The sequence below is a fragment of the Shinella sp. AETb1-6 genome (assembly GCF_009826875.1).
GTDB classification, from domain to species: domain Bacteria; phylum Pseudomonadota; class Alphaproteobacteria; order Rhizobiales; family Rhizobiaceae; genus Shinella; species Shinella sumterensis.
This window is the reverse complement of the sequence record NZ_WUMM01000001.1, coordinates 559,948-615,962: the sequence shown is the minus strand read 5'-3', so window position 1 is coordinate 615,962 and position 56,015 is coordinate 559,948. Positions and strand designations below refer to the sequence as shown.

Here is a 56,015-nt window from a genome sequence, read left to right as displayed (position 1 = left end):
TGGTCGACCGGCTGGGTGGTCGCGAAATATGCGACCATCGTCTCCGAGCCGTTGACCTTCCTCGGCGTCCGCTATCTCGTCGCTGCCGTGCTGTTTGCCGGCCTGTGCCTGGCATCGGGCGTATCCTGGCCGCGCGACGGGCGCACCATTGCCCACGCCGTCATCTCCGGCGCGTTCCTGCACGGTTTCTATCTCGGTGCACTGTGGTGGGCGATCGGGCAGGGGGTTCCGGCGGCACTTTCCTCCATCATCGCCGCGCTCCAGCCGCTGATGACGGCGCTCGCCGCACCGTTCTTCATCGGCGAGCGGCTGAGTAGGGCGCAGAAGGCGGGCCTCGGTCTCGGCTTTTCCGGCGTGCTGCTTGCCGTCGTACCGAAGTTCTTCGGCCATGGCGCGTCCGAGATCCCGGCCTTCGCCATCGTCATCAACATGCTCGGCATGGCGGCCGTGACCTATGGAACGATCTACCAGAAGCAATATCTGCGCACGGGCGACATCAGGGCGATCGCCACGCTGCAATATATCGGCGCGCTGATCGTGACCGTGCCCTTCGCGTTGGCGCTCGAGACGCAGCATATCGATTTCGGCTTTGCCTTCGTCGCGCTGGTCGCCTGGTCCGTCCTGGGCATTTCGATGGGCGCGATCCTGCTGCTGCTCTATCTCCTGCGCCGCGGCCAGGTCTCGCGCGCCGCGTCGCTGATCTATCTGGTGCCGCCGCTCGCAGCCCTTCAGGCGGCCGCGGTCTTCGGGGAGGAGCTGACCGTCCCGATGATCCTCGGCACGGCCATCGTGGTCGTCGGCGTCTATCTTACCAACCGCAAGGACGTCGCCCAGGCTGCGTGACGCGACGCCGGCTGCACGGCCCTCAGTAGTCGACGAGCTCCAGTGGATTGTCCGTCGTTCCGAACGTGGGGTGTACGCCGAGCAGGGCGGCCGAGCGCGCGATGATGTCCTTGGTGATGGGTGCGGCGGTCGAGGCCGCGGTGCGCCCTCCGTTCTCGCCGGTCTTCGGCGCGTCGACGAAGGTCAGTACGACGTAGCGCGGCTTCGCCATCGGGAAACCTGCAATGAAGGCATTGAAGTTGATATCCTTGGCATATCGCCCGTTGATCACCTTGTCGGCCGTGCCGGTCTTGCCGCCCACGTCGAAGCCCTCGACCTGTGCGGAGCGGCCGGAGCCGTTCATGCCGTTCCAGCGGTAGAGGAAGCGCATGTCGTCGCTGGTCTTGTCCTTCACCACCGCGCGGGCGATCTCGGCGGCCGCGTCTTTCGACCGGGGAAGGAAGGTCGGGTTGATGAGGTTTCCGCCATTGATGAGCGCCGCCGCCGCGACGGCCGTCTGGAGCGGCGTCGTGGCGACGCCGTGGCCGAAGGAGATGGTGACCGAGTTGATCTTCTTCCATGTCCGCGGCTGGGTGGGTGTCGCGACGCCCGGCATCTCGGTCTCCATCTTCGACAGCAGGCCAAGCCGGGTCAGGAATTCGCGATGCCCGTCGATGCCGACCCGGTCGGCGACGGCGGCCGTGCCGATATTGGAGGAATACTGGAACACCTCCGGGATGGTGAGAGGCCGGTTCTTGCCCCTGAAATCGCGGATGGTGAAGCCGCCCATGCGGATCGGGCGGGAGGCATCGACCACCGAGGACAGCGTGATATGTCCCGCATCGAGCCCCATGGCGAGCGTGAAGCCCTTGAAGGTCGAACCCATTTCGAAGGTGGCGTTGCTGACCCGGTTGAACCAGCCCTTTTCGTAGTCCCGGTCGATGCTGCCGTCGGCCAGCGTGCGCGACGGCTGGTTGGGATCGTAATCGGGCACGGAGGCCATGGCGAGCACCTCGCCGGTCTCGGCATCGACGATGACGGCGCCGGCGGCTTCCGCCTCGTACTTGGTCATCGCATTCTGGACGACATCGCGGACGATATGCTGGACGCGCAGGTCGATGGATAGCCGCACGGGCTCCATGCGCGTGTCGTTGGTCAGGCCGGCGGCCCTGAGATCGGCATAGCCCTGCTGGTCGATATAGCGCTCCATGCCGGCCAGGCCGAGATTGTCGATGTTGACGTGGCCCACGACATGGGCAGCGGTTGGCCCCCCGGGGTAAAAGCGCCGTTTTTCCGGGCGAAAGCCGATGCCGGGGATACCGAGTGCGAGAATGTCGGCCTGCTGCCGCGGCGTCAGCTGGCGGCGCAGCCATTGGAAGGCCGACTTCGATTTGAGCCTGCGGTGCGTTTCGCTCCAGTCGAGGTCGGGCATGACGGTGGCAAGCTTCTCGACGACCTCGTCGGCATCGATGACCTTGCGCGGCTCGGCATAGAGCGAGACCGTGTTGATATCCGTCGCCAGAAGCTGCCCGTGGCGATCGAGGATATCGGGACGGGACGCGACGGTGTGCTGGTTGACGTTGATCGCGCCCGCCGTGAGCGTGTCCGTCAGGCCGTACTGCACGAGGCGCGCGCCGACGCCGGCATAAAGCATGACGAAGCCGGCGATGAGCAAGGCGATGCGCCGGCGCGGATCAGGCCGCGAAAGCAGCACGCCGCGGTTCGCCTTGGCCCGGATGGTGAAATGGGCGCGGCTCCTCAGCCTGACGATGAAGGATATCATTCGGGCAAAACTCGCGCATGAAACGAAGCGCAAGCCTGCCTGCCGCCGGCCCGAAAGCCAACCGACGGCCGGGCAAATGGCCGTATGTCGTTAAAACTGCATTAATATACATTTAAAATTGGCAAAGACGGCTTAACGCTTTCGCAGCGGTGAAGAGCCGCCTTGCACATACGAAAACGGCGGGCCGAGGCCCGCCGTCTGCATTGATCTGTCGTGGGTTCAGGCCTGTTCGCGGCGCTGGCCTTCCGGCCGGCGCGGCTTGCCCTGACGCTGCGGACGGCCCTGGCCGTTGCCGCCGCCATGGTTGCGGTTCTGGCGTTCGCCCTGCTTCTGGGCGGGGCGGCCGTGCTGCGGACGCTTTGCGCCCGAAGGGGCCGCACCTTCCGCCGCCTGCGCGCCATCGCTGAAGGGCTTGCGGGCCGGGCGCTGGCCGGCGCGGCCGCTGCCGTTGCCGCGACCCTTGCGCGACTTGCCGCCGGGGCCGGCGGTGATGACGGCAGGTGCTTCGCCGCTGGCGACGGTGATCTGGATGCCCATCAGCTTCTCGATATCGCGCAGCAGGTGCGCTTCGTCGGGCGTGCAGAAGGCGATCGCGATGCCGTCGCGGCCGTTGCGGGCCGTGCGGCCGATACGGTGGACATAGGCGTCCGGCACTTCCGGCAGGTCATAGTTGTAGACATGCGTGACGCCGGGAATGTCGATGCCGCGGGCGGCGACGTCGGTCGCCACGAGGACGCGGATCTCGCCGTCACGGAAGGCCTTGAGCGCGCGCTCGCGCTGGCCCTGGCTCTTGTTGCCGTGGATGGACGCGGCCTTGAAGCCGATATGGTCGAGATGCTTCATCAGCTTCTCGGCGCCATGCTTGGTGCGCGAGAAGACGAGCGACAGGCCATCCGGATTGTCGGTGAGCGTCTTGCGCAGGATCTGCGCCTTCTGGTCCTTGCCCGGAACGTGGTGGACATACTGCTCCACCTTGTCGGCCGCCTTGCCCGGAGGGGTCACTTCGACCTTCTTCGGGTTGACGAGATATTCGCCGGCCAGTTCGCCGATCAGCTTCGGCATGGTGGCCGAGAAGAGCAGCGTCTGGCGGTTCTTCGGCACCATCTTGGAAATCTTGCGCAGGTCATGGATGAAGCCGAGGTCCAGCATCTGGTCGGCTTCGTCGAGCACGAGATAGCGGGCCTGCGTCAGCGTCACCGACTTGCGCGCGACGAGATCGAGCAGGCGGCCGGGCGTGGCAACGAGGATGTCGGTGCCGCGGGACAGCATTTCCGACTGCTTGTTGATGGAGGCGCCGCCGACGACGGTGACGACACGCAGCGGCGTCTTCTTCACGAAGTCGCGCAGGTTGTCGGCGATCTGGTTCACCAGTTCGCGGGTCGGGGCGAGAATGAGGGCGCGGATGTTGCGCGGGTCGGGACGGCGGGCGTCGGCCAGCAGCTTCTCGATCATCGGCAGGCCGAAGGCGGCCGTCTTGCCGGTGCCGGTCTGGGCGAGACCGATCAGATCGGAGCCTTCGAGGACGAGCGGAATGGCCTTTTCCTGGATCGGCGTCGCTTTTTCGAAGCCGAGGGCGGAGAGGGTAGCGACGATGGTCTTCGAGAGGCCGAGGTCGTGAAAAGTGGTCAAGTCAAATACCTTTCGGGGCGCCAAACGACTTCCTAAGCAGTTCCGGACGCAAAACCGCGTCACACTTTTGCTGGAACTGCTTCAGGCCGGAACGCACCATGCGTTTCCGGTTTCGTTCGGCGTCAAGAACCCCGCGTGAATTGGGAACTTGTGGGTTGGTTGGCAGTCGTCTGCGCAGTCATCCGAAAAATGGGAGTCGGATCGTTCTCTTGCGCTTGTCCTTCTTAGCATCCCTCAAGCGGGAAATCGCAGGCTCGCTCACGCGGCGGCCGAAGGGCGACGCTGGGCCTCATGTCGTTGTTTTACGGCAAAAAGTCAAGTCCTGATTTCGCAGCTGCGAAAGCAGAGCGGTCATTCCATGCGCAGATCAAAGTCGGCCGACGCGGATATGGCGCCATTGATCAGCACCTCGATGCGGTGCGTTCCGGGATAGTAGACGCGCGTGGTGATCGCCCGGATGGCGTGGTCCCTGATGATCGTCTGGCGCGCGCCGGCGGGCAGGTCGAGCTGCTTCCACTTGAAAACCTTCGGCGCCAGCGTTCCGTTCGCCTTCACATGATGGATAGCATAGTCGATCATCAGCCGCTGCGGGGCCGTGTCGCCATTGGTGACGTCGATCGAGAAGCCCAGCTTGTCGCCGAAGACGACAACGGGCGTCGAGACCGCCAGCGTTGCCTCTATGCCCCTGGCGGCGGCGAAGCCGAAATTGGCGAGCGCCTTGGCATTCCCCTTCTTGAGAAGGGTGCGCGAGGCGTGGCGCAGCAGTTGCCGCCGCGCGGGCGACGCGCCCTCGATATGGCGCTCCACGAAATCGGCGACGAGGGCAGGATGGTCCTTCGCGATGTCGTTCAGGCTGTTGGCGACGGAGCGGCGCACATAGTCCTCGGGGTCGTCGAGAAGGGCAACCAGGATCGGCAGGATCGGATGAGGGTTCCTGACGAGACCGGGCAGGCGCATGGCCCAGGGCAGGCGGGGCCGGGTGCCCTCGCTGGCGAGCCGGCGGACATGGTGATTGGGGTCCGTCACCCAGCCGGAGATTTCGGCAAGCGCCCGGTCCTCATCGGCATGGATGAAGCGGCGGATGCCGAACTCGGCGGTGAAATGGGGCGTCAGCGCTTTCAGGAGCGCGAGCGACAGATCGAAATGCGCCAGGCCGTATTCGGACACGAACTGGTTGACCGGCAACAGCGCCCAGCCGGAGAGACCGGGCCTGCCTTCCGCCGGCAAGGCGCGGCGCAGGATGTCGGCGGCAGCGGGATAGTCGGCGGGAAGGGTTTGCGCCAGCGCCTGACGGATCCGGTCGGCCCGCTGCATCAGCTCGAGCGCATCCATGCCGGCGGTTGCCAGCCCGGTGAACCGGCCGCCATCGAAATCGGGCGCCGCGCGGGAGATATGCGTGGCCATCTCCTTCACGAGCCCGGGATGCAGCAGGTTCTTCAGCGGTTCGGCCATCGGTCTTCTCCTGTCGGTGGGCGAGTTTACCGGGCGTCTGCGCCACGGTGATAGGGGGCGGCACGGCTTTCCAACAGCTTCGTGCCTACCGCCACCCGGAACCGGAAAGGGCGCCTTGCGTTGGATGATACGTATCTGGCCACAATCATGTGGGATGCTTCTCGGTGCAGACGATCTGCACCGATGAACCTTGCTACGGGAGTGAAATATGACCGCTACGACTTGGATTCTCGCCGCCGACGGCAATCAGGCCCGCCTTCTCAAGGGCGTGAACCTGCTGAAGGACGAACAGCAGAGCCCTGAGCAGGAAGTCTTCCGCTGGGAGCCGAAGCGGGTGCAGGACATCATGGCCGACAAGCCCGGCCGCAGCCATTCTTCGGTCGGCCCCGGCCGCTCCGCCATGGAATATTCCAGTGATCCGGTGCGTGACGAACAGCAGAAATTTACCGCCGAGGTGGCCGGCCGTATCGATGATTACGCCGCCGAAGGCGCCTTCGACCGTCTGGTCGTCTGCGCCGCCCCGCAGACGCTCGGCGACCTGCGCAGCAAGCTTTCCGACAAGGCCCGTACGCTGACCATGGCCGAGATCGACAAGAACTTCTCGAACCTTCCGACGGAGAAGCTGATCTCCTCCGTCCGCTCGATCATGTTCAACGCCTAAGAAGCGGTCAGAGGCAGATTGAACGTGTGCCTCTTTCCCCTTCTCCCCGGTGGGGAGAAGGGCAGGCAACGGTATCCGACAAATCTAGAAATCCGTGGGAACGCCGCCCTCTTCCTTGCGCCTGGCGACGAACGCATCCAGTTCGTCCTCGATCGCCGGGTCGAGCGGCGGCCGCTCATACGCGTTGAGCTTTTCCTTGAAGACCCGGTTGGCGTGATCGTAGGTGGTCGGCCGGCCGGCTTCCGTCCATGTCTCGAAATTACGCCAGTCCGACAGGATCGGCGAATAGAACGCGGTTTCGTAGCGCGCCAATGTATGCGGCGTGCCGAAGAAATGCCCGCCCGGGCCGACATCGCGCACCGCGTCCACACCCAGCGCATCCGCGCTCACATCGAGCGGTGTCAGGTACTCGGCCACCATCTGCAGCATGTCCACGTCGAGGATGAACTTCTCGAAGGACGCCGTCAGGCCGCCCTCGGTCCAGCCGGCCGCATGCATGATGAAATTGCCGCCGCCCTGGGTCAGTGCCCACAGCGAGAAGGCGGATTCATAGGCCGATTGCGCATCGAGCGTGTTGGACGCGTTGGTGTTGGAGGTGCGGTAGGGGATGTTGTACTTGCGGGCGAGCTGGCCGCCGGCAATGACCGCCTTCATGTATTCCGGCGTGCCGAAGGCCGGTGCGCCCGTCTTCATGTCGACATTCGAGGTGAAGCCGCCATACATGACCGGCGCGCCGCGCCGCACCATCTGCGTGAAGGCGATGCCGGCGAGCGCTTCGGCATTCTGCTGCACCACCGCGCCGGCGACAGTGACCGGCGCCATGGCGCCCGCAAGCGTGAAGGGCGTGACCACCACGACCTGATTGCGCGACGACATCTCGATGATGCCCTGCAACATCGGCCCGTCGAGACGCAGCGGCGAAGAGGTGTTGATGATGGTGAAGAGCGAAGGCTCGCGTTCCATCTGCTCCATCGAGATACCGCGGCCTATGCGGGCGATCTCGATGCCGTCGAGATTGCGCTGCCTGCCGAGCGAATAGACGTGGAACACCTTGTCGGTGAGTTTCACGAGGTCGGACAGGCAATCGAGGTGGCGCACCGAAGCGTGGATGTCGACCGGCTCGACGGGGTAACCGCCCGTCGTGTGGATGATGTCGTACGACTGGGCGAGCTTCACCAGCTTGCGGAAGTCCTCCTGGTTGCCGGCGCGGCGGCCACCCTCGCGATCCGCCACGAAGGGTGCGGACGCGACCTGCGCGAAGACGAGATTGTTCCCGCCGATCTCGACATTGCGCTCGGGATTTCGTGCATGCATCGTGAAGCCCGACGGCACGGAGGCGATCATGTCCATGATGAGGCCGCGGTCGAAGCGCACCCGGTCTGTGCCGGGCGTGACGTCGGCGCCGGCCGCCTTCATGCGCTCGCGTGCTTCCGGCAGAATGATATCCATGCCGATCTCTTCTAGGATGGTGAGCGAGGCCTGGTGCACGGCCTCGAGCGCGTCCGCCGAAAGCACGGCCGACGGGGCCGTCGTGTTGACGAGGTTGAGATATTTCGCGGTGGCCGGCGGTCGTCGCACCCGTTCGGCGCCGCGTCCGCCGGTGCGGCGTCGGCGCTCCTGCGGCGCGTCGGACGCTTGATGGTCGAGATGGTTTTCGAGCTTGATGACGTCACCCATGCGGCACGACCCCGGTCTGTTCTGCCATTCACGCCTTTTCTCATATCTGCCGGCGACATGCGCAGCCATTTGCGACAGGCAAGTGCCCTGATGGAGAAGAGCCCCTCAAGTCATGGCAACGAAGTATTAACCATCCGTTCAAGGATTGGTGATACTCCCCGAGCTGTGTGAAACCTTCCTTCCGTGCCGCTTCGGGGAGTACTGGCATGGCCGAAACGCAAGACGAGTTGCTGGAAGCGGCCTGCGCGCGGGTCCGCGCCCATCCGCATCCGGCCTATGTCAAGAGCAGCGAACTGCGCTATCTCGCTGTCAACGCGGCCTATGCGGAGCTCATCGGCCTGGACGCTGCGGCGATGATCGGCCAGCGCAGCGACGAGATCGGCGAGGCTCCAGGCCTCGGCGATCGGGACGACCCGGAACGTCGTTGTCTCGTCTTCGGCAATCCCGAACAGGCCCGTTTCATCCATCCCTTCGGCAGCGGCAGTTTCGACATCGCGCTTCGGCGTGAGCGCCTTTCGCCGGCGCTCTCCATCCTCGTCGGCCTGTTCACGCCGTCGACCGCGGCCGCCGCGCCTCCTGCGGCAAACGGCAACGGAACGCTTCCTGCAAGCCCCGACAGCCGGGACGGGATCGTGGATGCGCTCGAAACGCTGGGCGCGGGCGTCGCCGTCTTCGGGGCGGATAATCGTCTGGCCTATGCAAACCGCGTGATGCGGGAATTCTACATGGGGCTTCTCGGCGACGCGGCGGATGGATCGGTCGATCTTGCCGCTGTTGCCGCCGCCCTTCACGACCTTGAGGTCGGAGAAAGGCCGCAGGCCGAGCGCGCGGCCTGGATCGCAGCGCGCCTTGCCAGTTACGACCTGCCGCTCTTCGAGACCACCGTTCGGGTCGGGGAGGAGTGGGTGCGCATCCTCACACAGCGCCGTCCGGATGGCGCGCTTGTGGTCCTGCGGATAGATGCGACCGCCGTGCGCGACAGCGAACATCGCCTGACGCAGCAATTGCAGGAGATCAGCCTCTACCGCGCATTGCTCGACGAGCTTCCCGTCGCCAGCTTCATGCGCGACGAAGAGCAGCGCATGATCTTCGCCAACCGCGCCTTCATCGAGCTGACCGGCCGGCATCCGGAGGAACTGCTCGGGCGAACCACGCGCGAGATGTATCCCGAACAGGGCGAGGCGTTTCACGAGCAGAACCAGTTCGTGCTCGACACCGGCGAACTCGTCGAAAGCGAGATCGAGTATCTGCGTGCGGACGGCTCCGCTTTGCCGACGATTTCGCGGCTCTACCGCGTCACGACGCTGGACGAAAAGCGCTACCTGATCGGTTCGATCACCGACACGACCGTGTTGATGAAGCGCGAGGCGCAGCTGATCGAGGCGCAGCGGCAGGCCGAAGCCGCCCGCGCGGATCTCGAAAGCGTGGTGGAATCGCTGCCCGTCGGCATCGTTGTGGTGGATGGCATCGGCGTCATCGAGCTCGTCAATGGCGCCTTCCAGTCCTTGTGGGATGGCGCCTTGCCGCCCATGAAGGGGCGCCCGCTCGGCCAGCTGATGCGGTTCCTGCGCGAGCAGGGCGGGGAAAGCGAAGGCGGCTGTGGCTCGAGCCCCGAAAGTCACGAGCAGGCGCTGTGTTCCATTCGGTCCGGCACCCGATCGGCACGCGAGGTCGCCTATGCGAACGGTCGTACGCTGATCGAAGCCGGCTGCACGATTTCGGGCGACCGCTGCCTTTTGACCTTTATCGACATCACGGACCGGCGTGAACGCGAGCGCGAGGTTCTTCAGACCCGCAGCGCCCTGGAAGAGGTCGGCAGCCTCATGAAGGACGCGGTTTCCTCGATGAGCCAGGGCCTGCTCATCGTCGAGGACGGGGCGGTCGTCCTGTCCAACGAGGCGCTGGCATCGATGATCGCGATGCCGCCGCACCTGCTGCAGTCCGGCGCGCGGCTTGAGGATCTGGTGCAAAGCTGCGTCGACCGCGAGATCGCCGGTTTCGTGGGAGACGAGCCGGTGGAGACCAGCGCGTTCGGGCGCATCCTCTTCACCGGCAAGCCGGCCACGCTCACCGTCTTCAGCGGGCACAAGCGCTGGCTGCGCCTGGATGTGACGCCGACAGGACGCGGCCGCTCGGTCATCGTCTTCTCCGACATCACGGACATCAAGAGCCGCGAGGACGAGTTGCGTCGGCTCGTCGCGCACGCCGAGATGGCCGACCGGGCAAAATCCGAGTTCCTGGCCAATATGAGCCACGAAATCCGCACGCCCATGAACGGCGTGCTCGGCATGGCCGAACTGCTCGCCAAATCGCAACTCGATACGCGCCAGAAGACCTTCATCGACATCATGGTCAAGTCGGGCAATGCGCTCCTGACGATCATCAACGATATCCTCGATTTCTCGAAGATCGATGCCGGTCAGATGACACTGCGCGACGTGGTGTTCAACCCGGTCGAGGCCGTGGAGGACGTTGCGACGCTGCTGTCGGCGCGCGCGGCGGAAAAGGATATCGAGCTCGTCGTGCGTGGCGCGGCCAACATGCCCGCCGCCGTGAGCGGCGACGCCGGGCGCTTTCGCCAGATCATCACGAACCTCGTCGGCAATGCGGTGAAGTTCACCGAGCGGGGCCACGTCCTCATCGACCTTGCCTCTCGCCCGACGGAAACGGGCGTGGAGATCGTCATCCGCGTCGAGGATACCGGCGCCGGCATTCCCACCGAGAAGATGGAATCGATCTTCGAGAAGTTCTCGCAGGTCGACAGTTCCTCGACCCGGCGCCACGAGGGAACGGGTCTCGGCCTCGCCATTACGGACGGGCTGACGCGCCTTTTCGGGGGCACGCTGGAGGCAAAGAGCGAGATCGGCACGGGCTCGGTCTTCACGGTGCGCCTGCCGATGGCGCTTGCCGCCGCACCGGTGCCAGACCGCATCGTGCCGGCCCGGGTGAAAACCGCGCGGATCGTCGTGGTCGATGCGCATGCGCTGTCACGCAAGGCGTCTCACGACATGCTGCTCGACTGGGGGTTCGACGCCACGGCGGTGGCCTCGGAAGACGAGGCGCTTGCGGTGCTCGCGGCGGCCGAGGATGCCGGTGTGCGGGTCGATGCCGTCATTCTGGATTACAGGCCCGATCATTCCCCTGCCTTCGTTGCGGCCCTTCGCAACCATCCCGGCACGGCGGCCATTTCGCTGATCGTGCTGACCTCGATGAACCTGTCGTCCGAAGACGACATGCTCGCCGGGCAGCATGTGCAGGCGCATCTCATGAAGCCGGTGCGCGCGGACCAGCTCCACGAGACCGTTTCGGAGGTGCTGCGTGCGGCACGCGGCGCCAGAAACCGGGGCGGCGCCGCACCGGCGGTGGAAAACAATATCCTGCCCCTGCGCCCCGTATCTTCACCCGCGACACCGGCAACGCAGGCCGAGGGCGAAACGCTCGATGTTCTTGTGGCCGAAGACAACGAGGTCAACCAGATTCTCTTCACGCAGATGCTCACCGCCGCGGGGCTGCGTTTCCGCATCGTGGGCAATGGCGAGGAGGCGGTCGCGATCTTCCGGGAAAGCCGGCCCGGCGTCATCCTGATGGACATTTCCATGCCGTTGATGAACGGGCTGGAGGCGAGCCGCGCGATCCGCGCGCTGGAGCGGGGCACCGGCAACCGCGTTCCCATCATCGCTGTCACGGCGCATGTGCTGCACGGCGACCGCGAGGAATGCCTTGCCGCCGGCATGGACGACTATCTCGCCAAGCCGATCAGCACCGAGAAACTGGAAGAACAGCTCGACCGCTGGCTGAAGCGCAGCAAGGCCGCCGCCGCAAACGGCAGGCAGCACTGAGCGTCAGGAAACGGGTTTTTCGCCGCACAGCATCTCGCGCTTGCCGGCAAAGCCGGGCCGCCGCTCGACGGTGAAGCCGGCCGCGGCGAGATTGCGCCGCACGAAGCCGGCTGCGGCATAGGTCGCAAAACGCCCGCCCGCTGCGGTGAGCCGGAAAACCGCCTGCATCAGCTCCGGCGACCACATGTCCGGGTTGCGGGACGGCGCGAAGCCGTCGAGATACCACGCGTCGAAGGGGTCTTTCTCGCCGTTCAGGCTGTCGAGTGCCGCGCCGCAGACGACGGTGAGGCGGACGCGGGGTTCAAGCGCGATCTCCACGCGTCCTGTCGGCGCATCAGGCCATTTTTCGGTGAGCAGGCCGCGTTCGCGGTCGATCTCCGGCCAATGCGCGAGCGCGCGGTCGATGTCGGCGCGGGCCATCGGGAAGAGCTCGAAGGAGGTGAAGTGAAGGCTTGCGCCCTCAGGCGCGCTTTCGCGCCATTGCCGCCAGGTTTCGCACAGGTTGAGGCCGGTGCCGAAGCCGAGTTCGCCGATGCGGAAGGTCCCGTCGCGCTGCCAGCGGCGCGGCAGGTCGTTGCCATCAAGGAAGACGTGGCCGCATTCCAGCCGACCGTCGCTGCGGCAATAAAAGTGATCGTCAAAGGCACGGGAATAGGGCATATCGCCCTCGTGCCAATCGAGGGCCGTTTCAACAGTCGTATTTTCAGGATCGTGATCAGCCATGGCGCATGCCGATAATCGCGGGAAGGCCGCCGGTCAACCGGGCGTGGACCTGCTTGTCGTCGGCGGCGGTGTCATGGGCCTGTGGACGGCGCTCCATGCCGCGCGCAGCGGCCGCTCGGTCACGCTCGTGGAGAAGCGCCGGATCGGCGCCGGTGCCAGCGGCGGCGTGCTCGGCGCGCTGATGGCGCATCTGCCGGATCGCTGGAACGCCAAGAAGGCTTTTCAGTTCGAGGCGCTCGTTTCGCTGGAGGCCGAGGTCGCCGCGCTGGAGGCTGAAACGGGCCTCTCGGCCGGCTACCGCCGCTCCGGCCGCCTCATCCCGCTGCCCAAACCGCACAACCGCGATCTCGCTGTGCGCACGGCCGGTGAGGCGCTGTCCCATTGGCGGACGCCGGATCGCGCCTTCGCCTTCGAGGTTCTGGATCGCGCGCCCGCGGCCGGCTGGCCGGCCTCTGCGGCCATGGCGCATGGCGTCGTACACGACCAGCTTGCAGCCCGTCTCTCGCCCCGCGCGCTTCTTGCCGCCCTGAGGGCTGCGCTTGGGCAACTGGCGAATGTCACGATCCGCGAAGGTGTCGGGGTCTCCGGTCTCGATCCTCATGCCGGAGCGGCGCGGTTCGACGATGGTACGGATCTCTCCTTCGGTCATTGTGTGCTGGCGGCCGGTGTCGAGGCGTTCGACCTGCTCGAATCCTTTTCTCCACCGGTCGCGCGTCCCCTCGGCAGTGCGGTCAAGGGACAGGCGGCGCTGCTCAAGGCATCGGTCGATCCGGCATGGCCGGTGATATTCGCCGATGGTCTCTATATCGTGCCGCATGACGATGGCCTCGTTGCCGTGGGCAGCACCAGCGAGAACGACTTTACCGATCCGCACGGAACCGATGGCCTGCTCGACGCACTGATCGAGAGGGCGCGCGTGACGGCGCCGGTCCTTGCCGACGCGCCCGTCGTGGAGCGCTGGGCGGGGCTGCGGCCCAGGGCGATCGGCCGCGAACCGATGGTCGGCCGCCATCCCGATCACGGCCGCATCAGCCTCATGGCGGGCGGCTTCAAGGTCAGTTTCGGCATCGCCCACCGCCTCGCCTGCCAGGTACTGAACGAGATCGAGGGCGGCACGCTCGACGTACCGCCCTCTTTCGCCGTCGCAGCCCACTTCGAGGAAGCCCGACGTCTCTAGTGTTCCTTACATCCAGTAGGGCGGCACGCCGTAGTAGTCGTGGATAACCTTGCCATTCTGGCGGTTCCACTCGTATTCCGCATCGCTTTCGTAGTGCGGCGCCTTCTCGACCTGGTCCTTGGTGACGTCGACGCGGTAGCCGCCGAGGCCTTCGTCATAGTTCAGCTTGCTCCAGGGCAGCGGATAGTGATCGCTGCCGATACCGAGGAATCCGCCGAAGCTGAGCACCGCGTAGGAAACATGGCCGCTTCTCTTGTCGAGGATCAGGCGCTCGACCGAGCCGATATGCTTGCCATCGGCACCGTAGACGCTCGTGCCTTCGACCTTGTCACTGGCAATGAGATCCTGGGTTTCGCGAATGTTTGCATCCTGCATGGCCATAGTGTTTCTCCTTGGTTGACATGGACAGAAAACGGTTCCCGACGCTAATGGTTCCTCTCAAGTGCCAGATTTCGTTCGACTTCGGGCAGTCCGGTGCTAGGGTGAGGCTCTCCGCGACGGAGGGCGCGAGGCGATGGCCAAGGAGGTGGAATGACGGACAAGACTTATGCACGCGACCTTGTCGGCTACGGCCGTAATGCCCCGCAAGTGCGCTGGCCGGGCGATGCAAACATCGCCGTGCAGTTCGTGATCAACTACGAGGAGGGCGGCGAAAGCTGCATTCTGGACGGCGACCCGGCCTCCGAATGCCTGCTGTCGGAAATCGTCGGCGCAGCGGCCTGGCCCGGCCAGCGCAACCTCAACATGGAATCGATCTACGAATATGGATCGCGCGCCGGCTTCTGGCGGCTGCACCGTCTCTTCACCAGCCGCAATGTCACGACCACCGTCTACGGCGTGACGCTCGCCATGGCGCGCAATCCCGAAGCGGTCGCGGCTATGAAGGAAGCCGGCTGGGAGATTGCCAGCCACGGCTATCGCTGGCTGGAATACAAGGATTTTTCCGAGGAGACGGAACGCCAGCATATCCGCGAGGCCGTGCGCCTGCACAAGGAACTGACCGGCTCGCATCCGCTCGGCATGTACCAGGGCAAGCCCTCGGCCAACACGCTGCGGCTTGTCATGGAGGAGGGCGGCTTCGTCTATTCTTCCGATTCCTACGCCGACGATCTGCCCTACTGGGTGCCGGGGCTCGACGGCGAGCCCTTCCTGATCATCCCGTACACGCTCGAAACCAACGACATGCGTTTCGCCACGCCGCAGGGGTTCAATACCGGCGACCAGTTCTTCACCTACCTGAAGGACGCCTTCGACGTTCTGTATCAGGAAGGTGCGGAAGGCAGCCCGAAGATGCTGAATATCGGCCTGCACTGCCGCCTCGTCGGGCGTCCGGGCCGTGTCGCAGCACTTGCCCGGTTCGTCGATTACGTGCTTGGCCACGAGAAGGTGTGGATCCCGCGCCGTATCGACATCGCCCGCCACTGGATCGAGAACCATCATCCGTCGAAGGGCCGGGGCGCATGATCGAGCGCGCGGATTTCCTTGCCCGTTTCGGCGGCGTCTTCGAGCATTCGCCCTTCATTGCCGAGCGGGCGCTTGAGGCCGGCACCGTGGCGGAGCCGATGACGGCGGCCGGCGTGCATGCGGCGCTGACCGAAGTTTTCCGCAAGGCGAGCGCGGATGAGCAGTTGGGCGTGCTGCGGGCACATCCCGACCTCGCCGGCAAGCTGGCGATTGCCGGCGGGCTGACGGAGGACAGCCGCAAGGAACAGGCCGGCGCCGGGCTCGACCGGCTGAGCGCCGAAGAACATGCCCGCTTCACCGCGCTCAACTCGGCCTATACCCAAAAATTCGGCTTCCCCTTCATCATCGCCGTGAAAGGGCTGACGAAGGACGATATTCTCGCTGCCTTCGAGACGCGGATCGACAACTCCGCGCAGGAGGAATTCGAGACCGCGAAAACCCAGGTGGAGCGCATCGCGCTCCTGAGATTGACTGCTCTGCTCCCCGGAGACTGACGATGCCCGATGACCCACGACCGCCCTTCCTCTCCCCGGGAGGGCTGTCCGATGGCTGAGACACTGACGATCCGGCCCCTGAGCCCAGACGCCTTCGCGCCGTTCGGTACGGTGATCGAAGCGGACCCCGCCACCATGCGCCACATCAACGGCGGTACGACCGAGCGCTATCACGCGCTCGCGGAGGCCGAAGCGACGGGCGAGGATGCGAAGGTCATCATCAACCTCTTTCGCGGCAGTCCGCGCACCTTCCCCTATGCGATCGACATGATGGAGCGCCACCCGTTCGGCAGCCAGAGCTTCTCGCCGCTGGACGACAGGCCCTGGCTGGTCGTGGTGGCCGAGGATGAGGGCGGCCGGCCCGGCCGGCCGCAGGTGTTTCGCGCGGGCGGGCGCCAAGGCGTCAATTACCGGCGCAATGTGTGGCACCACCCGCTGATCGCGGTGGGTGCCGTCAGCGATTTTCTCGTCGTCGACCGTCTCGGCGGAGGCGTCAATCTGGAAGAGCATTTCTTCGACACGCCTTACATCATCGAGAAACCCTGAGAGGACGCCATGAGCAAGCCCGGACGCCTCACCACCCATGTGCTCGATACCGCGCTCGGCAAACCCGCCGTCGGTTTGCGCATCGATCTCTACTGGATCGAAAACGAGGAGCGCCAGCATATTACCACCGTCACGACCAACGGGGACGGACGCGTGGATGGCGCACTTGTCGAGGGCGTCGGTTTCATGGCGGGTGTCTATGAGCTGGTGTTCCACGCCGGCGATTATCTGCAGGGCACCGGCGCCGATCTGCCGGATCCGGCCTTCCTCGACCGCATCCCGTTGCGCTTCGGCGTGGCGGATCCGTCAAGCCACTATCACGTGCCCCTGCTGCTTTCGCCCTACGGCTACTCGACCTATCGCGGGAGCTAGAGCACGGCTTTCATCGCCTTGCCCGCCACATAGGTCTCGCGCACCGCGCGGTCGTCGCCCATGGTCTGGAGCAGGAAAAGCTCGTCGGTGAGGGAGCGTGTGACTTCCATCTTCAGCGCCATGGCCGGGGTGGCGGCGGCGTCCAGCACGACGAAATCGGCATCCGTGCCGGCCTCCAGCGTGCCGATATGGTCGGATAGCGAAAGCGCTTCCGCATTGCCGAGCGTCATGTGATAGAAGCTCTCGAACGGGTTCAGCCGCTCGCCGAGCAACTGCTGGATCTTGTAGGCCTCGTCCATCGTCTTCAGCATGGAATAGCTCGTGCCGCCGCCGATATCGGTGGCGACGCCGATCCGCACGGGTTTTTCGCGCCGCGACAGCGCCTTCAAGGGGAAGAGGCCGGAGCCGAGGAACAGGTTCGAGGTGGGGCAATGCACCGCGACCGCGCCCGCCTCGCTCATGGCATCCGCCTCGCGCTCGGAGAGATGGATGCAGTGGCCGAACAGGCTTTTGGGGCCGAGCAGGCCATACTTCGCGTAGATATCGGTGTAGTCGATGGCGTCGGGGTAGAGTTCGCCGGTAAAGCGGATTTCCTCGTGGTTCTCCGACAGGTGCGTCTGGATGTGCAGGTCGGGGAATTCCCGGGCGAGGGCGGCCGTCATTTCCATCTGCGCCGGCGTCGAGGTGATGGCGAAGCGCGGCGTGATGGCCACATGGTTGCGGCCCTTGCCGTGCCATTCGGCAATGACGGCGCGTGTCTCGTCATAACCCATCTGCGGCGTGTCGAGCAGGCCTTGCGGGGCGTTGCGGTCCATCATGACCTTGCCGCCGATCATGCGCATGCCGCGCTTCAGGGCCTCGGCGAAATAGGCGTCGGCCGAGGCCTTGTGCACGGAGCAGTAGGCGACGGCCGTCGTCGTGCCATGGCGGATCATCTCGTCGTAGAAGTGCCTTGCGATACGGGCGGCGTGCTCGCTTTCGACGAAACGGCATTCCTCGGGAAAGGTGTAGGTGTTCAGCCATTCGAGCAGGTTTGCGGCATAGGAGCCGATCACCTGCATCTGCGGGAAATGCAGATGCGTGTCGATGAGGCCGGGCAGGATGAGATGCGGGCGGTGATCGATCTCGTCGGCATCCGCGGCGGCCTCGGCGCGCACGGCGCCGTAGGGGCCGGCCGCGACGATCGTGCCGTTCTCGACCAGCAGGCCGCCGTCTTCCTCGTAGCGATAGCTTTCCGTGTCGTCGATGGCCTGCGGGCGGCGCAGGAAGGAGAGCAGGCGTCCGCGAACGAGGGTTTGTGTCATGGCGGTCAGCTTCCTTCCGTTGATGTTTCGAACCACGCGGTGATGAGGGCGCGTTCCTGGGGCGTCATGCCGGTGAGGTTGCCCGGCGGCATGGCGTGGCTGCGCCCTGCCTGCAGATAGATCTCGCGGGCATGAAGGGCAATCTGCTTGTCGTTTTCGAACACAACGTCTTTCGGTGCAGCCCGAAGCCCCTCCCAGGCGGGTTCGACCGCATGGCACATGGAACAGCGCGTCGAGACGAGATCGCGCACCGCGGGGAAGTGGCCGTTGGCGGCGAAGCGCTGGGCGGTCGGGGGCAGGGCGGCATCGGCACTCTCGCCGGTCAGCACCTTCGGCACGGTGGAGAGCCACATGATGACGAGGAAGATGAGCGCCGTGACGAGCCAGGTCCAGGTCGGCCTGCCCTTGCGGGCGTGGGTGGTGTTGAACCAGTGGCGGATGGTGACGCCCATCAGGAAGACGAGGGCGGCGATGATCCAGTTGAAGGCTGTCGCGAAGGCGAGCGGGTAGTGGTTCGACAGCATGAAGAAGATGACGGGCAACGTCAGGTAGTTGTTGTGGGTCGAGCGCTGCTTGGCGATGACGCCGTATTTAGGATCGGGCGTGCGGCCGGCGATGAGATCGGCCACCACGACGCGCTGGTTCGGCATGATGATGAAGAAGACGTTCGCCGACATGATCGTGGCGGTGAAGGCGCCGAGATGCAGGAAGGCGGCGCGGCCGGTGAAGACCTGCGTGTAACCCCAGGCCATGGCGACGAGGATGAAATAGAGGACGATCATCAGTCCCCAGGTGTTTTTGCCGAGCGGCGACTTGCAAAGCAGGTCGTAGAGGATCCAGCCGAGCGCCAGGGAGGCGAGCGAGATGAGGATCGCCACCGGCGTTGAGACATCCAGCACGTTGCGATCGACAAGGAAGAGATCGGCGCCGCCGTAATAGACGAGACAGAGCAGCGCAAAGCCGGAAAGCCAGGTCATGTAGCTTTCCCATTTGAACCACGTCAGATGCTCGGGCATCGAGGCCGGGGCCACGAGATATTTCTGGATGTGGTAGAAGCCGCCGCCATGCACTTGCCATTCCTCGCCATAGGCGCCGGCGGGAAGATGCGGCCGTTTCACCAGGCCGAGATCGAGCGCGATGAAGTAGAAGGACGAGCCGATCCAGGCGATGGCGGTGATGACATGCAGCCAGCGGACGGCGAAGGTCATCCATTCCCAGGCAATGGCATATTCGTACATGCGACGCGTCCCCTTCTCGATTTGTCCCGCAGTGCACATTGCGCAAGAATCGACGGGGAGGGAAGGGCCGCATTGGCGAGACTGCCTCTGCCTGCGGATGCGGCACGCAAAACGTCGCCCTGAACGGAACCGGCGCGGGGCGCAGGGTATTTCCGTATCATGACCTATGAACTCTATTACTGGACCGGCCTTCAGGGGCGCGGCGAATATGTCCGCCTTGCGCTTGAGGCCGCCGGAGCACCCTATCGCGACGTCGCGCGCGAGAAGGGTGACGATGTCATCGGCAAAGTGACCGAGGAAATGGCCACTCCTTCCTTCGCTCCGCCTTTCCTGAGGGATGGTGAGGTGGTCGTCGGGCAGGTGGCCGCGATACTGCTCTATCTGGGAGACAAGCTGGACCTTGCGCCGAGGGACCCGAAGCTGAGGCTCTGGACGCATCAAATACAGCTTACCATCGCCGATTTCGTCCTCGAGGGCCACGACGTGCACCATCCGATCGGTGCGGGGGAATATTATGAGAACCAGAAGCCGGAAGCGCTGCGCAGGGCGCGGGAATTCCGCAGCGCGCGCGTTCCCAAATTCCTCGACTGGTTCGAGCGGATCCTGGAGCGAAACGAGCAAAGCTCCGAACATCTCGTCGGGAAAGATCTGAGCTATGCGGACCTGTCGCTCTTCCAGGTCATGGACGGCCTTACCTATGCCTTTCCGAACCTGATGGGTGACCTTTACGGAGACTATCCGAAGATCAAAGCGGTTTGCGCCGTTGTTGCCGGGCACCCGCGGATCCGGGCGTATCTGGAGAGCGAGCGCCGCCTTGCGAGCAATGAGAGCGACCTTTTCCGGCATTACCCCGAGCTGGACGCCGAGGCTTGAGCCCTACGCCTCCGCTGGCATCGTCGCGAGGATCCAGTCGCGAAAAGCACGTATTTTCGCGACGTTACGGCGGTTCAACGGATAGGCCAGCCAGTAATCCCGACCATCGTTGCAGGTAAGCTCGAATGGCTGGAAGAGCTGTCCGGCGGCGATCTCGGAGCGGAAATGGCCGGGATTGAGGATGGCGACGCCCTGGCCGGCGATCGCCACCTGCGCATCGATGGTCTGCGTGCCAAGTTCGTTTGGCGGGAAGCGTTCGAGGCCGGGATCGTCGATGCCAGCGGCGGAAAACCAGCTGCGCCACCAGTCGTCTCGCGCGCTGACGATCGGCAGTTTCAGCAGGTCCGAGGGCGTTTTCACGCCGCCGATCGTCTCGGCCAACGCCGGGCTGAGCATGGGCGTGAAGTTCATGCGCATCACGCGGTGGCAGTCGAGGCCGGGCCAGTCGCCTTTCCCCCAGCGGATCGCCACATCCGCCTCTTCCTTGGCGAAGTCGATCACGTCCTGCGAGGTGGAGAGGCGCACGGCGATGCTCGGGTGCTTCAGTTGGAAATCGCCGATGGAACGGCTTAGCCATTGCAGCGCAAAAGTGGGCGTCGAGTGTATGTGCAGTTTTTGCTCGCTCGCGCCGCGCAGGTCCCCGACCGCCTCGGCGAGCTTGGCGAGACCTTCCTCCACCTTGGGCCGCAGACGCTCGCCCGCTTCGCTCAGCACGACCTGGCGGGGCTGGCGCAGGAAAAGCGTCACGCCAAGCATCTCCTCCAGAAGCTTGATCTGGTAGCTGACCGCCGTCTGGGTCATGCCGAGCTCGTCGCCGGCGCGGGTGAAGCTGCCGTGGCGCGCGGCGGCTTCGAAGACGCGCAGCGCGTTGAGCGGGAGCGACCGGGACATCTTCAAGGCCAAGTTCTCTTTATGGATACAGATGAACGTTCGATTGGAATTCCAACATTTTCCGGCGCATCGTGCAATCCATCATTGGAATTTTCGAGGCTTAACCATGTCCTACACTGTTCAACGGGAGCCCGCCGGTACCCTGCCGTTTCGTGAACTCACCGTCTGGCAAAGGCTGTCCCATGGCATTTTCCGCCGGCGGCTGGCGGCCGTTGCGCGGCTCGACATAGCTGCGCTGTCGGACCACCTGAAGCGGGATCTCGGATTTCTTGACGGGCGCTGCTAGAGCCACCGTCTGGTGCCGCAGTTGATCCCGCTTCGGCTGCTTCAGGTCTTCGCGGCGAAGGCGACGAGCAGTTCGGCGGCGGTCATGGCGGCGATGACCTCCGGGCGCTTGTCGTTCACAACCGTTCCGCCGATCGGCAGCACGAGCCTGTCGGCCACGCTGCGGTCGATGCTGTCCTCATCCAGCGTGTGCAGGAAGCTGGCGCGCTTCGACTTCGAGCCGACCATGCCGATATAGGCGAGGTCGGTGCGGGCGAGCGCCTCGCGTGCGATCAGGAAGTCGAGCGCGTGATCATGCGTGACGATGACGACGGCCGAGCCCGGCGGAATATCGGCGATCAGCGATTCCGGCATGGCGCTCAGCCTGTGATGCACCTCCGAGGTCATCTGGTCGAGTTCGGTCTCGCGGGCTTCCACGACGAAGACCTTGAACGGCAGGGGCGTGAGCGCATCGGCCAGAGCGCGCCCGACATGGCCGGCGCCGAAGATCCAGACCTGCGGCTTGCGCCGCTCGTCCTCGGCCAGCCGCGCATCCAATGCGGCGCGGGCGGGCTCGTCCGCAAAGGTGAAGGACAGCGTGACGCGCCCGCCGCAGCACTGGCCGATTTCGGGGCCGAGCGGGATATCCAGTACCGCCTCGCCGCCGGCTCCTGCCAGCAGCTTGCGCGCGTTCTCGATGGCTTCATATTCCAGTTGCCCGCCGCCGATGGTGCCGTGGATATCGGCCGGCGCCACCACCATGAAGGCGCCCGCGTCGCGCGGGGCCGAGCCCTTGACCTCGGTGATGTCGACGATGATGACGCGGTGTTCCCGGGCGAGAAAACCCTCCAGGCTGTCCTGCAGAAAATTCATTGCTGTCTTCTTGTTCGCTTCTTATTGGTTGTTCTTCTTACTGGGCGGTCCAGCCGCCATCGACGGAGATATGGGTACCGTTGATCGATTTCGCCGCATCGGAGGCGAGGAAAAGCGCGATGGCCGCGACCTCGTCCGTACCGACGAATTCCTTGGTCGGCTGGAATTTCAGCATGACATCCGATTTGACCTCGGCCTCGCTGATGCCGCGGGCCTTGGCCGTGTCGGGGATCTGCTTTTCGACGAGGGGTGTCAGCACATAGCCGGGGCAGATGGTGTTGGCGGTGATGTGGTTTTCGGCGACTTCGAGCGCCACCGTCTTCGTGAGACCCATGACGCCATGCTTGGCGGCGACATAGGCGGCCTTGAAGGGGGAGGCGACCAGGCCGTGCGCGGAGGCGATGTTGATGATGCGGCCCCAGCCCTTGCGCTTCATGTGCGGCACGGCGTTGCGGATGGTGTGGAAGGAGCTGGAGAGGTTGATCGCGATGATCTGGTCCCACTTCTCGACGGGGAAGTCCTCGATCTTCTCGACGTGCTGGATGCCGGCATTGTTGACGAGGATATCGACGCCGTCGAACTGTTCCACCGCCGTCTGGATGAGGTCGGAAATCTCGTGCGGTTTGGTCATGTCGGCGGGATGGTAGAGCACCTTGCCCGTGCCGAGCCCGTCGAGCTTGGCGCGGATCGCCTCGATCTCATCGGCCGCGCCGAAGCCGTTGATGACGACATTGGCGTTGTTTTCGGCAAAGGCGGTGGCGATGGCGAGACCGATGCCGCTGGTCGAGCCGGTGACGACGACGCTTTTCATGTGGGCAATCTCCAGTTCATGCTCTGATGTGGCAGCCTACGCCCAAAATTCAAGCAATGACAATTGCGTTTTGCGCGCGGTACAGTCCCGCTGGAAGCGGAGCGGAAAGTGCGTTTTATTTTCCTTTGACATTCGTTTTTGTATCGTATTGAAGATTTCGAAGGGTCCTGGAGAGACCCGCAACGGGAGGGCGGAATGAGCGGATATGTTCTCGCGATCGATCAGGGCACGACATCGAGCCGGGCGATCGTCTTCGACGGCAAGCAGAAGGTCGTCGGTTCGGGACAGAAGGAATTCACGCAGATCTTTCCGCAGTCCGGCTGGGTGGAGCACGATCCCGAGGAGATCTGGGAGAGCGTCGTCTGGTCGGTGAAGGCCGCGTTGAAAAAGGCCGACGTCAAGGCTTCGGACATTTCCGCCATCGGCATCACCAACCAGCGCGAGACGGTCGTGGTGTGGGAGCGCGCGAGCGGCAAGGCGATCCACAACGCCATCGTCTGGCAGGACCGCCGCACGGCCTCCTATTGCGAAAAGCTGAAGCGGCAGGACCTGGAAAAGACCTTCACGAAGAAGACCGGCCTGCTGCTCGATCCCTATTTCTCCGGCACCAAGCTGTCGTGGCTGCTGTCCAATGTGAAGGGTGCGCGGGCGCGTGCGGCCAAGGGCGACCTGTGCTTCGGCACCATCGATTCGTTCCTGATCTGGCGGCTGACGGGCGGCAAGGCCCATGTCACCGACGCCACCAATGCCAGCCGCACGCTGATGTACAACATCGCCGACAACAGCTGGGACGACGACCTCCTCGACATCCTGCGCGTGCCCGAGGCCATGCTGCCCGAGGTGCTGGACTGCGCGGCGGATTTCGGCGTGACGGAGAAAAGCCTGTTCGATGCGGAAATCCCGATCCTCGGCGTGGCCGGCGACCAGCAGGCGGCGACCATCGGTCAGGCCTGTTTCGAGCCGGGCATGATGAAATCCACCTACGGCACCGGCTGCTTTGCGCTGCTAAACACCGGCACCGACATGGTGCGCTCCAAGAACCGCCTGCTCACCACCATCGCCTACCGGCTCGATGGCGAGACGACCTATGCGCTGGAAGGATCGATCTTCATTGCGGGTGCGGCCGTGCAATGGCTGCGCGACGGGCTGAAGGTCATCAAGTCGGCCGCCGATACCGGCGATCTCGCGGCCAAGGCCGATCCGACGCAGAATGTCTATCTGGTGCCGGCCTTCACAGGGCTCGGTGCGCCGCATTGGGACCCGGATGCGCGCGCGGCGATCTATGGCATGACGCGCAATACGGGGCCGGCGGAATTCGCCCGCGCCGCGCTTGAAGCCGTGTGCTACCAGACGCGCGACCTGCTCGACGCCATGCACAAGGACTGGAAGGCGAACGGCAAGGAAACGGTGCTGCGCGTCGATGGCGGCATGGTCGCCTCCGACTGGACGATGCAGCGCCTTGCCGACATCCTCGACGCGCCCGTCGACCGTCCGACGATTCTGGAGACGACGGCGCTGGGGGCCGCCTGGCTCGCCGGCCAGCGCGCCGGCGTGTGGCCGGACCGCAAGGGCTTCGCCAAGTCCTGGGCGCGCGATACGTGCTTCGAGCCCAAGATGGACGAAAAGACCCGTGCCACGAAGATCAAGGGCTGGAAGGATGCGGTGCGCCGCACGCTGAGCGCCGGCTGATATTCGTTTTCGAAGGGAGGGCGGTCAGCCGCCCTTCCAGTCCGCGCGGTTCAATTCGTACCACACCTCGCCCTGTTCGCAGCCCGGGAAGATGTCCGGGCCGGAGACGGCGACGGTGCGTGTGTGGCGCATGCCGAGCTTTTCCATGACGCGGCGCGAGGGATGGTTCACCGCCATGGTGCAGGCGGTGATGGTGTCGTAGCCGGCGCGTTCGAACCCCAGTTCACCAGCGCGGCAGCACTTTCCGATGCAAAACCGTGGCCCCATTCGGCCTGTCGCAGGCGGTAGCCGAGTTCGGCCTGCGTTGCCGTTTCCGGCCACAGGCAGATCCAGCCGACGAAGGTGCCGGTGGCCGTGCGGCGCACCGTCCAGACGTAGGGCTCGGTTCCGCGCGGCATGAGGAAGGTCGCATCCGGGTCGCTCTCCTCTTTTCCGACCGCGTGGCCGCCATTGAGAAAACGCATGACTGCGGGATCGCTTTCGAGCGCGATGAAATCGGCGCGGTCGTCGGGTGTGCACGGGGTGAGTGTCAGCTGCTTCGTCTGCAACACGGTCATCGGTGCGGTCCTCTTTCTGGCTGCGACTATGCCCCGGTTTTTCCGCTTGGCCAGTCCGTTCCGGCAGATCCATGCAGAAAAACGGTGCATGGCGGCGGGCGGGGCTGTATGGATCGGCCGTTTCGTCAAGGGAGATCGCCATGCCGCAGGCCGAAGACCGGTGCGCGCCGCCGATGCCCGCCACCGTGCCGGGCCGGGCTTGCGACAGTTGCACGCTCTGTTGCCGGTTGCCGGATATCGACCTGTTCGACAAGCCGGCCAATGCCTGGTGCACGCATTGCATCGAGCACAAGGGCTGTTCGATCTACGCGGCGCGGCCGTCCGTCTGCCGGGATTTCCTCTGCCTGTGGATGACGGACGCGACACTCGGCGCCGACTGGGATCCATCACGTTCGCACATGATGATCTACCGGCAGGGACCGCAGGTGACCGTCCTGGTCGATCCTGACCACGCGGATATCTGGCGGCGGGATCCGTATCACGCGCAGTTGCAGGCCTGGGCCGCCGAAGGGGCGCCTGTGGGCGGCTATGTCATCGTGTTCCAGCAGGACGACGTCTTCAAGATCTGACCCGGTGAAAATAATCCGGTGCGGCCTGTCGGCAGACGCGCTACCTCTACGTCTTCCAGCCAACGGGAGGTTTCCATGCTGTACGCTGTTCTCTGCTACGATTCCGAAAGCGAAGTCTGTGCCTGGTCGAAGGAGCAGGACGACAAGGTCATGGCCGATCTTGGCGCCGTCAACCAGCGTTATGCCGAGGCCGGCAAGCTGGGGCCCGTCGCCCGCCTGATGCCGACGACCGCGGCCGTGACGGTGCGCAAGGGCGCGACCGACGCCATCGTGATGGACGGGCCGTTTGCCGAGACCAAGGAACAGTTCCTCGGCTTCTTCGTGGTGCAGGCCGAGACGCTTGAAGAGGCGATCACCTTCGCGCGCGAGCTGTCCGCTGCCAATCCGGCCCACGGCACCTATGAAATCCGTCCGCTGCAATATTTCATGCCGGGAGTGCCCATCGCATGACGGACCCCGGCTGGATCGATCTTGCGCTCACATCGGCGCGGCCGCAGGCCATGGGCGCGCTTCTGCGCTATTTCCGTGACCTCGACCTCGCGCAGGAGGCCTTTCAGGAGGCCTGCCTTCGGGCGCTGAAGACCTGGCCGGAAAAGGGACCGCCGCGCGACCCGGCGGCCTGGCTGATCTTCGTCGGCCGCAACAGCGGCATCGACCAGGTGCGCAAGCGGGCGAAAACCCAGCCGCTGCCACCCGAAGAAGTGCTGTCCGACCTCGAGGACAGGGAGGCTGACATGGCCGACCGGCTGGACGGCGCGCATTACCGCGACGATATCCTGCGGCTGCTCTTCGTGTGCTGCCATCCCGAATTGCCGGCCACGCAGCAGATCGCGCTGGCGCTGCGCATTGTGTCCGGGCTTTCCGTGCGGCAGATCGCGCGCGCCTTCCTCGTCTCCGAAGCGGCGATGGAACAGCGCATCACGCGCGCCAAGGCGCGGATCGGCGCGGCGGGCGTTGCCTTCGAGACGCCGGACGCGGTGGCGCGGGCCGAACGGCTCGGCCGCGTCGCCGCGATGATCTATCTTGTCTTCAACGAGGGCTATTCGGCCGGCGCGCCGGAGAAGCTCGACACGCCGTTCTGCGCCGAAGCGATCCGGCTGGCGCGGCTTCTGCTCATGCTGTTTCCGGCCGAGCCGGAGATCATGGGCCTGACGGCGCTGCTGCTGCTCCAGCACGCGCGGCGCAAGGCGCGTTTCGACGGCGACGGGCAGATCGTGCTTCTGGAAGACCAGGACCGGTCGCTCTGGGACCGCGGCATGATCGACGAGGCGCTGGTGCTGATCGACAAGGCGCTGCGCCACCGCGCCCCCGGGCCATTCCAGATCCAGGCGGCGATCGCCGCGCTGCATGCCCGCGCGCCGACGGCGGCGCAAACCGACTGGCTGGAGATCGACCTTCTCTACCAGACGCTGGAACGGCTTCAGCCGTCTCCCGTCGTCACGCTCAACCGGGCGGTGGCGGTGTCTAAGCGGGAAGGGCCGGAAGCCGCACTGGCGCTCGTGGAGCCGCTTGCCGATGTGCTTTCGGGCTATTTCTATTTCCACGGTCTGCGCGGCGGGCTGTTGAAGCAGCTCGGCCGCTATGCCGAGGCCCGCGACGCCTTCGGCAAGGCGATCGCGCTGGCCACGAGCACGGCGGAAGCGGCCCATATCCGCCAGCATCTCGACAGCCTGCAACGCGAGATGGCGGCGGGTACGGCGCCTTCGGCCGCTCCGTAAACACACTGTTTCCCGCGCGGGGGTTTCAACTGCGTCGTCGACGCCATATTTCAGGGGAAATCCTCTCATCTGGAACATCCCATGGAACTTGGTCTCTATACCTTCGCCGATGTCGATCCCAATGCCGCCGACAAGGGACAGGAAGGAGAGCGGCGGCTGAAAGAGCTGTTGGAAGAGATCGAGCTTGCCGATCAGGTCGGGCTCGACGTGTTCGGGCTCGGCGAGCATCATCGTCCGGATTATGCGGCGTCGGCGCCTGCCGTCGTGCTGGCGGCGGCTGCGGCGCGCACGAGGACCATCCGGCTTTCCAGCGCGGTGACGGTTCTGTCGTCGGACGATCCGGTGCGTGTGTTCCAGCAGTTTTCGACCGTCGATCTCATTTCCGGCGGGCGGGCCGAGATCATGGCGGGGCGCGGTTCCTTCATCGAATCCTTCCCGCTGTTCGGCTATGCGCTCGACGATTACGACAAGCTCTTCGAGGAGAAGCTGGATTTGCTCGTGGCGCTCAACGAGAGCGAGACGGTCTCGTGGAACGGCACCACACGCGCGCCGCTGCCGGGGCTCGGCGTTTATCCGCGGCCGGTCCATGGCCGGCTGCCGATCTGGATCGCCGTCGGCGGCACGCCGCAATCGGTGGCGCGGGCAGGCGCCTATGGCCTGCCGCTGGCGCTTGCCATCATCGGCGGCACACCGGCGCGCTATGCGCCGCTCTTCGACCTCTACCGCGAGGCCGCGCGCCGCGCGGGCCAGGATGCGGCGGGGCTGAAGACGAGCATCAACGTTCACGGCTTCATCGCCGACACGACGCAGGAGGCGGCCGACACGTTCTACGGCCCGCAGGCCGCGGTGATGAACCGCATCGGCGGCGAGCGCGGCTGGGGACCGACCAGCCGGGCGCAGTTCGACCAGTCCATCGGGCCGGACGGCCATCTGTTCCTGGGCGACCCGGAGACGGTGGCGCGCAAGATCGTGGCGCATCAGCGGATCTTCCGCAACGACCGCTTCCTGTTGCAGATGGCGATCGGGCTAATGCCGCATGACCGGCTTCTGCGCGGGATCGAGCTTTACGGCACGAAGGTCGCGCCGCTGGTTCGCGAGATGCTGGCCGAGGAGAAGACGGTGGATGTGCCCGCTTCCGCCTGACAGCGGCGCGCGGTTGTGCTAGGACGCCCCGCGAAAGAGAGATGCGATGACCCTGGAGAATGACGAAGACCTGGAGGGCCTGAAAGCCATCGGGCGGATCTGCGCCAATGTGCTGCAGCATATGTCGACGGCCGCGCGGCCGGGCATGACCACCGGTGAACTCGACCTGATCGGCCGGCGCATGCTGGAGGAGGCGGGCGCCACCTCCGCGCCGGAGAGCTGCTACAAGTTTCCGGGCGCGACCTGCATCAGCATCAACGAGGAAGTGGCGCACGGCATCCCCGGCGACCGCGTGATCCGGAACGGCGATCTCATCAATATCGACGTTTCGGCGGTGCGGGACGGCTATTTCGCCGATACGGGCGCATCCTTCACCATGGGCCGGTCGTCGCCGGCGGTGGAGCGCCTTTGCCGTGACGGCAAGCGGGCGCTCTGGGTGGGGCTGAAGGAGGTCAAGACCGGAAAGCCGTTCGCACAGGTGGGCAACGCCATCGGTGAATTCGCCCGCAAGAACCGCTATACGCTGATCGCCAATCTTGCGAGCCACGGCGTCGGCCGGTCGCTGCACGAGGAGCCGGCGGAAATCGCGACCTGGCCCGACCCGCAGGAAAAGCGCCGCATGACGGAAGGGCTGGTCTTCACCGTGGAGCCGTTCCTGTCGCTCGGCGCCAACTGGGCGGGCAGCGGCGAGAAGGACGAGTGGACGCTCTACAGCGAGCCGAGCGCGCCGACCGTGCAGTTCGAGCACACGGTGGTGGCCACCCGCAACGGGCCGCTCGTCGTCACGCTGCCGGGCTGAGCCTTCAACGGCGCTGATCGACGGATCAATTTATCTCGTTTGTTCGCCTGCTGCCGCGGTGCCATGGTCGCATCATGATGCAGTGCACAAAATTCCTGTCCCGCGAGCCGGTCCGCGCCGCGCTATCCGGCGCGGTGGCGATGGCCGTTGCGATGGGCATCGGCCGGTTCTTCTATACACCCGTGCTGCCGGGCATGATGGCGGGGCTCGGTCTCGACGCGGCCCAAGCGGGCGTGATCGCCGCGGCGAATTTCGCGGGCTACCTGCTGGGGGCGCTGCTCGCCGCGCAAGGCTGGGCCGCGGGGCGCGAGAGGTATCTGGCGATCGGCGCGCTCGCCGCCACCGTTCTCTTGCTCTTTGCCATGGCGCTGGCGTCCGATGTCATCGTGCTCTCCGTCATTCGATTTCTGGCGGGGCTCGCCAGCGCCTTCGCCATGATCTTCACCTCCGGCATCGTGCTCTCCATCGGCCTCAGCCACGGCGATCCGCGTGTGCAGCGGGCGCATTTTTCCGGCGTCGGCTTTGGTATCGCGGTTTCGGCGGTGCTCGTCTATGTTCTTTCACTGGTTCCGCCGACGGCGATTTCGCCATGGCGCATCGACTGGCTGGCCGGCGGGCTTCTGGGCGCTGCCGGCCTTGCTTTGGTCGTGCTGCTTCTGCCCCGTCCGGCCGCGCAGAGCGGTATCGGGCGCGAGCCGCCTATCCGATGGACGCGGCCGCTCGTCGCGTTGACGGCGAGCTATGGGTTGTTCGGCATCGGCTATGTCGTCACCGCCACCTTCATCGTGGCCATTGCGCGCGAGGGCGCGCATGATCCGCTGCTGGAATGCCTCACCTGGCTGGTGACCGGGGCGACGGCGGCGATCTCCCTCTTTGCCTGGCGCCCTGCCGAGCGCCGTCTCGGTATCGCGGCGACCTATGTGGCGGCACTTCTGCTGGAGGTCGTCGGTGTCGCTGCGACCGTCGTGCTGCCGTTTCCGGCATCGGCCCTCATCGGCGGCGCGCTGCTCGGCTTCACCTTCATGATCGTGACGGCTTACGGGTTGCAGCTCGGCCGCAGGCTGGCGAGCGAAAGCCCGCGCCAGGCGCTGGCGCTGATGACGGCCGCCTTCGGCGTCGGCCAGATCGTCGGTCCGCTCGGCGCCGGCGTGCTGGCCGCGCACACGGGCAGCTACGTGTTGCCCAGCCTCGTTGCAGCCGGCATCCTGCTGATCGCCGCGGTGACGGCCGCCGCCGGCGGAACGCTTTCCATTAAATCTCCGTAATGCCGGCGCACGGGAATTGTTGCGGCGCGCAAACTCCTCTAGATTCAGGGTGAATTGGCGGTGCCGCTGCCGCTGAACGATCGAGAGTCTCGCCCTTGTTCCATTCCTTTTTCCCGCAGCCCAAGCTGTTCTTCTCGTCCTTCGTCGTCTGGTCGATCATCTGCATGGTGGTCTGGTATACGGTGGGGCCGCAAATGGGGGCGGCGATCGGCTTGCCGCCGCTGGCGCCCGGTGAGGCCGCGCCGCTCGGCTTCGCCTATTTCATATCGCCCGACAATCTCTGGTTCTACCTGTATTTCGCGATCTTCGTCGCGATCTTCGGCGGGGCCTGGAAGCTGATCGCGCGTGACCATCCCTGGACGAACTGGTCGATCTGGGGCACCGCGTTCCTCATCTTCATCGCCTATTTCACCGTGCAGGCCTATGTCGCCATCAACAACTGGCGCGGCCCGTTCTTCGACCTCTTCCAGAAAGGCCTGACCGGGCCCGGAAACGTCACCGCGACCGAATTGTGGGACATGCAGATCTACTTCCTGCAGATCGGTGCCGTCGCCGTCGTCATCAATGTCGTCACGGCCTTCTTCACCAACCACTACGTCTTCCGCTGGCGTACCGCGATGAACGACTACTACATGTCGCTCTGGCCGAAGCTGCGTCACATCGAAGGCGCCTCGCAGCGTGTGCAGGAAGACACGATGCGCTTCGCCAATATCGTCGAAGGCCTCGGCGTCGTCTTCATCAACTCCATCATGACGCTCGTCGTGTTCCTGCCGCTGCTCTTCAAGCTGTCGGAGCATATGGCGGATGTGCCTATTCTCGGCGCCATTCCGCATTCGCTGTTCTGGCTCGCCATCGGCTGGTCGATCTTCGGTACCGCGCTGCTGGCGCTCGCCGGCATCAAGCTGCCCGGCCTGCAATTCCGCAACCAGCGCGTCGAGGCGGCCTACCGTAAGGAACTCGTCTATGGCGAGGACGATGCGGACCGCGCACAGCCGGTCACGGTGCGGGAGCTGTTCAACAATGTGCGCAAGAACTACTTCCGCATGTACTGGCACTATTGCTACTTCAACATTGCGCGCTTCGGCTACAACCAGCTCGACGGCAGCTTCCTCACCTTCATCCTGATCCCCACCGTCGCGGCGGGCAAGATCACGATGGGCCTGTGGCAGCAGATCAGCACGGCCTTCGGGCAGGTGACGGATTCCTTCCAGTATCTCGTCAGCTACTGGTCGACGATCATCGAACTGCTGTCCATCTACAAGCGTCTGAAAGCCTTCGAGGCGGCCATCGACGACAAGCCGCTGCCGGAAATCGACCAGCGTTACCTGGAGCGGGAAGCCGCCGAAGGCGAGCTTGCGGCCAACCGGCCGTAAGGTCTCGGCTTTAACCCATCAGAAAAACGATCAGAGGGTGGCTCCGGCCGCCCTCTTTTCCGTCGCAAGAATGTCCAGCGCCTGCGCATAGCTGACGCAGGCGACATCCTCCTTGCCGCAGGTCTCGGTGAGGAAACGATCGAGCGCCCGCCAATAGGCGCCGGCATTCATCTCGACGAAGTGGAAGCCGAGCTGGAGGGGGATGCGCGCGCCGTCATATTGTCGATTGAAGGCGTCGCGGTAGGCCTTCAGCGTGCTGTCCTCGAAGGCCGCACTCTTATCCGGGTTCTCCTTGCCCTTGGAGTGGCGGACATAGAGATTGTAATCCATCGCGATGACGGGGCGCTGCGAGGCGCCTTCGGGAATGAGCGGCAGGCCGAAGCGGGCGATATCGCCGCTTGTGACCGGCATGGCCGGTCCCTTGGTCACGAGGCTTGCATCATAGGTGAAGCCCTTCGCCTCCAGCGCCTTGACGAGGCCGGGGCCGGCCGAGAGGTAGGGCGCGCGAAAACCCTTGATGTCCTCCGTCACGAAGCGCTGCCAGTCGGCGGGCTCACGCTCGGGCGCGCCGGCATTGCGCCAGCCGTTCTTCAGCGCATCGGCGAAGAAGGTGAATTCGGCCGTCCAGTCCTTCTCGCTCCATTTGCCGCCATCGAAATGGCCGCAGGCATGGCTGCCGATATCGTGGCCTTCCTCCTTCGCCATCCAGATTTCGCTCAGCCTGAGCAGCGTATCCTGCCTGTCGGGCGAGAAGCCCACATTCGAGCGGCCGCGCTTTTCATGCGGCGCCTGGTAGGTCGCGCGGTCCTCGCGCGGAAAGAGGAAGGTGCAGGAGAGGAAATAGGTGAAATGTGCGCCGGTGCGCTTGGCCATGGCGCGGCTCTTCTCCCAGAGCGCATTGTCATGCGCGCCGTCGAAGGAGACGATGACGAGCTGCTTGCGCTTGACCGTTTCGCCGGCCTTGTCCTCGGCGAGCGCCGGCGCGGCCGCCATGGCTGCTGAAAGGCAAAGAAGGACGAAACGAGACGAAAACAACGACAAGAGGACCACCCGCGACAATTTGCAAAGGGTTCGTCTTCGATTGTGAATGCGGCAATCCTTTGATCGGGCTGGCATTATCGCTCCGCGACGGATATTCCTGCGCAAACGGCCCTGCGCCGAACATTCTTCAAGGGGCATTATCATGACGCTGCTCGTCGCCGGTCTCGTTCTCTTCATCGCCACGCATCTGCTGCGGCCCATCGCGCCGGGGCTGCGCAATGCCGCCATCGCCGCGCTTGGCAAGCCGGGCTGGATGGCGCTGCACGGCATCGCCTCGCTCGTAAGCCTTGCGCTCATCGCCTACGGCTTCGTCGTGGCGCGCGAGAATGGCGGCGAGATGCTCTATTACCCGCCGACATTCCTGTCGCATATCGCGCTGACACTGATGCTGATCGCCTCGATCTGTCTCGTCGCCGGGTTCCTCCCGGCCGGCCATATCCGCACGAAGCTGAAGTTCCCCATCCTCGTGGCCATCAAGATCTGGGCGCTGGCGCATCTCCTCGCCAACGGCGAGAGCTATTCCGTGCTGCTCTTCGTGACCGTCCTCGCCTGGGCGGTGATCCTGCGCATCACGTTGAAGAAGCGCATCGCCACCGGCGAGACGAAACTGCCGGTCTTCGTGTCGGCGAAATACGATGCGATTTCCGTCGTCATCGGCCTCGTGCTTTACCTCGCGATCGTTTTCAAGCTTCACGAGTGGGTGATCGGCGTCTCTCCGCTGCCGTGATTGCGGGCTGAACCGGCGCTTTTCGCGCCTGCCCCCTTACAACGCGGCCAAAATGGAGTAGAAGGCGCGAACTCCAATCGTCAGCAAGAGCCGGGCAGGGAATGGTAAATCAGGACGACAGCTTTATCCGCGAGGTGAATGAGGAACTGCGCTCGGATCAGATGCGACTGGTCTGGAAGCGTTTCGGACGCATCCTCATCGGCATTGCCGTGCTCGTCGTTCTCGGCACGATCGGCAAGGTGAGCTACGAATACTGGCGGGATTCGCAAGCATCCGCCGCCGGCGACGAGTTCCTGGCCGCGCTGACACTGGCCCGCGACGGCAAGAAGGACGAGGCGCTCGCAGCGCTCGGCAAGCTCGAGCAGGAAGGCTTCGGCTCTTATCCCGTGCTCGCCCGCATGCGCTCGGCCTCGCTGCTCGCCGAGACGGATACGCAAGGCGCCGTCAACGCCTTCACCGCCATCGCCAAGGATACGTCCGTGCCGCAGCCGGTGCGCGACGCCGCCCGCCTGCGTGCCGCCTATCTGCTGGTCGATACCGGAACCTACGAGCAGGTTTCCGCCGAAGTCGAGCAGCTGACGACGCCGCAGAGCGCCACGCGCCATTCCGCGCGCGAGGTTCTCGGCCTCTCCGCCTACAAGCACGGGGATTATGCGCGCGCCAAGGAATGGTTCGACGCGATCCTCAACGACAACGAGACGCCGCGCAACGTCGCCAACCGCGCGCAGATGCTGCTTGACCTGATTGCGGCAAGCGGCAAGCTGTCCTCCTGATCCGGCGTTTGCCGGACACCGAAACGGAACTGATCCATGAGCTTCACCGTCGCCATTGTCGGACGCCCGAATGTCGGCAAGTCCACCCTGTTCAACAGGCTCGTGGGCAAGAAGCTTGCGCTGGTCGATGACACGCCCGGCGTGACGCGTGACCGCCGCCCGGGGGATGCGCGCCTCATCGACCTGAAATTCCGCATCGTCGACACGGCGGGCCTTGAAGAGGCCGCGCCGGACACCTTGCAGGGCCGCATGCGCGCCCAGACGGAAGCCGCCATCGACGAGGCCGACCTGTCGCTCTTCGTGGTGGATGCCAAGATGGGTCTGACACCCGTCGACCAGGCGCTTGCCGAAATGCTGCGCAAGAAGGGCAAGCCCGTCGTTCTCGTCGCCAACAAGTCGGAAGCCCGCGGTTCCGACGGCGGTTTCTATGACGCCTTCACGCTGGGGCTTGGCGAGCCGACGCCGATTTCGGCCGAACATGGCCAGGGCATGCTCGACCTGCGCGACGCCATCGTCGCCGCCATCGGCGAGGAGCGCGCCTATCCGGAAGACGACGAGGCCGTCACCAATATCGACCTGCGCGCGGAAGCCGCCGAGCAGGGCATCGAGCGCGATGACGATTACGAGCCGGAATATGACGAGACGAAGCCGTTGCGCGTGGCCATCGTCGGCCGGCCGAATGCCGGCAAGTCGACACTGATCAATCGTTTCCTCGGCGAGGACCGGCTGCTCACCGGCCCGGAGGCGGGCATCACGCGCGATTCCATCTCCGTCGACTGGAGCTGGAACGACCGCACGATCAAGATGTTCGACACGGCCGGCATGCGGCGCAAGGCGCGTGTGCAGGAGAAGCTGGAAAAGCTTTCCGTCGCCGATGGCCTGCGCGCCATCCGCTTCGCCGAGACCGTCGTCATCGTGTTCGATTCAACCATTCCCTTCGAAAAGCAGGATCTGCAGATCGTCGACCTCGTATTGCGCGAGGGCCGGGCTGCCGTGCTCGCCTTCAACAAGTGGGACCTGATCGACGATCCGCAGGCGGTGCTGGCGGATCTGCGCGAGAAGACGGACCGGCTGTTGCCGCAGGCGCGCGGTATCCGCGCCGTTCCCGTTTCCGGCCAGACCGGCCGCGGCCTCGACAAGCTGATGCAGGCCGTGATCGACACGGACCGCACCTGGAACCGCCGCATCTCCACCGCCAAGCTCAACCGCTGGCTCGATGCGCAGCAGACCCAGCATCCGCCGCCGGCCGTTTCCGGCCGCCGCCTGAAGCTGAAATACATGACGCAGGTGAAGGCCCGCCCGCCGGGTTTCATGATCTCCTGCACGCGTCCCGATGCCGTGCCGGAATCCTATATCCGCTACCTCACCAACGGCCTGCGCAACGACTTCAACATGCCGGGCGTGCCGATCCGCATCCATTTCAGGGCAACGGACAATCCGTATGCCTCGAAGGCGAAGAAGAAGCGCTGATTTTCGGATCGGGCCTGACGTGTCCGCGGATCGCGCTTGGCGCAAAGCCGAAGCGCGCGCGAAACCGCGCGGCAAAACGGGATTGCGATTCGTAGCCGACCGCCTCCGCGATGCGCAGGATGGAAAGATCCGTCGATTGCAGGAGCTGCATGGCGATGGACATGCGCACATCGATCAGCAGCGACTGGAGCGACCATTTTTCCGCCGCGAGCTTGCGCCGCAAGGTCGCCTCGCTGGCGCCGATGAGGCGGCAGAGCCGCGCGCTCGTCCAGTCCCCGTCCGGTTCATTCGAGATGAGGTCGCGGACGCGGTCGCTGAAGCCGGGCGGTCTCGGCGGGGCGAAGCGCCCACCGGCCAGATCGAGCCAGAGCAGCAGTTCGCCGAGGCGGTGGCGGGCAATCTCGACCGGGATGCTGCCCGGCTCGGTGATTGCCTGCGCGCAATCGGCGAAGGTATCATGGAACCGCTTGTGGGGGCTGTGGATCGGGAAAGCGCGGGGGAAGGGCCGGCCTTGTCCAGCCTTGGCGGCGAAGGCGATCACGGTATCCGGCTCGAAGGCGATCCAGCGCGCTTCATAGGCGTGCCCGCCCTCGGCCGCGTTCACCACATCGAAGGTCTCGCCCTGGGCGAGCGCGATGCACCCGCCGGCGGGCACCACCCATTCCTCCTCGCCGCTGCGCAGTATCTTCGTGCCGCGCTCGACCAGGATAAGGATCGGGCGATTGATCAGGATATTGGCATAGCGCAGACGGTTATACTGCACGATGCGCGCGGAAGCGCCGACATCAGGGCGTATGGCGATGCTCATCCGGTCCATCCTTGTTCCTGCCCGAGCCTAGAGCATTTCCGGTGAACTCCGGTTCACTGGAAATGCTCTAGATTCCTGTTTTTACCGCATTATCCGACGCCGAAGCGACTTCGCTTCGGCTGGAAATGCTCTAGCCTTTCGCGGCCGGGCCGGGCAAGACGCCGGCCGTCACCGCTTGCCCTTGGCGGAGATGGTCGCGGTGGCAAGCGCATTCATGTTGCTCACGAAGCCGACCATGGCGGGCGTCGCGTTGTCGGGCACCGGCAGCGTGTCGATGCCGAGCGCTTTCACGGTGATGGTGTAATCGTGCTCCGGTCCTTCCGGCGGGCAGGCGCCGAGGAAGCCGGGTGCCCCCATATCCGTCGGCGTCATGCGTGCGCCATCCGGTATCCTGGCTTTGCCGCTGCCCGCGCCGGCAGGGAGCGAGGTTGCGTCCGCCGGCAGGTCCACCACGACCCAGTGCCACCAGCCGGAGCCTGTCGAGGCATCCTTGTCATAGATCGTCACCACGAAACTCTTCGTGCCCTCGGGCGCGTTGGACCAGTGGATGTCGGGTGAGAGATTTTGCCCTGTGCACCCCATGATGTCGGAGAACTGTGCCGGCTGGACCCGGCCGGAGGCGAACGCCTCGCTGGCAACGGTGAAATCGGCCGCATGGACGGCGAGGGGGCAAAAGGCGAGGGCAGCGGCGAGGGTCGCCATGCAGCGGTATATGGTCATGGTCTTTCCTGTGTACCGTGGAGACAGGAAAAGTGTAGGCGCAGGCTGCACCCGCATCGGTGCGCGGCCGATCGATTTTGGCGCCGATCCGATCAATCGGCTGCCGGCAGCTTGTCCCTGGCCACCAATGCGCCATGGTGCTGGATGACGGCGGCGGCGACGTCTGCGGCGAAACGCGCGGCGTCCTCAGGGCTTGCGCCCGTGGCGAGGCGGGCGAGGAAGGCGCCGTTGAAACTGTCGCCGGCGCTGGTGGTGTCGACGATCGTCTCGACCTTGGCCGATGGGGCATGGCTGCGCTCCTCGCCGAAGACCAGCGTCGCGCCCTCGGCGCCGTCCTTCACCACCAGATCGGCCACGCCGAGCGCGCGGTAGCGGACGATGGTCTCTTCCAGCCCGGCATCGCCGAAATGGGTCGTTTCGTCGTCGAGGCTCGGCATGACAAGGGTGGCGGCGCGTGCGCCTTCGGTGATCGTGGCGCGCATGCGTCCGGCATCGTCCCACAGGCGCGGGCGGATATTGGGATCGAAGGCGATGCGCTTGCCGGCGGCGCGCGCCCGGCGCAGTTCGGCCAGCAGCGTTTCGACATCTTCCGGCGGCAGGATCGCCAGCGTGATGCCGGAGAAGACGATGAGATCGGAGGCCTCCATCGCCGCGCGCAGACGGTCGCCGTCATGCGCCAGCAGCCGGGCGGCGGAGGCGGAGCGCCAGTAGGAGAAGCTGCGCTCGCCATCCTTCAGATGGATCATGTAGAGGCCGGGCGAACGGCCCTCGATGCGGGCGACATGCGCCGTGCCGATGCCATGGCCCTGCATGAAATTGAGCATTTCGTCTGAAATCGCGTCCGTCCCGACGGCGGAGAGATAGTCGACGCTCCAGTCGGATGGCAGGTACTGGCGGGCATAATAGGCGGTGTTGAAGGTATCGCCGGCATAGCCCTTGCGCAGGAGCCCGCCGTCGGCCTGCATCAGCTCCACCATGCATTCGCCGATTGCAAGCAAACGCCCTGCCATGCCCTGTCCCTCCCGCCTAATTGCGTCGGAAAGAGGAAATACTGTCAAAGAGTTGGCGCGGCAAGACGATGCCCGCGCTTTCGGCGGCCTGTTGCCGCGAAAGGCGACCCAGGCCCGGCACATGGACACCGTAATCGCGGGAAAGCCGTTCCACCTGTGCTTCGAGACGGGCGGTGAAATCGTCGGCGAGAAGCTGCGGCGACAGGGCCAGCACGAAGAGGCCGGCGCCGGGCGACGCGTCTCCCGCCTGGAAATCCGGTGCGTCGAGCGACCAGTTCGCGCCGGTCAGGCCTGCCGCGAGGATTTCGACCATCAAGGCGATGTTGGCGCCGCGCGCGCCGCCGAAGGCGAGAAGCGCGCCCTGCATGGCGGCGAAGGGATCGGTGGTCGGCCGGCCGTCCTGGTCGAGCGCCCAGTCGCCCGGGATCGGCTCACCGCGCGCTGCGGCCTCGCGCACCTTCACGAAGGCGGTGGCGCTGGAGGACTGGTCCATCAATACGAAGCGGCCGTCAGCGAGCGGAGCGGCGAAGGCGAGCGGATTGGTGGAATAGACCGGCTGGGTGGCGCCGGCGCCGGCAAGCAGAGCCGGCCCGTTCGTCGCGGCGATGGCGACGAGGCCTTCCGCCGCGAGGCGTGCGGCATACCAGCCGAGTTCGCCCGTCGTGTAGCTGTTGTGCGCGGTGAAGATGGAAACGCCGAGCGCTCTGGCCTTCGTGACGAGCTCCTCCGACGCGATGTCGAAGCCATATTGCGCCACGCCGCCCATGACGTCGCATTTCAGGATGGCCGGCACGGGGGACGTGATGAGGGGCTCGGCGCGCCCGTCGATGCGGCCATCGACGAGGGCGTGGAGATAATCGGTGAGGTGCGCGAAGCCGACCGCGCCCTTGCCGGCGGCTTCGGCGTCCATCGTCGCGCGGGCTAGCGCAGTCGCCGCCGCCTCGACCATGCCGACGCGCATCAGCGCGGTTTTTGCAAGTGCGAGGGCTTCATCTGGCAAAAGGGTGACGTCAGCTGTCATGCGGTCAACCTGTCTTGGAAAATCGGGGCATCATCCAGACCCGCCGCTGCTTCGTCAACCTGCGAAAAATCCCGCCGCGCGCCGTTTACCCTCCACCGGGCGCGCGCTACATCTTGGCCGAAAGCAAACCAAGCCGGAGCGAGAACGAATGACCAAGCCCCCTGGGAAGGCCGACGACTGGTGGCGCGGCGCGGTGATCTATCAGGTCTATCCCCGCTCGTTCCAGGACACGACCGGGGATGGCATGGGAGACCTGCGCGGCATCACCCGGCGCCTTGGGCACATCGCCTCGCTCGGTGTCGATGCCATTTGGCTGTCGCCGTTCTTCAAGTCGCCGATGGCGGATATGGGCTATGACGTCTCGGATTACTGCGATGTCGATCCGATGTTCGGCACGCTCGCCGATTTCGACGCCATGCTGGCGGAGGCGCACCGCCTCGGCATGAAGGTCGTCATCGACCAGGTGATCTCGCACACGTCGGACCAGCATCCGTGGTTCATCGAGAGCCGTGCGAGCCGGGATAATCCAAAGGCGGACTGGTATGTCTGGGCCGACCCCAAGCGCGACGGCACGGCGCCCAATAACTGGCTGTCGATCTTCGGCGGCCCGGGCTGGGAATGGGACGGCGTGCGCAAGCAATACTACATGCATAACTTCCTGACCTCGCAGCCGGACCTCAACTTCCACAATCCGGATGTGCAGGACGCGCTCTTGAAGACCGTGCGCTTCTGGCTCGACCGCGGCGTGGACGGTTTCCGGCTCGACACCGTGAACTTCTATTTCCACGACAGGAAGCTGCGCGACAACCCTCCGCACGAGCCCGACCCCGAAGAGATCGGCCTGGATGCGCCCGACGTGAACCCCTACGGCATGCAATCGCACCGCTACGACAAGACGCAGCCGGAGAACATCGACTTTCTCAAGCGCTTTCGCGCGCTGCTCGACGAGTACGATGGGCGCATGACGGTGGGCGAGGTCGGCGACGGCGCGCGCTCGCTGAAGACGGTGGCCGACTACACGAGCGGCGGCGACAAGCTCAACATGTGCTACACCTTCGACCTGCTCGGTCCGGATTTCACCGCCGAGCACATCCGCAAATGCGTGCAGGCCTTCCAGCGCGCGGTAACGGACGGCTGGGTCTGCTGGGCCTTCTCCAATCACGACGTCAATCGCCATGTCAGCCGATTCATCAAAGGGCCGGAGGAGCGTGAGCGGGTGGCCAAGCTTGCGATCACGCTGCTGTCGACGTTGCGCGGTTCGATCTGCCTCTACCAGGGCGAAGAGCTTGGGCTGACGGAAGCGGAACTTGCCTTCGAGGACCTGCGTGACCCCTACGGCATCCGCTTCTGGCCCGCCTTCAAGGGACGTGACGGATGCCGCACGCCGATGCCCTGGCAGCACGAAGAGGCGCATGCCGGCTTCAGCACGGCCAAGCCGTGGCTTCCCGTGCCGGAGGACCACGCGCGCCACGCCGTCGATACGCAGGAAAAGATCGCGGGCTCGGTGCTCAACCACTATCGCGCGACGCTTGCCTTCCGCAAGGCGCACGACCTGCTGCATGACGGCGACATGGCCTTCGTGCATTCCAACCAGGACATCCTCGCCTTCACGCGCGAGAAGGGAGGCGAGAAGCTGCTGTTCGTCTTCAACCTGACGCGCGAGAAAGCCGAATTCGTGCCGGCAAAATCGCTGAAGCTCGGCGAGCCGGTCCCCGTTCCCGGCTTCGGCGCGAAGCTGAAGGACGGCACGATCGAGCTGGACGGGCTGGATATGGCGTGTGTGCGGGTATGACCCCTCAGGCGGCCGGGCGCTTCATCGTCTGGTCGCCACGGCCTGCCAGTAGGCCATCGACCGAAATGTCTTCGTCGAGAGCATCCCAATGGATGCCGCCGGGGCTGAGTTCGTAGTCGAGACGCGAGGCCTTGTCGGCTGAGAGAAGGCGTGGGAACCACGCGAGCGGAATTCCGAGCGTGCGGCCATCGTCCAGGTCGACCCACATCGTGTCGGCGTCAAAGCGAACATCAGTTGCCGAAATAGTCATGCCAGGTCTTCTCTATGATCTGCCGGTTTTCCATAACAAGGCGGAGGATAGCAGAGAGTTCCTTGCTGTTGAAGCCGCGACTTTCCGCGATGCCGATCGTCGGATGTAACCAGACTTTTGCGGAAGCCCCGGCGCTACGAACATGAACGTGCACAGGTTCGCGTGGATTTCCTTCGTTTGAGTAGAAAAAGAATTTCAGGCTCTGATGGCTGAAAACGAGAGGCATCGCGGTGTCTCCGATGGGGTCTGTCGTTCAGTTGTCAGGCCGTTTTCGGTGGGTTAACTGCGGATTAATGTCATTTGGTATAATAATCTATTTTTTTATTATTCATTTCGAATTGTCGCCTCCAAACTAAGTTATGTAGAATATAATTCTCAAATAAGTATGTTCGGTGCCGCTAACAGTAAATTTGGGAGCGTTACAAACATCACCCGATCAGCGCGAACCGATCCACATCCACCATGCCGCGGTCCGAGATCTTCAGGTGGGGGATGACGGGGAGCGGCAGGAAGGCGAGCTGGAGGAAGGGTTCTTCCAGCGTGGCGCCGAGCGCGAAGGCGGCCTGGCGGAGGTGGTGCAACGTGTCGCGCACGCTCTCATAGGGCTCCAGGCTCATCAGGCCTGCGACGGGCAGGGCGATCTCGCCGGTGACCACGCCATTCTCGACCACGACGAAGCCGCCCTTGATCTCGCTCAGCCGGTTTGCGGCGCGGGCCATGTCGTCTTCGTCGACGCCGACCACGCAGATGTTGTGGCTGTCATGGCCGACGGTGGAGGCGATGGCGCCCTTCTTCAGGCCGAAGCCCTGCACGAAGCCGTTGGCATGGTTGCCGTTCTTGCCGTGGCGCTCGATGACGGCGACCTTGATGATGTCCTGCGCCAGATCGACGGTCGTCTGGTTGCCTTTGGCGGGCAGGCGGTAGCGCCGGTGTTCGGTGATGATCTTGCCCGGCAGCACGCCGATGACGGGCGTCTCGGCGTCGGTGGCGGGCACGGCGAAATGGGCGGCCTCCACGACGCGGGCCTTGACGCTATCCAGCCCGACGGGCTCCACGGCGGCGCGGGTGGCGAAGAGGGCGTCGTCCACACGCCTGCCGGCGGAAAAGACCATCTCCGCCTTGCAGTTCTCCAGCGTGTCGATGACGACGAGGTCGGCGCGCCAGCCGGGGGCGACGAGGCCGCGGTCGCTGAGGCCGAAGGCCTTCGCAGCGGAAATGGAGGCGGCGCGGTAGACGGCGAGCGGCGCCCGGCCATGGGCGATCGCGGTGCGGATCATGTAATCGAGGTGGCCCTGCTCGGCGATGTCGAGGGGATTACGGTCGTCCGTGCACAGCGCAAGGAAGGGTGACAGGCGTTCCGTCATGATGGGCAGAAGCGCCAGAAGGTCCTTGGAAACGGAGCCCTCGCGAATGAGGATATGCATGCCCTTGCGGATCTTCTCCAGCGCTTCCTCGGCGGTGGTGCATTCATGTTCGGTGCGGATGCCGGCGGAAAGATAACCGTTGAGGTCGTTGCCCAGAAGAAGCGGCGCGTGCCCGTCGATATGCCCGCCCTGGAAGGCCTCCAGCTTGGCGAGACAGACCGGGTCCTTGTGGATGACACCAGGGAAATTCATGAACTCGGCGAGGCCGATGACCTTGGGATGATCGCGGAACGGCAGGAGCCGTTCCACGGGCAGATCGGCGCCCGATGTTTCCAGATGCGTGGCCGGCACGCAGCTCGACAGCTGCACGCGAATATCCATGATCGTCTGCATGGCGCTGTCGAGGAAGAACTGTATGCCCTCCGTGCCGAGCACATTGGCGATTTCGTGCGGATCGCAGATCACCGTCGTGACGCCGTAGGGCAGGACGCAGCGGTCGAATTCGTGCGGCGTCACCAGCGAGGATTCGATGTGCAGATGCGTGTCGATGAAGCCGGGCACGACGATGCGGCCGGTAATGTCGATTTCCGTCCTGCCCGTGTAGGTGCCGCAGGTGCCGACGATGCGGTCACCGCAGATCGCGATGTCCGACGCCACGAGTTCGCCCGTCACCAGATCGAAGAACTGCCCGCCCTTCAGGACGATATCGGCCGGCTCGCGGCCGGTTCCCTGGTCGATGAGGCGTTCCAAGTCGGTCATGGCGGGTCTCCCGAATCCTTTTCTGCGACTCTAGCGGGGTGCGCGCCGGAGGGAAGGGCTATGCCGGGAAAACCTCAGGCCGCAAAGGTCACGGAAAAGGCGAAGCGTTTCGTTTCGCCACCGTCCAGCACGCTGGTATAGGGCCGGTCCTTCAGTTCGGGCGACGCGCCGTATTCGGCCGCCGTGCCATGCCAGGGCTCGATGCACAGGAAGGGCGCGCCGGGCTTTGTCCACAGCGCGAGGTTGGGCAAGTTCTCGAAACGAAAGGCGAGGGACGGACCGTCCTCGGCGGCGTAGACGAGGCTGTCGCCGGCCCCTTGCGGGAAGACCAGGGCGTCGTTGGCGAACAGGTCGTGCGCGAGCACGAGGCGGCCGTGCTCGAAGGGGGATGGCGTGCGGCTCGTGGAGAGAAGGCCGTTTTCCAAGGGCTGGCGCAGCGGCTCGCCGCCGTTTGCAAGGGTCACCATATGCGGTTTTCCCGCGGCGCCCGGCAGCGGCCAGGAGAAGGCGGGATGGTAGCCGAAGCCGAAGGGCATCGGCTCGCCGCCCCGGTTTTCGACCATGCTGGCCACCGTCAACGTGCGGTTGTCGAGCCTGTGTTCGACGGTGAGACGGAAATCGAAGGGGTAGACGGCGCGGGTTTCGTCGGAGGCCTCCAGCGCATAGCGGCAGGCCGTGGCCGACGTGGTCTCGATGGTGAATTCCCGTCGCCGGGCAAAGCCGTGCTGGGCCATGGGATAGGGCCTGCCGTTGATCAGCAGCCTATCGTCCGGCGCCTTGCCGACGATGGGAAACAGCGCCGGCGAGCGGCCGGTCCAGAAGGCGGCGTCGCCGTTCCATAGCCAGCTGCCGCCATCCCCAGATGTTATGGACTGCATCTCGGCGCCGAGGGACGAGACCTCGACGGTCAGGAAGGCGTTCTCGATACGGGTGGTCGTCGGCATCGAATCTCCTTTTGCGGAAAGCCGGTCCTACTGTAGCGCAAATCTTAACGCCGCGTCTCGCGAAGGGCACGTTGCCGGCCGATCTGCAACATCGCGATGCTGGCGAGCACGAGGATGATGGCGGCGATTTCCAGCATGCCGACCGTTTCTCCGGCCGCCCAGCCGATCAGCAGGGCAACGTTCGGCGTGATGTAGGTCGCGCCAGAGGCGGCAACGGCGCCCAGTTCCTGCAACAGGTAATAATAGATCAGGAAGGCCATGCCCGTGCCGAGGATGCCGAGCCCCACGGCAACGCCGGCCGCCGCATGCCAGTCGCCGAGGATGGCCGTGATGCCCGTGCGGTCGGTGAGCGCCAGCAGCACGAGAAGGGCAAGCCCCGTCTGCCATGTGGCGAGTGCCAGCGGCGGCAGGTTATGGGGCGAGAGAAAGCGGCGCACATAGACATAGGAGAGACCGAGGATGCTCGTGGCGGCAAGCATCCACAGCACGCCGTCGATATCGATGCTGCCGCCCGACCGCTCCCACGGGCGGGCGATCAGAACGATGCCGGCAAAGCCCGTCACCACGCCGGCGAGCATCAGGGCATTGGGCCGTTCGGTGCGCAGCACCAGAAGCGTGGCGAGCGTGGTGAAGAGCGAGATCGAGCCGCCGAGAACGCCCGCAATGCCGGACGGCAGGCGCGCGGTGCCCTCCGCGATGGCGAAATAGTAGAAGGCCGTCGCCAGCACCGCCATGACGAGGAAATGCGGAAGGTGCCGTATCTGCTCCCTGTGGATCACGCCGTTCCGCCAGGCGACCACGGCAAGCGGCAGGAAGCCGAAGAAGACCCGCAGAAGGGTGATCTGCGCGGGTGTGATCAGCTCGGACGCCCATTTCATGTAGATGAAGTTCGATCCCCAGAAGAGGCCGAGCAGGACAAAAGCCAGATAGATCGATCGCATGGACGTGCTCCCACCATGCGGGCCTCCGCCGCCAAGGCGGAGCCGACCCGGATCACGGTACGGAGATGATGCGGCCCGCCGCGCCATCCCTGTGGGACCGGCGCGACGGGAAGTCGCCTGTATACGACCTGAATAGTCTCAGATGTTGTTCTGGAGCACGTCGCGCAGCTTGCCGAACAGCTCGTCGATATGGTGCTTTTCGATGATCAGCGGCGGCGAGAGCGCGATGATGTCGCCCGTCGTGCGTATGAGCAGGCCCTGCTCATAGGCTTTGAGGAAGGCATTGAAGGCGCGCTTGGTCGGTTCGCCGGCAATGGGCGAAAGCTCGATGGCGCCGATCAGGCCGACATTTCTGATGTCGATGACGTTGGGGCAATCCTTGAGCGAGTGCAGGCCGTCTTCCCAATAGGAGGCGAGTTCGCTGGCGCGGGTGAGCAGGCCCTCTTCCTTGTAGGTGTCGAGCGTGCCGAGGGCCGCCGCACACGCGATCGGGTTGCCGGAATAGGTGTAGCCGTGGAAGAACTCGATCATGTGCTCCGGGCCGTTCATGAACGTGTCATGGATCTCGGAGGTGACGAAGACGGCGCCCATCGGGATCACGCCGTTGGTGAGGCCCTTGGCGGTGGTGATGATATCGGGCTTCACGTCGAAGTACTGGGCGGCGAAGGGCGCGCCAAGGCGGCCGAAACCGGTGATGACCTCGTCGAAGATCAAGAGGATGCCGTGCTGCGTGCAGATTTCGCGCAGCTTCTGGAGATAGCCCTTCGGCGGGATGAGAACGCCGGTGGAGCCGGCCACCGGCTCGACGATGACGGCCGCGATGGTGGAGGCGTCATGCAGGGTGATGATACGCTGCAACTCGCTGGCGATATCGCCGCCATGCTCCGGCTCGCCGCGCGAAAACGCATTCTTGTCGGGGAAATGGGTGTGCGGCATGTGGTCGACGCCGGTCAGCAGCGTGCCGAACATCTTGCGGTTGGAGACGATGCCGCCGACGGAGATGCCGCCGAAATTGACGCCGTGATAGCCGCGTTCACGCCCGACGAGGCGGAAGCGCGAGCCGTCGCCCTTGGCGCGGTGATAGGCGAGCGCCACTTTCAGCGCCGTTTCGACCGATTCGGAGCCGGAATTGGTGTAGAGCACGTGGTTCATGCCCTCGGGCGCAATGTCCACCAGACGGTTGGCGAGTTCGAACGCCTTGGGGTGGCCGAGCTGGAAGGCGGGCGCATAGTCGAGTTCGCCTGCCTGTTCGCGGATCGCCTCGGTGATCTTGGGCCGGCAGTGGCCGGCATTCACACACCACAGGCCGGCGGTGCCATCCAGCACCTGACGACCGTCATGGGTCGTGTAGTACATGTCCTTGGCGCCGACGAACAGGCGCGGCTCCTTCTTGAACTGCCGGTTTGCCGTGAACGGCATCCAGAAGGCACGCAGATCGTTGGGGGTATTCAGGCGGTTGGACATGCGGTTCTCCATGGTCCCTAAAGTGCCCGGCCCCGCAGGGCGGTGCCGGCCGGCAGATGCTTGGCGATTTTTACCCGATGGTCAAACTATCAACGCGCCGGCCACCGTCAAGGCGTCGTACGGAGGAGCGCATAGCAAAGCGCCCCGGACTTTCGGCCGAGGCGCAGAGAGGCGGTTATCGGGTGTATCAGGCGATGCGCAGTTTCTTTTCCGCACCCGGCGCGGCGTAGATGCGGTCCAGCGAATCGAGGATCGTGAGAACGGCTGCGGACTTGCTGGAATAGTAGATCGTCTGGGCGTCGCGACGGGTCGTGACGAGGTTCTGCGCGCGCAGCTTGGACAGGTGTTGCGAGAGCGCAGACTGGCTGAGGCCGACCTTGGTGGCCAGCGCGCCGACGGCAATTTCGCCACCGACCAGAACCCGCAGGATCAATAACCGTTTGGGGTTGGCCATCGCGGACAGGAAGTCGGATGCAACTTCGGCCTGCGCGTGCTCAGCCTCTGAAATCTTATCCATCTGAAAACTCCTTCTGGCGTTTCCGCTTCAAATCATGACGTTTTAAGTTAATGCGCTTGTAAGCATATAAACAAAACCTCCTGCATCAAGGGCAAGAAATGGGGGTAGGAGTACACTCATAGCGCTAATATGAATGCGATATTCAAGTCTTGATGCTCGGGAGGTCGAGGTCGCTGGAAAGCTTCCGGCGCTGCTCAGCCAGATGCGCGCGCCTCCCGCAGCAGGCGGGCCAGTTCACCGCGCAGCGCGCCGGCATCCGTCAGTTCTTGCGGGAATTCGAGGCGCTTCAGCCGGTCGCCGCTGGCGAGATCGACACCGGCCGCATCCAGGCCGACGATGCTCCAGTTCCCCTCTTTAGCGCCGCAATAGTGGGCTGCGTAGACGCCGGCGGCCTCCGCATGGTCGCTGTTCATGTGGTCGATCGCGCCTTGTTCCATGGCTGCGAGCGCGGCACGGGCCGGCGAACGAATCAGGAGATCGTCCGCCGTCAGCACGAAGGCCTTGCCGAAACCGCCGTTGAGATGGGCACGCAGCGGCACGAGCCGGAAGAAGGCGAAGTCGGGAAAATCGACATAGAGTTTCGCCTTTGGGTGGCGGCGGATGAAGCGCTCGCGAAGTGCCGTGCGGGCTTCACTTTCGCGTGATACTTCCTCGGCCTCGCACAGCACGGTGAGGCGGGGATGGGCGAGCGGGTCGCCCTTGCCGGGTTCGCCCGCCAGCAGGGACGCGCGCGGATCGGCGCGCAGTGCCGTGGTGTGCACGGAGAGCGCCGAAACGAGGATGACAGGTGTTCCGTCCGTATCGGTGCCCGTCAGCGTGCGGCTTGCGAAGGGCGCGCCCGTTTCCGGCTCGAGCACGGCCAGCGCGCAGGAGCGGGCGGAACGCAGCAGCGTGCGGGCGAGGTGGCGCGCCTCGTCGTCGGTGTCGCGCAGAACGCTGGGCTTGTCCTTCTCGGTCATGGCTGGGCTCCATATCGGCAGAAAAAGGCGGCGCCCCGGGGAGCGCCGCCCTGTCTAGACCGAAGCGGGCCGGTTGTCAGCCGCGCCGGCGGTGGCGCGTCAATCCGCCTATGACGTCCTGCGCGCTGATCGTGCCGACGACGGTGCCGTTTTCGACGACGCCGACATTGCCGGGCGTGCGCGCCATGGCGTCGAGCACGTCGACCAGCGGCGTTTCCGGCGCGGTGGTGGCCGTGACGGTGCCGCTGTGCGAGGCGCCGGGCTGCATGACATCGTGCGCCGTCAGCATGTTGATCGGGTTCATGTTCTGCACGAAGTCCGCGACATACTGGTTGGCCGGGTTCTTCACGATCTCCTGCGGCGTGCCGCACTGGATGATGCGCCCGCCCTCCATGATGGCGATGCGGTTGCCGATGCGGAAGGCCTCGTCCAGGTCATGGCTGACGAAGATGATGGTCTTCTTCAGCCGGTGCTGGAACTCCAGGAGTTCGTCCTGCAGGCGGGTGCGGATCAGCGGGTCGAGCGCGGAGAACGGCTCGTCCATGAGCAGGATCGGTGCGCCCGTCGCAAAGGCCCGGGCGAGGCCGACACGCTGCTGCATGCCGCCCGAGAGCTCGTTGACCTTGCGGTTCGCCCATTTGGTGAGGTTGACGAGTTCGAGCTGCTCGGCGACCCGCGCCTTGCGCTCGCTGTCCGGCACGCCGGCAAGCTCCAGACCGAAGCCGACATTGTCGGCGACGGTGCGCCAGGGCAGGAGCGCGAACTGCTGGAACACCATGGACACGGTGTGCATGCGGAAATCGCGTAGCGCCTTGGGCGTTGCCTTGTAGGGGTTCACCGCGCCGGTGCCGGCCTTGACCGCCACATCGCCGCGCACGACGGGTGCAAGCCCGTTGACGGCGCGCAGCAGCGTCGACTTGCCCGAGCCGGACAGGCCCATCAGCACGAGGATTTCGCCCTCGTTGATCGACAGCGTGGCATCGGCAACGCCGAGGACGAGGCCCGTTTCGGCGCCGATCTCGTCACGCGACTTGCCGGCATCGGCCAGAGCGAGCGCTCTCTGCGGATTGTCGCCGAAGATGATGGATACGTTGTTGAAGACGACAGCGTCGGTCATTTGCCGTCTCCTTCGTCAGCGGCGCGGAAGAGGCGATCGAGAATGATCGCGAGGATGACGATACACAGGCCCGCCTCGAAACCCATGGAGATGTTCACGGTATTGAGCGCGCGCACCACGGGAACGCCGAGGCCCTTGGCGCCGACGAGGGCCGCGATGACCACCATGGAAAGCGACAGCATGATCGTCTGCGTGAGGCCGGCCATGATCTGCGGCGTGGCGAAGGGCAGCTCGACCTTGCGCAGCACCTGGCCCGGTGTCGCACCGAAGGCCTGTGCTGCTTCGACCAGCGCGGGCGGCGTGGAGATGATGCCGAGGCGGGTGAGGCGGATCGGCGCGGGGATGGCGAAGATCACCGTCGCGATCAGGCCGGGCACCATGCCGAGCCCGAAGAGGATGAGGGCCGGGATCAGGTAGACGAAGGTCGGGATCGTCTGCATGAGATCGAGGATCGGCCGCAGGATGGAATAGAACCAGGGGCGGCGGGCGGCCGCGATACCGAGCGGCACGCCGACGATCATGCTGACGCCGGTCGCCGCCAGCACGAGGGCCAGCGTTTCCGTGGTTTCCTTCCAGTAGCCCTGGTTCACGATGAGCAGCAGGCCGAGAAAGGTGAAGAGCGCCACCCCGACGGACCGGCGGAAATACCAGCTTGCGGCCGAGACGAGCAGGATGAGGGCAATGGAATAGCCGAATTTGCCGCCGGCGCTGGCGAACGGGCCCTGCAGCACATAGAGCACCGCATCGATGCCGGCCTGCAGGAAGACTTTCAGGAAATCAAACAGTCCCTTGCCGTTCGTCGTCAGCCAGCTGACGGCCTCTTTGGCGATGGGTCCGATCGGAATTTTGGAAACGGTAAGCCAATCCACGAGAATAGGTCCCTGGCTGGAGTGCGAATATTGGCAGCAAGGCGTCCGCAGGCGCAGGCGCAAAGCCGCTCGGATATGTCTGAAGCGCCAGCAGTATCCGGCGGCAAGAAGGGCGGGAAAGTTTCCTCCCCGCCCGATTCTTGTCTGTTAGAGACCAAGTGCGGTTTTCACCGCCGGCAGGGCCTCGCCGCTGCCGTCCTTCGTCGTGACGCCGGCGAGCCACGGCTCGATGGCGGCGGGGTTGGCCTTCAGCCACTCGGTCGCTGCGGCTTCCGGATCCTGACCGTCGTTCAGGATCTTGCCCATGATCTGGTTTTCCATCTCCAGCGAGAACTTGAGGTTCTGCAGGAACTTGCCGACGTTCGGGCACTCGGTCGTGTAGCCCTTGCGCACGTTGGTGTAGATCGTCGCGCCGCCGAAATTGGGGCCGAAGACATCGTCGCCGCCGGTGAGGTAGGTCAGCTTGAAGTTGGCGTTCATCGGGTGCGGCTCCCAGCCCAGGAAGACGACGGGCGTACCTTCCTGCTCGGCGCGGGCGACTTCGGCCAGCATGCCCTGCTCGGAGGACTCGACCACTTCGAAGCCCGAAAGGTCGAACTTGTTGCCCGACACCATGTCGATGATCAGGCGGTTGCCGTCATTGCCCGGCTCGATGCCGTAGATCTTGGAGCCGAGCTCGTCCTTGTGCTTGGCGATGTCGGCGAAATCCTTGATGCCGAGTTCCGCACCCTTGGCATTGGTCGCCAGCGTGTACTTGGCGCCCTCGAGGTTTTCGCGAACGGTCTCGACCGAGCCGTCCTCGCGGAAGGGCTTGATGTCGGCTTCCATCGTCGGCATCCAGTTGCCGAGGAACACGTCGATGTCCTTGTTCGACAGCGAGGTGTAGGTGACGGGAACGGACAGCACGGTGACTTCCGTCTCGTAGCCGAGGTTCTTGAGGATGGTCGTGGCGGTCGCGGTGGTGGCGGTGATGTCCGTCCAGCCGACATCCGAGAAGCGGACCTTGCCACAGCTTTCGGCTTCGGCGGCGGATGCGCCGGCCACGCCCAGCGCGATGACCGAGACGGCGGCGGCAAGCAGTGTCTTGAATGGTGATGCAGCGTTCATTTTATGGCTCCCCTTATAACTGGTGTATTAGACAATCATCAAAACAATGGGCTTTCAAGCCGTCTGAACTAGCCGGAAGCCCCTGAAAGGTCCAATAAATTTCGGGCCTGTTCGCAATTAAACACATTGATGTCGCACTGGATGGGCCCCGGTGTTTTCTGTGGTTTTCAGCCGTTTGCGGCTGGAAAATCGCCCCCTGACGGGCCATGAGGCGGGGACGGAGAAATTCATGGCCAAACTCTATTTCAGCTATGCGACGATGAATGCGGGCAAGTCGACGCTCCTGCTTCAGGCATCCTACAATTACCGCGAACGCGGCATGCGCACGGCGATCTTCATCGCCTCCTTCGACGACCGCGCCGGCACCGGCCGCATCTCCTCGCGCATCGGCCTCTCCGCGGATGCCATCGCCTTCGACCAGAGCGACGATCTCTATCGCCATATCGAGGACCTGAACGGCAACGGCGAGGGGCCGATCGCCTGCGTCTTCGTCGACGAGGCGCAGTTCCTGACGGAGGAACAGGTCTGGCAGCTCGCCCGCGTGGCCGACCGGCTGCATATTCCCGTCATGGCCTATGGCCTGCGCACGGATTTCCAGGGCAAGCTGTTTCCCGGTTCGAAGGCGCTGCTCGCCATCGCCGACGAGATGCGCGAGGTGCGCACCATCTGCCATTGCGGGCGCAAGGCCACGATGGTGGTGCGGCTCGGCGCCGACGGCAAGGTGGCGAAGCACGGTGCGCAGGTGGAAATCGGCGGCAATGACAAATATGTATCCTATTGCCGCCGGCACTGGGACGACATCATGAACGCCGACTGATATCGGCGCCGGCAGAGGAGCCCTCCGATGAAGCCGCTTGCCGCACTGGCCGCCTTGCTCTGTCTTGCCACCCCGGCGCGCGCCGACGGGGACGCTGCCGCGGGTGCCGTGGTTTTCCGCAAATGCCAGGCCTGTCACTCCACCGAACCGGTCAATCGCGTGGGTCCGACCCTTGCCGGGATCGTCGGCCGGCCGGTCGCGTCCGTGGCGGATTACACATATTCGCCCGCCATGGCGGGCTTTGCCGAGGGCGGCAAGGTTTGGGACGAGGCGCTCCTTGCCGAATATCTCCTGTCGCCCAAGGCGATGGTGCCCGGCACGCGCATGACGTTTGCCGGATTGCGCAAGGCGGAGGATATCGCAGATCTTATCGCGTTTCTGAAAGCGCCGCCGGCTCCTTAGCGGGCGCGGAAAAATTTTCCGTGCAGCCTTGCGGCGCGTCCGGCCTGTCCCACATGTTCTGCGGGAAAACCCGCAGGCAGGTTCCTATCTGTCTGAAATCGTATAGTGTTGCGACGGAATAAATCGGGGGGCGAGGACGTCTGCCGTGGAGAGCTCAAGGGGATAGAGGCATATGGCCACACTTCAGAACTTCGATACGGAAATCGAGAAAACCCGCTCGGTCGTCGACCAGATGCGCGGCAAGCTGGAGCAGTCCGGCATCGTGCTGGAGCAATTCGCCAAGGCGGATACCAAGCTCGGCGACGTGAATTTCGATATCGAGAACGCCCGTATCCAGGACGTCATCAACCAGCAGAAGGTGATGGAGGGCAATATCGCCGACCTCATCATCGGGCTGGAGGATGCGACCAATATCTTCGGCACCGAATTCGAGAGCATGAAGAGCTACACGGGCTACGAAAAATTCATCGGCATGTTCTCCAAGCAGAAGATGCAGCGCATGCGCACCGACCGCGTGCGCAACATGTCGCTCGCCGGCAACCTGCAGGAGCTGCTTGCGAAATCCGACACGATCGTCGGCATCCTCAAGGAGCAGAAATCGATCCTCGAACAGCGCTACAAGACCTCCGAGGCGAGCCTGATCAGCGTGATCGAGCGCCGCAAGGGCACGATGACCAATCTGGAGGCCACGCAGAAGCGCATCGAGGAATTGAACCCGCTCCTGATGGACCTCGAGAACCGCATCGCCGCCTCCACCGACCAGCGTGCCCGCACCGACCTCGAAGGCGAGCGCTCGGCACTGGCGACCGAATACAACCAGATGCAGGCGAAGGAACAGGAGCTTCTGGCGGAGAGCCAGACGCTGGAGCGCTACACCTCGATGTTCCAGACCTTCGTCGATTCGCTCAACAACCAGATCGCCGCCCAGAACACGCTGATCAATAAGCTGACCATCGATACCGAGCAGCGCATCGTGCTCTACAAGGCGCTGGAAGACTCGCTGAAGACCGCAGCCCAGCAGGACGTGGCGCACAAGATCAACACGCTCGGTTCGCAGGTCGATACGGCGGCCGAGGAGACGATGGCCGGCATCGGCTCCGCCTCGCAGCGCCATATCGGCGACCTCCTGGAGATGCACGAGAAGAACATGCTGGCGACGCAGGACATCCAGCGCCGCAAGAAACTTGCCGACGACGCCTTCGCCCGCCGATTTCAGGCCGTCATGGACAAGCACAACGCCGCGAACTACGTGAAGTCGTGATGGTATTGGCCGTGCATTTCTTTGCCGGTGCTCAATTGCCCCTCACCCTAACCCTCTCCCCGCAAGCGGGGAGAGGGGACGTGCCCCACGCAGGGGTGAAGATTGGGGAAACCAGCGCGGCATATCTCCTTCGCCCCGCTTGCGGGGAGAAGGTGGCCGGCAGGCCGGACGAGGGGCCATGCTCTTTTTACAAGGGCGTTGTCCGATGAACGCCCCTGCCGACAGCGCCATCGCGCAATATTTCTCCACCATCCGGTCCGCCCTCGGCGGCCTCGAGATCTTCCTGGGCGACCGCAACTCCCCGCTCTACCGCAATTCCGTGGTGGGCGAGGTGATCATGCCCTATCTCGCGCGGCTGAAGGCGTCCTTTGCCTGCTGGGAGAACCGCATCGGCTTCGTCGACCAGTTCCGCGTGTCGCGCGCCGAAAGCGGATTTCCGGTGTTCCAGAACGTGCTGGAGCTGGAAAACGACCGGCAGAGCGCGGAAAAGCGGCTTGCCGCCATGCCGAATGCCGACCAGCTGCGCACGGAAATGGCGGATTTCATTCTTCGCCAGAAGGCATTCCCGAGCGACCTGCAGGCCCGCATGGCCGAACGGCTCTATCTGGAGCAGATCGGCAAGGGCGACATCTTCTCGCCCTTCGTGCTGCCCGAGACCATTCGCGTCGCGGTCAATCCCAAGACCATGCGGCCCTATTACGTGGTGTGCTGGGGGGCATTCGACGGCTCGGCGACGCTGCCGATGGTCTATATGGCGATGATCGAGGATTCGAGCGACAACGTCGTGAAGATGCTCGTGACGAAGGACGGCAAGCTCAATCCGGATGTCGACATTCCGCTGCCCGTCGGCGGGCTGCTGAACCCGGAACTCGCCAGCCGCTTCGACGATTTCGCGCTGAAGAACAGCGCCTATTCGCTGACGCCGGTGACGATCGCCACCAACCTCGACAAGGATTTCCCCACGCTGCATCCCAAGCAGCTGCGCCGCATCGTGCTGGGGCCGTTCTATTCGGCCGGCATCACGGAGAACAATGCGCGTATCAACGACATCCTCTCCAAGGTGCGCCGGCCGGAAAATGCCTGGCTTCTGACCTGGACGGTGCAGGAGGTGTTTTCCAAGGCGGAGCGCCCCGCCCAGAAGGGGTTCTGGAGCTCGACGCCGGCGCAGGAGGAATTCCACATCGAGACCAGCGATCTCGAAGCCACGCGCATGGGCGTCAGCGCCTATGAGAAACATGCGCTGGTGCCGCATGATGCCTATCAGGCGCTCTACGCCGCCGGCGAGACCGAAGGCATTTTCGGCGCCTACAAGGTGCATGTGATTTCAGGAAACCAGGTGATCAGCGAGGTTTGAGACCAATGGTCTCGGCCCGCTGTTCCCGGATTTTGCATAAGGATTCCCGATGAGCCTCAACGCCGGACTGACGACGATCCACGAAGACGACATTGCCAAACACCAGGCCGCCGCGCAGAGCCTCGTGTCCAAGCTCGTCATTCTCGAAAGCGACGACGGCCAGAACGGAACCGCCCTTGCCGGCACCGGCCGTCGTTTCGTCTCCACCGTCTCGACCGCCGGCGCGCGGCGCACCCGCGAGGTGGAACTGGCAAAGACCATCCAGGCGGTGCGGGCCGGCGATCCGCTGCTGTCGCCGCAGCAGCACGCCGTGCTGTACCGGGCGCGGCGCGGGCTGCAGGTGGCGCTTGCCGTGACGGACGCCTTCTCGCGCCAGACCAACCTCGAAGGGCTGCAATCGCGCAATCTTGCCGCGCCGCTTTCCGGTGACGAGGCCAATCAGTTCAAGGCGCTGCTTGCGGCCTCCGCCTATATCGCCGCCTTCACCTTCGCCGCCTATCTCGGCGCGACGCTGCCGGGCGA

55 protein-coding genes (2 of these 55 only partly in view) are annotated in these 56,015 nt (G+C 64.6%); 27 read left to right on the top strand and 28 right to left on the bottom strand.

Annotated elements, in window-relative coordinates; genetic code table 11:
• A protein-coding gene (locus GR158_RS02910) for a DMT family transporter (protein WP_160869831.1) crosses the window boundary here: on the top strand, positions 1–843 show its 3' portion. Its footprint begins 42 nt before the window's first position; the window shows 843 of its 885 coding nt (coding positions 43–885); its start codon lies beyond the left edge, outside the window; it ends in the stop codon at positions 841–843.
• Positions 844–865: 22 nt separating this feature from the next.
• Here GR158_RS02910 and GR158_RS02905 read toward each other — a convergent pair whose 3' ends face one another.
• The 3 genes from GR158_RS02905 to GR158_RS02895 form a co-directional block, all read right to left on the bottom strand.
• Positions 866–2,605: a penicillin-binding protein 2 gene (locus GR158_RS02905; RefSeq protein ID WP_160869829.1), complete on the bottom strand. Its 1,740-nt coding sequence runs from the start codon at positions 2,603–2,605 to the stop codon at positions 866–868.
• 219 nt (positions 2,606–2,824) lie between these two features.
• The gene (locus GR158_RS02900) at positions 2,825–4,234 is read right to left on the bottom strand and encodes a DEAD/DEAH box helicase (protein ID WP_160869827.1); all 1,410 of its coding nucleotides are present in this window, start codon (positions 4,232–4,234) and stop codon (positions 2,825–2,827) included.
• Between the two features lie 351 nt (positions 4,235–4,585).
• Complete coding sequence (locus tag GR158_RS02895; protein WP_160869825.1) at positions 4,586–5,686, bottom strand: DNA alkylation repair protein; 1,101 nt, start codon at positions 5,684–5,686, stop codon at positions 4,586–4,588.
• 208 nt (positions 5,687–5,894) lie between these two features.
• On the opposite strand from GR158_RS02895, the gene GR158_RS02890 reads away from it, so the two are divergent.
• Entirely contained in the window at positions 5,895–6,347 is a 453-nt protein-coding gene (locus GR158_RS02890; RefSeq protein WP_134646855.1) for a host attachment protein, read from the top strand.
• An 84-nt stretch (positions 6,348–6,431) separates the two neighbouring features.
• On the opposite strand, the gene GR158_RS02885 is transcribed toward GR158_RS02890, so the two are convergent.
• Positions 6,432–8,024 (bottom strand): trimethylamine methyltransferase family protein, encoded by a 1,593-nt coding sequence (locus GR158_RS02885; protein ID WP_160869823.1) that lies wholly within the window; start codon positions 8,022–8,024, stop codon positions 6,432–6,434.
• A 206-nt stretch (positions 8,025–8,230) separates the two neighbouring features.
• Here GR158_RS02885 and GR158_RS02880 point away from each other — a divergent pair, with 206 nt between their 5' ends.
• Entirely contained in the window at positions 8,231–11,863 is a 3,633-nt protein-coding gene (locus GR158_RS02880) for a response regulator (RefSeq protein WP_160869821.1), read from the top strand.
• 3 nt (positions 11,864–11,866) lie between these two features.
• Here the strand turns inward: GR158_RS02880 and mnmD are convergent, their stop codons facing one another.
• A complete protein-coding gene (mnmD, locus tag GR158_RS02875) occupies positions 11,867–12,586 on the bottom strand; it encodes a tRNA (5-methylaminomethyl-2-thiouridine)(34)-methyltransferase MnmD (RefSeq protein ID WP_160869819.1) in 720 nt (239 codons plus the stop codon).
• Between mnmD and GR158_RS02870 the strand changes: the two genes are divergently transcribed.
• The gene (locus GR158_RS02870; RefSeq protein WP_160869817.1) at positions 12,585–13,763 is read left to right on the top strand and encodes an FAD-binding oxidoreductase; all 1,179 of its coding nucleotides are present in this window, start codon (positions 12,585–12,587) and stop codon (positions 13,761–13,763) included. The two genes, mnmD and GR158_RS02870, sit on opposite strands and share 2 nt — an antisense overlap.
• Positions 13,764–13,769: 6 nt before the next feature.
• On the opposite strand, the gene GR158_RS02865 is transcribed toward GR158_RS02870, so the two are convergent.
• The gene (locus GR158_RS02865) at positions 13,770–14,144 is read right to left on the bottom strand and encodes a PRC-barrel domain-containing protein (protein WP_160869815.1); all 375 of its coding nucleotides are present in this window, start codon (positions 14,142–14,144) and stop codon (positions 13,770–13,772) included.
• Positions 14,145–14,294: 150 nt separating this feature from the next.
• Between GR158_RS02865 and puuE the strand changes: the two genes are divergently transcribed.
• Genes puuE through uraH form a run of 4 tightly spaced genes read left to right on the top strand, consistent with a single transcriptional unit; the run spans position 14,295 to position 16,639 of the window.
• Positions 14,295–15,227: an allantoinase PuuE gene (gene puuE, locus GR158_RS02860; protein WP_134646867.1), complete on the top strand. Its 933-nt coding sequence runs from the start codon at positions 14,295–14,297 to the stop codon at positions 15,225–15,227.
• Entirely contained in the window at positions 15,224–15,721 is a 498-nt protein-coding gene (gene uraD / locus GR158_RS02855) for a 2-oxo-4-hydroxy-4-carboxy-5-ureidoimidazoline decarboxylase (protein ID WP_160869813.1), read from the top strand. Before puuE ends, uraD begins: the two co-directional genes overlap by 4 nt.
• A gap of 51 nt (positions 15,722–15,772) precedes the next feature.
• Positions 15,773–16,267: an ureidoglycolate lyase gene (locus tag GR158_RS02850; RefSeq protein ID WP_134646872.1), complete on the top strand. Its 495-nt coding sequence runs from the start codon at positions 15,773–15,775 to the stop codon at positions 16,265–16,267.
• A 9-nt stretch (positions 16,268–16,276) separates the two neighbouring features.
• On the top strand, positions 16,277–16,639 hold the full coding sequence (gene uraH / locus GR158_RS02845; protein ID WP_160869811.1) for a hydroxyisourate hydrolase: 363 nt from the start codon (positions 16,277–16,279) through the stop codon (positions 16,637–16,639).
• On the opposite strand, the gene guaD is transcribed toward uraH, so the two are convergent.
• Together guaD and puuD are read right to left on the bottom strand one after the other, a co-directional pair.
• Positions 16,636–17,943: a guanine deaminase gene (gene guaD, locus GR158_RS02840; RefSeq protein ID WP_160869809.1), complete on the bottom strand. Its 1,308-nt coding sequence runs from the start codon at positions 17,941–17,943 to the stop codon at positions 16,636–16,638. The two genes, uraH and guaD, sit on opposite strands and share 4 nt — an antisense overlap.
• A 5-nt stretch (positions 17,944–17,948) precedes the next feature.
• A complete protein-coding gene (gene puuD / locus GR158_RS02835; protein ID WP_160869807.1) occupies positions 17,949–19,181 on the bottom strand; it encodes a urate hydroxylase PuuD in 1,233 nt (410 codons plus the stop codon).
• A 159-nt stretch (positions 19,182–19,340) separates the two neighbouring features.
• Here puuD and GR158_RS02830 point away from each other — a divergent pair, with 159 nt between their 5' ends.
• Positions 19,341–20,054, top strand: coding sequence for a glutathione S-transferase (locus GR158_RS02830; protein WP_160869805.1), 714 nt, complete (start codon positions 19,341–19,343; stop codon positions 20,052–20,054).
• Between the two features lie 3 nt (positions 20,055–20,057).
• Here GR158_RS02830 and GR158_RS02825 read toward each other — a convergent pair whose 3' ends face one another.
• The gene (locus GR158_RS02825; RefSeq protein WP_202402121.1) at positions 20,058–20,945 is read right to left on the bottom strand and encodes a LysR substrate-binding domain-containing protein; all 888 of its coding nucleotides are present in this window, start codon (positions 20,943–20,945) and stop codon (positions 20,058–20,060) included.
• Positions 20,946–21,051: 106 nt separating this feature from the next.
• Here GR158_RS02825 and GR158_RS02820 point away from each other — a divergent pair, with 106 nt between their 5' ends.
• Positions 21,052–21,231, top strand: a complete 180-nt coding sequence (locus GR158_RS02820; protein ID WP_160869803.1) for a hypothetical protein — start codon at positions 21,052–21,054, stop codon at positions 21,229–21,231.
• Positions 21,232–21,272: 41 nt separating this feature from the next.
• On the opposite strand, the gene xdhC is transcribed toward GR158_RS02820, so the two are convergent.
• On the bottom strand, positions 21,273–22,082 hold the full coding sequence (xdhC, locus tag GR158_RS02815) for a xanthine dehydrogenase accessory protein XdhC (RefSeq protein ID WP_160869801.1): 810 nt from the start codon (positions 22,080–22,082) through the stop codon (positions 21,273–21,275).
• 37 nt (positions 22,083–22,119) lie between these two features.
• Positions 22,120–22,893, bottom strand: a complete 774-nt coding sequence (locus GR158_RS02810) for a 3-hydroxybutyrate dehydrogenase (RefSeq protein ID WP_160869799.1) — start codon at positions 22,891–22,893, stop codon at positions 22,120–22,122.
• A gap of 195 nt (positions 22,894–23,088) precedes the next feature.
• Between GR158_RS02810 and glpK the strand changes: the two genes are divergently transcribed.
• A complete protein-coding gene (gene glpK, locus GR158_RS02805; protein ID WP_160869797.1) occupies positions 23,089–24,582 on the top strand; it encodes a glycerol kinase GlpK in 1,494 nt (497 codons plus the stop codon).
• Between the two features lie 167 nt (positions 24,583–24,749).
• Here the strand turns inward: glpK and GR158_RS02800 are convergent, their stop codons facing one another.
• The gene (locus tag GR158_RS02800; RefSeq protein ID WP_202402120.1) at positions 24,750–25,139 is read right to left on the bottom strand and encodes a GNAT family N-acetyltransferase; all 390 of its coding nucleotides are present in this window, start codon (positions 25,137–25,139) and stop codon (positions 24,750–24,752) included.
• Positions 25,140–25,279: 140 nt separating this feature from the next.
• Between GR158_RS02800 and GR158_RS02795 the strand changes: the two genes are divergently transcribed.
• From GR158_RS02795 to sbmA, 7 genes are all read left to right on the top strand, one after another.
• Positions 25,280–25,708 (top strand): YkgJ family cysteine cluster protein, encoded by a 429-nt coding sequence (locus tag GR158_RS02795; RefSeq protein WP_246665510.1) that lies wholly within the window; start codon positions 25,280–25,282, stop codon positions 25,706–25,708.
• A gap of 75 nt (positions 25,709–25,783) precedes the next feature.
• Positions 25,784–26,158: a YciI family protein gene (locus tag GR158_RS02790; RefSeq protein WP_134646892.1), complete on the top strand. Its 375-nt coding sequence runs from the start codon at positions 25,784–25,786 to the stop codon at positions 26,156–26,158.
• Positions 26,155–27,426 (top strand): RNA polymerase sigma factor, encoded by a 1,272-nt coding sequence (locus tag GR158_RS02785; RefSeq protein WP_160869795.1) that lies wholly within the window; start codon positions 26,155–26,157, stop codon positions 27,424–27,426. Before GR158_RS02790 ends, GR158_RS02785 begins: the two co-directional genes overlap by 4 nt.
• Positions 27,427–27,507: 81 nt before the next feature.
• The gene (locus GR158_RS02780) at positions 27,508–28,569 is read left to right on the top strand and encodes an LLM class flavin-dependent oxidoreductase (RefSeq protein WP_160869793.1); all 1,062 of its coding nucleotides are present in this window, start codon (positions 27,508–27,510) and stop codon (positions 28,567–28,569) included.
• A 46-nt stretch (positions 28,570–28,615) separates the two neighbouring features.
• Positions 28,616–29,368 (top strand): type I methionyl aminopeptidase, encoded by a 753-nt coding sequence (gene map, locus GR158_RS02775; protein WP_160869791.1) that lies wholly within the window; start codon positions 28,616–28,618, stop codon positions 29,366–29,368.
• Positions 29,369–29,442: 74 nt separating this feature from the next.
• A complete protein-coding gene (locus GR158_RS02770; RefSeq protein WP_160869789.1) occupies positions 29,443–30,633 on the top strand; it encodes a YbfB/YjiJ family MFS transporter in 1,191 nt (396 codons plus the stop codon).
• A 95-nt stretch (positions 30,634–30,728) separates the two neighbouring features.
• Positions 30,729–32,006 carry a peptide antibiotic transporter SbmA gene (gene sbmA / locus GR158_RS02765; RefSeq protein WP_134646900.1) on the top strand — a complete coding sequence of 426 codons (1,278 nt, stop codon included), beginning with the start codon at positions 30,729–30,731 and terminating at the stop codon, positions 32,004–32,006.
• Between the two features lie 30 nt (positions 32,007–32,036).
• Here sbmA and GR158_RS02760 read toward each other — a convergent pair whose 3' ends face one another.
• Entirely contained in the window at positions 32,037–32,999 is a 963-nt protein-coding gene (locus tag GR158_RS02760; RefSeq protein WP_160869787.1) for a polysaccharide deacetylase, read from the bottom strand.
• Positions 33,000–33,189: 190 nt separating this feature from the next.
• Here GR158_RS02760 and GR158_RS02755 point away from each other — a divergent pair, with 190 nt between their 5' ends.
• From GR158_RS02755 to der, 3 genes are all read left to right on the top strand, one after another.
• Positions 33,190–33,774: an NnrU family protein gene (locus tag GR158_RS02755; protein WP_160869785.1), complete on the top strand. Its 585-nt coding sequence runs from the start codon at positions 33,190–33,192 to the stop codon at positions 33,772–33,774.
• 101 nt (positions 33,775–33,875) lie between these two features.
• The gene (locus GR158_RS02750; protein ID WP_134646904.1) at positions 33,876–34,547 is read left to right on the top strand and encodes a tetratricopeptide repeat protein; all 672 of its coding nucleotides are present in this window, start codon (positions 33,876–33,878) and stop codon (positions 34,545–34,547) included.
• A gap of 36 nt (positions 34,548–34,583) precedes the next feature.
• Positions 34,584–36,017: a ribosome biogenesis GTPase Der gene (gene der, locus GR158_RS02745; protein ID WP_160869783.1), complete on the top strand. Its 1,434-nt coding sequence runs from the start codon at positions 34,584–34,586 to the stop codon at positions 36,015–36,017.
• Here der and GR158_RS02740 read toward each other — a convergent pair.
• The 4 genes from GR158_RS02740 to GR158_RS02725 form a co-directional block, all read right to left on the bottom strand.
• Entirely contained in the window at positions 35,968–36,825 is an 858-nt protein-coding gene (locus GR158_RS02740) for an AraC family transcriptional regulator (RefSeq protein WP_160869781.1), read from the bottom strand. The genes der and GR158_RS02740 overlap by 50 nt on opposite strands.
• Positions 36,826–36,993: 168 nt before the next feature.
• Positions 36,994–37,545, bottom strand: coding sequence for a YbhB/YbcL family Raf kinase inhibitor-like protein (locus GR158_RS02735; protein WP_246665509.1), 552 nt, complete (start codon positions 37,543–37,545; stop codon positions 36,994–36,996).
• A 92-nt stretch (positions 37,546–37,637) separates the two neighbouring features.
• Positions 37,638–38,555, bottom strand: coding sequence for a sugar kinase (locus tag GR158_RS02730; RefSeq protein ID WP_160869779.1), 918 nt, complete (start codon positions 38,553–38,555; stop codon positions 37,638–37,640).
• A 16-nt stretch (positions 38,556–38,571) separates the two neighbouring features.
• On the bottom strand, positions 38,572–39,576 hold the full coding sequence (locus GR158_RS02725) for an Ldh family oxidoreductase (RefSeq protein ID WP_160869777.1): 1,005 nt from the start codon (positions 39,574–39,576) through the stop codon (positions 38,572–38,574).
• 148 nt (positions 39,577–39,724) lie between these two features.
• Here GR158_RS02725 and GR158_RS02720 point away from each other — a divergent pair, with 148 nt between their 5' ends.
• Positions 39,725–41,368, top strand: coding sequence for an alpha-glucosidase (locus tag GR158_RS02720; RefSeq protein ID WP_160869775.1), 1,644 nt, complete (start codon positions 39,725–39,727; stop codon positions 41,366–41,368).
• Between the two features lie 4 nt (positions 41,369–41,372).
• Here GR158_RS02720 and GR158_RS02715 read toward each other — a convergent pair whose 3' ends face one another.
• The 11 genes from GR158_RS02715 to GR158_RS02665 form a co-directional block, all read right to left on the bottom strand.
• Positions 41,373–41,618 carry a DUF2442 domain-containing protein gene (locus GR158_RS02715; protein WP_160869773.1) on the bottom strand — a complete coding sequence of 82 codons (246 nt, stop codon included), beginning with the start codon at positions 41,616–41,618 and terminating at the stop codon, positions 41,373–41,375.
• Positions 41,599–41,844 (bottom strand): DUF4160 domain-containing protein, encoded by a 246-nt coding sequence (locus GR158_RS02710; RefSeq protein WP_160869771.1) that lies wholly within the window; start codon positions 41,842–41,844, stop codon positions 41,599–41,601. The genes GR158_RS02715 and GR158_RS02710 overlap by 20 nt, the downstream gene beginning before the upstream one ends.
• Before the next feature lie 202 nt (positions 41,845–42,046).
• The gene (gene ade, locus GR158_RS02705; RefSeq protein WP_160869769.1) at positions 42,047–43,741 is read right to left on the bottom strand and encodes an adenine deaminase; all 1,695 of its coding nucleotides are present in this window, start codon (positions 43,739–43,741) and stop codon (positions 42,047–42,049) included.
• Positions 43,742–43,815: 74 nt separating this feature from the next.
• A complete protein-coding gene (locus tag GR158_RS02700; RefSeq protein WP_160869767.1) occupies positions 43,816–44,685 on the bottom strand; it encodes an aldose 1-epimerase family protein in 870 nt (289 codons plus the stop codon).
• 44 nt (positions 44,686–44,729) lie between these two features.
• The gene (locus GR158_RS02695; RefSeq protein WP_134646926.1) at positions 44,730–45,626 is read right to left on the bottom strand and encodes a DMT family transporter; all 897 of its coding nucleotides are present in this window, start codon (positions 45,624–45,626) and stop codon (positions 44,730–44,732) included.
• A gap of 138 nt (positions 45,627–45,764) precedes the next feature.
• Positions 45,765–47,090 carry an aspartate aminotransferase family protein gene (locus GR158_RS02690; protein ID WP_134646928.1) on the bottom strand — a complete coding sequence of 442 codons (1,326 nt, stop codon included), beginning with the start codon at positions 47,088–47,090 and terminating at the stop codon, positions 45,765–45,767.
• A gap of 187 nt (positions 47,091–47,277) precedes the next feature.
• Positions 47,278–47,607 (bottom strand): helix-turn-helix transcriptional regulator, encoded by a 330-nt coding sequence (locus GR158_RS02685; RefSeq protein WP_134646930.1) that lies wholly within the window; start codon positions 47,605–47,607, stop codon positions 47,278–47,280.
• A gap of 194 nt (positions 47,608–47,801) precedes the next feature.
• A complete protein-coding gene (locus tag GR158_RS02680) occupies positions 47,802–48,566 on the bottom strand; it encodes a HugZ family protein (protein WP_160869765.1) in 765 nt (254 codons plus the stop codon).
• A 76-nt stretch (positions 48,567–48,642) separates the two neighbouring features.
• Positions 48,643–49,683, bottom strand: a complete 1,041-nt coding sequence (gene choV / locus GR158_RS02675; protein WP_134646934.1) for a choline ABC transporter ATP-binding protein — start codon at positions 49,681–49,683, stop codon at positions 48,643–48,645.
• Positions 49,680–50,552 carry a choline ABC transporter permease subunit gene (choW, locus tag GR158_RS02670; RefSeq protein ID WP_134646936.1) on the bottom strand — a complete coding sequence of 291 codons (873 nt, stop codon included), beginning with the start codon at positions 50,550–50,552 and terminating at the stop codon, positions 49,680–49,682. Before choW ends, choV begins: the two co-directional genes overlap by 4 nt.
• A gap of 147 nt (positions 50,553–50,699) precedes the next feature.
• Entirely contained in the window at positions 50,700–51,659 is a 960-nt protein-coding gene (locus GR158_RS02665; protein ID WP_134646938.1) for a choline ABC transporter substrate-binding protein, read from the bottom strand.
• Positions 51,660–51,888: 229 nt separating this feature from the next.
• Between GR158_RS02665 and GR158_RS02660 the strand changes: the two genes are divergently transcribed.
• The 5 genes from GR158_RS02660 to GR158_RS02640 form a co-directional block, all read left to right on the top strand.
• Entirely contained in the window at positions 51,889–52,476 is a 588-nt protein-coding gene (locus GR158_RS02660; RefSeq protein WP_160869763.1) for a thymidine kinase, read from the top strand.
• A 27-nt stretch (positions 52,477–52,503) separates the two neighbouring features.
• Entirely contained in the window at positions 52,504–52,878 is a 375-nt protein-coding gene (locus GR158_RS02655; RefSeq protein WP_160869761.1) for a cytochrome c family protein, read from the top strand.
• A 172-nt stretch (positions 52,879–53,050) separates the two neighbouring features.
• Complete coding sequence (locus tag GR158_RS02650) at positions 53,051–54,139, top strand: hypothetical protein (protein ID WP_134646944.1); 1,089 nt, start codon at positions 53,051–53,053, stop codon at positions 54,137–54,139.
• A gap of 205 nt (positions 54,140–54,344) precedes the next feature.
• Positions 54,345–55,493 carry a hypothetical protein gene (locus GR158_RS02645; protein ID WP_134646946.1) on the top strand — a complete coding sequence of 383 codons (1,149 nt, stop codon included), beginning with the start codon at positions 54,345–54,347 and terminating at the stop codon, positions 55,491–55,493.
• Positions 55,494–55,542: 49 nt separating this feature from the next.
• On the top strand, positions 55,543–56,015 hold the 5' portion of the coding sequence (locus GR158_RS02640; RefSeq protein ID WP_160869759.1) for an AAA family ATPase. Its footprint extends 1,438 nt past the window's final position; only the first 473 of its 1,911 coding nucleotides appear in the window; its start codon is at positions 55,543–55,545; its stop codon lies beyond the right edge, outside the window.

Coding starts and splice junctions, on each gene's coding strand:
- GR158_RS02735 (WP_246665509.1), bottom strand. CDS start 37,545: ATGACCATATACCGCTGCATGGCGACCCTCGCCGCTGCCCTCGCCTTT.
- map (WP_160869791.1), top strand. CDS start 28,616: ATGACCCTGGAGAATGACGAAGACCTGGAGGGCCTGAAAGCCATCGGG.
- GR158_RS02650 (WP_134646944.1), top strand. CDS start 53,051: ATGGCCACACTTCAGAACTTCGATACGGAAATCGAGAAAACCCGCTCG.
- puuD (WP_160869807.1), bottom strand. CDS start 19,181: ATGTACGAATATGCCATTGCCTGGGAATGGATGACCTTCGCCGTCCGC.
- GR158_RS02885 (WP_160869823.1), bottom strand. CDS start 8,024: ATGGGTGACGTCATCAAGCTCGAAAACCATCTCGACCATCAAGCGTCC.
- GR158_RS02730 (WP_160869779.1), bottom strand. CDS start 38,555: ATGGCAGGGCGTTTGCTTGCAATCGGCGAATGCATGGTGGAGCTGATG.
- GR158_RS02800 (WP_202402120.1), bottom strand. CDS start 25,139: ATGACCGTGTTGCAGACGAAGCAGCTGACACTCACCCCGTGCACACCC.
- GR158_RS02725 (WP_160869777.1), bottom strand. CDS start 39,576: ATGACAGCTGACGTCACCCTTTTGCCAGATGAAGCCCTCGCACTTGCA.
- uraH (WP_160869811.1), top strand. CDS start 16,277: ATGAGCAAGCCCGGACGCCTCACCACCCATGTGCTCGATACCGCGCTC.
- GR158_RS02690 (WP_134646928.1), bottom strand. CDS start 47,090: ATGTCCAACCGCCTGAATACCCCCAACGATCTGCGTGCCTTCTGGATG.
- GR158_RS02880 (WP_160869821.1), top strand. CDS start 8,231: ATGGCCGAAACGCAAGACGAGTTGCTGGAAGCGGCCTGCGCGCGGGTC.
- GR158_RS02710 (WP_160869771.1), bottom strand. CDS start 41,844: ATGCCTCTCGTTTTCAGCCATCAGAGCCTGAAATTCTTTTTCTACTCA.
- GR158_RS02865 (WP_160869815.1), bottom strand. CDS start 14,144: ATGGCCATGCAGGATGCAAACATTCGCGAAACCCAGGATCTCATTGCC.
- GR158_RS02780 (WP_160869793.1), top strand. CDS start 27,508: ATGGAACTTGGTCTCTATACCTTCGCCGATGTCGATCCCAATGCCGCC.
- GR158_RS02795 (WP_246665510.1), top strand. CDS start 25,280: ATGCCGCAGGCCGAAGACCGGTGCGCGCCGCCGATGCCCGCCACCGTG.
- mnmD (WP_160869819.1), bottom strand. CDS start 12,586: ATGGCTGATCACGATCCTGAAAATACGACTGTTGAAACGGCCCTCGAT.
- xdhC (WP_160869801.1), bottom strand. CDS start 22,082: ATGAATTTTCTGCAGGACAGCCTGGAGGGTTTTCTCGCCCGGGAACAC.
- GR158_RS02685 (WP_134646930.1), bottom strand. CDS start 47,607: ATGGATAAGATTTCAGAGGCTGAGCACGCGCAGGCCGAAGTTGCATCC.
- GR158_RS02820 (WP_160869803.1), top strand. CDS start 21,052: ATGTCCTACACTGTTCAACGGGAGCCCGCCGGTACCCTGCCGTTTCGT.
- GR158_RS02830 (WP_160869805.1), top strand. CDS start 19,341: ATGACCTATGAACTCTATTACTGGACCGGCCTTCAGGGGCGCGGCGAA.
- GR158_RS02810 (WP_160869799.1), bottom strand. CDS start 22,893: ATGAAAAGCGTCGTCGTCACCGGCTCGACCAGCGGCATCGGTCTCGCC.
- GR158_RS02700 (WP_160869767.1), bottom strand. CDS start 44,685: ATGCCGACGACCACCCGTATCGAGAACGCCTTCCTGACCGTCGAGGTC.
- GR158_RS02750 (WP_134646904.1), top strand. CDS start 33,876: ATGGTAAATCAGGACGACAGCTTTATCCGCGAGGTGAATGAGGAACTG.
- GR158_RS02695 (WP_134646926.1), bottom strand. CDS start 45,626: ATGCGATCGATCTATCTGGCTTTTGTCCTGCTCGGCCTCTTCTGGGGA.
- GR158_RS02825 (WP_202402121.1), bottom strand. CDS start 20,945: ATGTCCCGGTCGCTCCCGCTCAACGCGCTGCGCGTCTTCGAAGCCGCC.
- der (WP_160869783.1), top strand. CDS start 34,584: ATGAGCTTCACCGTCGCCATTGTCGGACGCCCGAATGTCGGCAAGTCC.
- GR158_RS02905 (WP_160869829.1), bottom strand. CDS start 2,605: ATGATATCCTTCATCGTCAGGCTGAGGAGCCGCGCCCATTTCACCATC.
- glpK (WP_160869797.1), top strand. CDS start 23,089: ATGAGCGGATATGTTCTCGCGATCGATCAGGGCACGACATCGAGCCGG.
- GR158_RS02895 (WP_160869825.1), bottom strand. CDS start 5,686: ATGGCCGAACCGCTGAAGAACCTGCTGCATCCCGGGCTCGTGAAGGAG.
- GR158_RS02645 (WP_134646946.1), top strand. CDS start 54,345: ATGAACGCCCCTGCCGACAGCGCCATCGCGCAATATTTCTCCACCATC.
- GR158_RS02770 (WP_160869789.1), top strand. CDS start 29,443: ATGATGCAGTGCACAAAATTCCTGTCCCGCGAGCCGGTCCGCGCCGCG.
- uraD (WP_160869813.1), top strand. CDS start 15,224: ATGATCGAGCGCGCGGATTTCCTTGCCCGTTTCGGCGGCGTCTTCGAG.
- GR158_RS02760 (WP_160869787.1), bottom strand. CDS start 32,999: ATGGCGGCCGCGCCGGCGCTCGCCGAGGACAAGGCCGGCGAAACGGTC.
- GR158_RS02755 (WP_160869785.1), top strand. CDS start 33,190: ATGACGCTGCTCGTCGCCGGTCTCGTTCTCTTCATCGCCACGCATCTG.
- GR158_RS02740 (WP_160869781.1), bottom strand. CDS start 36,825: ATGAGCATCGCCATACGCCCTGATGTCGGCGCTTCCGCGCGCATCGTG.
- GR158_RS02660 (WP_160869763.1), top strand. CDS start 51,889: ATGGCCAAACTCTATTTCAGCTATGCGACGATGAATGCGGGCAAGTCG.
- GR158_RS02655 (WP_160869761.1), top strand. CDS start 52,504: ATGAAGCCGCTTGCCGCACTGGCCGCCTTGCTCTGTCTTGCCACCCCG.
- ade (WP_160869769.1), bottom strand. CDS start 43,741: ATGACCGACTTGGAACGCCTCATCGACCAGGGAACCGGCCGCGAGCCG.
- GR158_RS02720 (WP_160869775.1), top strand. CDS start 39,725: ATGACCAAGCCCCCTGGGAAGGCCGACGACTGGTGGCGCGGCGCGGTG.
- GR158_RS02850 (WP_134646872.1), top strand. CDS start 15,773: ATGGCTGAGACACTGACGATCCGGCCCCTGAGCCCAGACGCCTTCGCG.
- GR158_RS02665 (WP_134646938.1), bottom strand. CDS start 51,659: ATGAACGCTGCATCACCATTCAAGACACTGCTTGCCGCCGCCGTCTCG.
- GR158_RS02715 (WP_160869773.1), bottom strand. CDS start 41,618: ATGACTATTTCGGCAACTGATGTTCGCTTTGACGCCGACACGATGTGG.
- GR158_RS02790 (WP_134646892.1), top strand. CDS start 25,784: ATGCTGTACGCTGTTCTCTGCTACGATTCCGAAAGCGAAGTCTGTGCC.
- puuE (WP_134646867.1), top strand. CDS start 14,295: ATGACGGACAAGACTTATGCACGCGACCTTGTCGGCTACGGCCGTAAT.
- GR158_RS02870 (WP_160869817.1), top strand. CDS start 12,585: ATGGCGCATGCCGATAATCGCGGGAAGGCCGCCGGTCAACCGGGCGTG.
- GR158_RS02890 (WP_134646855.1), top strand. CDS start 5,895: ATGACCGCTACGACTTGGATTCTCGCCGCCGACGGCAATCAGGCCCGC.
- GR158_RS02785 (WP_160869795.1), top strand. CDS start 26,155: ATGACGGACCCCGGCTGGATCGATCTTGCGCTCACATCGGCGCGGCCG.
- GR158_RS02680 (WP_160869765.1), bottom strand. CDS start 48,566: ATGACCGAGAAGGACAAGCCCAGCGTTCTGCGCGACACCGACGACGAG.
- guaD (WP_160869809.1), bottom strand. CDS start 17,943: ATGACACAAACCCTCGTTCGCGGACGCCTGCTCTCCTTCCTGCGCCGC.
- choV (WP_134646934.1), bottom strand. CDS start 49,683: ATGACCGACGCTGTCGTCTTCAACAACGTATCCATCATCTTCGGCGAC.